Raw genomic sequence first — 57,671 nt, 5'->3', positions numbered from 1 at the left:
CGGGGCCTGGACGTCTACAGCATGGCCCCGTCCTCCTCGGGTGGGACCACCGTCGGCGAGGCCCTCAACATCCTGGAGGGCACCGACCTCTCCGGACTCTCCGAGAGCCAGTACCTGCACCGGTTCATCGAGGCCTCCCGGATCTCCTTCGCCGACCGCGGGCGCTGGGTCGGGGACCCCGCCTTCGAGGACGTGCCCACCCGGCAGCTGCTCTCCCAGCGGTACGCGGACACGCGCGCCTGCCTGATCCGCCCGGACCGGGCCCTGACCAGCCCGCTCGCCCCCGGCGACCCGCACCGTCCGGTGCCCTGCGGCAGCAGCGGGCAGACCGCCCCGACCACCTACGAGGGAGAGAACACCACCCACCTCACGGTCGCCGACCGGTGGGGCAATGTCGTCTCCTACACCCTCACCATCGAGTCCACCGGCGGCAGCGCCATCACCGTCCCGGGCCGCGGGTTCCTCCTCAACAACGAGCTGACCGACTTCTCCTTCGCTCCGGCCGCACCCGGCGTCCCGGATCCCAACCTGCCCGGCCCCGGCAAACGGCCGCGGTCGTCCATGTCGCCGACCATCGTCCTGGACGACGGGCGTCCGGTCCTCGCCGTGGGCTCCCCGGGCGGCGCCACCATCATCACCACCGTCCTGCAGACCCTCACCGGCCACCTGGACCGCGGCCTGCCGCTGGTCGAGGCCATCGCTGCGCCGCGGGCCAGCCAGCGCAACCAGGCCACCACCGAGCTGGAACCGGGCCTGTGGAACAGCCCGCTGCGGGCCGAACTCGAAGCGCTGGGACAGGGCTTCCGGCAGAACCCGGAGATCGGCGCGGTGACCGGGGTGCAGCGGCTGCCGGACGGCCGCTGGGTGGCAGCCGCGGAGAAGACCCGGCGGGGCGGCGGCTCGGCCATGGTGGTCCATCCGCAGCGGACCCCTTAGGGCCTGGCTAGGGGGCGGTGAGGATCCGGGGGCCGGCGGGGGTGATCGCGACCGTGTGCTCGGCGTGGGCGGCGCGGCTGCCGTCGCTGGTGCGCAGGGTCCAGCCGTCGCGGTCGGTGCGGTGGTCGTCCCCGCCGCCCCCGATCAGCATCGGCTCGATCGCCAGCACCATGCCGGCGCGCAGCAGCATGCCGCGGCCCGGGCGGCCCTCGTTGGGCACGCCCGGGTCCTCGTGCATGGAGCGGCCGACGCCGTGGCCGCCGTAGCCGTCCAGGATGCCGTAACCGGCGGTGCGGCAGACCGTGCCGATGGCGTGCGCGATGTCGCCGATCCGGTTGCCGGGGCGGGCCTGCTCGATGCCGGCGGCCAGGGCGGCCTCGGCGGTGGCGATCAGCCGGCGGTCGGCGGGGCGGGCCCGGCCGACGGTGAAGCTGACCGCCGCGTCGCCGACCCAGCCGCCCAGCGTGGCACCGCAGTCGATGCTGACCAGATCGCCGTCGCCCAGCCGGTGGCCGCCGGGGATCCCGTGCACGATGGCGTCGTTGACCGAGGCGCAGATCACCCCGGGGAAGGGCACGGGCGCGAAGTGCGGCCGGTAGCCGAGGAAGGGCGAGCCCGCGCCCGCCTCCCGGAGCACCTCGCGGGCCACGGCGTCCAGGTCCAGCAGCGAGACCCCCGGCCGGGCGGCCTCCCGTACGGCGGCCAGTGCCATGGCGACCACTCGGCCGGCAGCACGCATCTCATCGATCTCTTGTTCGGTCTTCAGCTCCACCATGCCAATAACTATACCGGTATAAGAATGGGGTGGCTGTCTCGCGCGGCGGAGGTGCCCGCGCGGGGCGGTATTAGAATGGGCGCATGGTCCGTACCCCCCTCACCCCCGAAGAGCGCGAGCGCGGCGAGCGGCTGGGCCTGCTGCTGCGCGAGGCGCGCGGCGGCCGGAGCATGGTCGAGGTGGCGGCCTCCGCCGGCCTCTCCGCCGAGACCCTCCGCAAGATCGAGACCGGCCGGGCGCCCACCCCCGCCTTCTTCACCGTCGCCGCCCTCGCCCAGGCCCTGGACCTGTCGATGGACGACCTGATGCGCCGCTGCGCCTTCGTCCCGGCCTGAGCCGCGGGCCGCGGGTCGCGGGCCGACCGGGCGGCCGAACGGCCCAACGGGCGGTGCGGCCCGCGCTCCACCGGGCACACCTGAACCCGTGTCAGCACGCAACGCAGCCAAGCGGATCGGTCTCGGACTCATCGGTGCCCTGCTCGCGGGCGGCCTCCTCGTCGCCGCCTGTGTGGCCCCCGACAGCCACTCCCACGCCCGCCACCGCGACGGCCCGGCCGCTCCCTAGCGGCTCGCGGGGGAGCGGGTACGGGTACGGGTACGGATACGGACGAGGGTGCGCAGCATTGCGGCGCCCGCCGCGATCGCGGCCAGCTGGAGCAGCACCGCGGCCACCGGGTGCTCCGGCGGCCTGACACCGCCGGGGTCCGCCAGTGCCATGTACAGCGTGACCGGCAGTTTCCAGGCGCTCCACGCAAACAGCGAGCCCGACCCCACCCAGCCCACCATCAGCGGCACCGGGCGCGGCAGCCCGGCCGGGCGGGCCCGGGCCGGCGACCAGACGGCGCCGGAGGCGGCGAGCGCCCAGACAGCAGGTGTCCGTCGCCGGTCCGCTCGGCCGGGTGCGCGATCCCGGCCGTGCCGCCGGCCGCCCAGTACAGCCAGGCCAGACCGACACCGGCACCGAGGGCCACCGACCACGGCAGCGCAGTGCGCCGGCCATCGCCGACGCGCCCGGCGAACGCCTCCGGCCGGCGGCGCCACGCGTACGCGGGGACCGCGAGGGCCAGCCCCAGTCCCATCCCCGCGAAGCCGAACTCGACCAGCGCGCCCTCCCAGGCCAGCATCTCTGCGCCCTCGCCGCCCCCGTCCTGGAACGCGCCGAGCACGCCCAGCGGCAGGATCGAGACGAGGAAGCCCGACCCGACCCAGGCGCAGAACGCCACCGCCGCCCCCGGTATTCGCATGCCCCACGGCCGCACCAGGGCGAGGGCCAGCGCGATCCCGATCGCGGCCATGCCGACCTTGGCGGTGTTCAGCACCACCCACTCCGCCAGGCCGAACCCCCGGCCGACCGGCAGCACCCCCAGCAGCGAGCCGACCACCCAGGACACCTTGATCAGCAGGTACGGCGCCAGCGCCAGCGCCGCCCCGTACGCGGCGATCCGCCCGACCCGGTCCCACCGTTCCACCCGAACTCCCCCTCCGCCATCGCCACCGCCTGGATCCCATCCTCGAACCCCACCGGGCCGGACACCTCCCCCATCTGGGGGGATCCGTCTCCCCCGCCCGGGGGAGACGGGGTCTAGGCTCGGTCCATGACAGAGACAGGGGCAGGCGAAGGCACGGGCGGCGGCAGGGTGACGGTCGAAGAGCTCGGCCGGGGCAAGTACGTCAGCCTCACCACCTTCCGCAAGAACGGCACTCCGGTGGCGACGCCGGTTTGGGCGGTGGCCGACGCGGGCGAGCTGTACATCTGGACCCGCGAGGACTCCTGGAAGGTCAAGCGGATCCGCGCCAACGGGCACGTCACCCTCACGGCCTGCGACCGGCGCGGACGCATCACCCCGGGCACACCCGTACTGGAGGGTACGGCGCGGCTGCTCGACGAGGCCGGGTTGCGGCGGGTGCGGAAGCTGATGGCGCGGAAGTACACCTGGCAGTTCTGGATCGTGGACCTGCCCGCAGCCGCCGTCCGGCTCGGGCGTCGCCCGCACACCGGCATCGCCGTCAAGGTTTGAGACTCCCGTAGTCCTCCTGTAACACGGGTGCGATCCAATGCGCCCATGGAGACCGCGACTTCTCTCGACGGAGCGACGGCGATCGACCGGCTGGCGGCCCACCTGAGGCGGCTGACCCTTCACCTGGACCCCGGTTCGGGCTGGTACGGCGAGTTCCTGCGCAGGGATCCGGAGGGCATGCGGGCCTGCCTGGACGGCACGGCGATGCCGCCGTGGGACGTCCTGGAGTCGCTGTTCCAGGACCTGGCGGCGGTCGGCGGCGAGGAGCTCGCCGCCCGCGCGGCCACCCGGGCGGCGGAGCTCCGGCAGGCGGCGGTGACCGAATACGATCGGCTGCCGGGCGGAGTGGAGGAACTCCGCTCACTGCTCGCGTCGGCGGGAGCCCAGCGGGCCGCCTCCGAGGCGGCCCTGCACGCGCTGTCGGCCCGGCTGGAGACGACCGCGGACCCGGCCGAGTCGGAGTTCCTGACCGGCGAATACTCCTGGACCCAGGACGACCTGAGCCGCGCCACCGCGCGCTGCCGGGACTTCGCGGTGCGGCTGGCCTCCTTAGCGGCCCCGCCCCCGGTGCCCCGGCCCGCCCCGGCCCCCGCTGCACCGCCGGTACCCGTACCCGTACCCGCACAACCGCCCGCCCCGCCCGCAGCGAGCGGCGCCCCGTGGCGGTGGACCGCGGCCGGCCCGGACCCCTTGCCCGGAGTCCCGCAGCAGCGACCGGGGCAGGAGGCAGCCGGCTCCGGCCAGGAGGGGGACGCCCGGCCGGCCCCGGTCCCCGGCCGGCGCCTGCTGCGCGGGGCAGCGCGGCGCGGCGGCGCCCGCTACGGCGGGGCCCCGGCCGCCGAAGCGGTGCTCCCCGAACTGCCGCAGCAGCCACAGCCGTACGCCGCCCCGCGGGGCGCCCGGTTCGGGCGGCCGGACCCGGCGCGCCCGGGGGAGTCGCGGCCGGCCCCCGGCCCGCCGACCGCCTCGGCCCCGCCCCCGGCCCCGGCACAGCCCCCGACCCCGGAGCCGTCGACGGATCCGGCCCCGGCCCCGGCGCAGCCCCCGGCCTCGACGCAGGCCCCAGCCCCAGCCCCAGCCCCAGCCCCGACCCCAGCGGAGGCCCCAGCCCCGACCCCCGCTGAAGCCCCCGCGGAGGTCGCCGTCCCGCAGCTGGTCGCGGAGCTCATCGCGCTGCGGGCCCAGGGCCGTACCGGCGAGGCGCACGTCCTCCTCTACCAGGCCGCCGCCTGGCCCGCCGACCGGCTGCCGCTCCTCGCCCGGGAGTTGGAGCGGGCCGGGCTGGCCCCCGACTGGGCCACGCTGCTCTGGGAGGCCGCGGCCACTCTGCCGCCCGAACGGCTCAGCGCGGCGGCCACCGCGCTCGGCGCGGCCGGCCGTGAGCCGGACCGCGGCCGGTTACTGCGCCAGGGCGTCGCCCGCCCCGCCGCCGAGATCGCCGAGGCCGTCCTCACCCTCGGTGCGGCCGACCGCACCGACGAGGCCGAGGCGCTGCTCGACGCCTTCGTCCGGGCCCGCCCCGCCGAGGAAGCCGCCCGGCTGGCCCGCCGCGACCCGGACCGGCTGGCCCCGCGGCTGCTCGAAGCCGCCCGCGCGGTGTCCGCCTCCTGCCATCGTGATCTGGTGCATGCCCTGCGCGTGGCCGGCCTCAAAGGTGATCGGAGTTGAGCAAAATCCGACCGCCCGACGACCTGGATTGATCGACTACTCCGACCGTGCGCGGTGGTCTTGCCCCGGACTGTGGCGAGGCTTACGGTCTCGTACCTACGCACACCGTCTACGTGCGTAGAGGCGAGGAGCAGCTCATGGCCCACATCGTCCGCGCCGCGCTGGTCCAGGCCTCCTGGACCGGCGACACCGACTCGATGATCGCCAAGCACGAGGAGCACGCCCGACGGGCCGCCGCCCAGGGCGCACGCATCATCGGCTTCCAAGAGGTCTTCAACGCGCCCTACTTCTGCCAGGTCCAGGAGCCCGAGCACTACCGCTGGGCGGAGCCCGTCCCGGACGGCCCGACCCTCCGCCGGATGCAGGATCTCGCCCGCGAGACCGGCATGGTGATCGTCGTACCGGTCTTCGAGGTGGAGAGCTCGGGCTTCTACTACAACACCGCCGCCGTCATCGACGCCGACGGCAGCTACCTCGGCAAGTACCGCAAGCACCACATCCCCCAGGTCAAGGGATTCTGGGAGAAGTACTACTTCCGCCCGGGCAACCTCGGCTGGCCGGTGTTCGACACCGCCGTCGGCAAGGTCGGCGTCTACATCTGCTACGACCGCCACTTCCCGGAGGGCTGGCGCCAGCTCGGCCTCGCCGGAGCCCAGCTCGTCTACAACCCGTCCGCCACCCACCGCGGCCTCTCCGCGCACCTGTGGCAGCTGGAACAGCCCGCCTCCGCTGTGGCCAACGAGTACTTCATCGCCGCCATCAACCGGGTCGGCCGGGAGGAGTACGGGGACAACGACTTCTACGGCACCAGCTACTTCGTCGACCCGCGCGGCAAGTTCGTCGGCGAGGTCGCCAGCGACAAGGAGGAGGAACTCCTCGTCCGCGACCTGGACTTCGATCTCATCGAAGAAGTCCGCACCCAGTGGGCCTTCTACCGCGACCGCCGCCCCGACGCCTACGGAGGACTGGTTCAGCCGTGACCGACCCGAACAGCCTGCACCACCGGCACCAAAGCGTCCTGCCCGACTGGCTCGCCCTCTACTACCGGCACCCCATCGAGCTCACCCACGGCGAGGGCCGGCACGTCTGGGACGCCGAAGGCAACCGCTACCTGGACTTCTTCGGCGGCATCCTCACCACCATGACCGCCCACGCCCTCCCCGAGGTCACCAAGGCCGTCGCCGACCAGGCCGGGCGGATCATCCACTCCTCCACCCTCTACCTCAACCGCCCCATGGTGGAACTCGCCGAACGCGTCGCCGCCCTCTCCGGCATCCCCGACGCCCGGGTCTTCTTCACCACCTCCGGCACCGAGGCCAACGACACCGCCCTGCTCCTCGCCACCGCGTACCGCCGCTCCAACCAGATCCTGGCGATGCGCAACAGCTACCACGGCCGGTCCTTCTCCACCGTCTCCATCACCGGCAACCGCGGCTGGTCCCCGACCAGCCTGTCCCCCCTCCAGACGTACTACGTGCACGGCGCCGTCCGCAGCCGTGGCCCCTTCGCCCACCTCGACGACACCGCCTTCACCGCCGCGGCCCTCGCCGACCTGGACGACGTACTCGGCCAGACCCGCGGGGGAGTGGCCGCCCTGATCGCCGAACCCATCCAGGGCGTCGGCGGGTTCACCTCCCCGCCCGACGGGCTGTACGGGGCCTTCCGCGAGGTCCTCGACCGGCACGGCATCCTCTGGATCAGCGACGAGGTGCAGACCGGCTGGGGCCGCACCGGCGACCACTTCTGGGGCTGGCAGGCACACGCCCAGAACGGCCCGCCGGACATCCTCACCTTCGCCAAGGGCATCGGCAACGGCATGTCCATCGGCGGGGTCGTCGCCCGCGCCGAGATCATGAACTGCCTGGACGCCAACTCCATCTCCACCTTCGGCGGTTCACCCGTCACCATGGCGGCCGGCCTCGCCAACCTCGGCTACCTCCTCGAACACGACCTCCAGGGCAACGCCCGCCGGGTCGGCGGCCTGCTCCTGGAGCGGCTGCGCGCCATCGGCGCCGCCGTGCCCGCCGTACGCGAGGTCCGCGGCCGGGGCCTGATGGCCGGCATCGAACTCACCGAGCCGGGCACCGACCGGGCCGATCCCGACGCGGCCACGGCCGTCCTCGAAGCGGCCCGCGAAGGCGGCCTGCTCCTCGGCAAGGGCGGCGGCCACAACACCAGCGTGCTGCGCATCGCACCACCGCTCTCCCTCACCATCACCGAGGCGGAAGAGGGCGCAGCCATCCTCGAACAGGCCCTGCGCGCCATCCAGTAGGGGGACCGCACCATGAGCATCCGCACCCTGATCCACGGCGGCCTGGTCATCACCGCCGCCGACGAACTCCACGCGGACGTCCTCCTCGAGGACGGCCGGGTGGCCGCCCTGGCCGCACAGGGCTCCGCAGCCGCCGAGGCCTGGACGGCCGACCGTACGATCGACGCGACCGGGAAGTACGTCATCCCGGGCGGGGTCGACGCCCACACCCACATGGAACTGCCCTTCGGCGGCACCTTCGCCTCCGACACCTTCGAGACCGGCACCCGGGCCGCGGCCTGGGGCGGCACCACCACCATCGTGGACTTCGCCGTCCAGAGCGTGGGCCACTCCCTGCGCGAAGGCCTCGACGCCTGGTACGCCAAAGCCGACGGCAACTGCGCCATCGACTACGGCTTCCACATGATCCTCTCGGACGTCAACGAGCACACCCTGAAGGAAATGGACCTCCTGGTGGAGGAGGGCATCAGCTCCTTCAAGCTGTTCATGGCCTACCCCGGGGTGTTCTACAGCGACGACGGACAGATCCTGCGCGCGATGCAGCGGTCCGCCCACAACGGCGGGCTGATCATGATGCACGCCGAGAACGGCATCGCCATCGACGTCCTCGTCGAGCAGGCCCTGGCACGCGGGGAGACCGACCCGCGGCACCACGGCGAGGTCCGCAAGGTGCTGCTGGAGGCCGAGGCCACGCACCGCGCCATCCAGCTCGCGCGGGTCGCCGGCGCCCCCCTGTACGTGGTGCACGTCTCGGCGGAGGAGGCGGTGGCCGAACTGGCCGCGGCCCGGGACAAGGGCCTCCCCGTCTTCGGCGAAACCTGCCCGCAGTACCTCTTCCTCTCCACCGACAACCTCGCCGAGCCGGACTTCCAAGGCGCCAAGTATGTCTGCTCGACCCCGCTGCGGCCGAAGGAGCACCAGGCAGCGCTGTGGCGGGGGCTGCGGACCAACGACCTCCAGGTGGTCTCCACTGACCACTGCCCCTTCTGCTTCCGCGGGCAGAAGGAACTCGGCCGCGGCGACTTCTCGAAGATCCCCAACGGTCTGCCGGGGGTGGAGAACCGGATGGACCTCCTCCACCGGGCGGTCCTGGACGGGCACATCAGCCGCCGCCGCTGGATCGAGATCGCCTGCGCGACCCCGGCCCGGATGTTCGGCATGTACCCGCAGAAGGGCACCATCGCGCCGGGTGCCGACGCCGACATCGTCCTCTACGATCCGCACGCCGAGCAGGTCATCTCCGCCGAGACCCATCACATGAACGTGGACTACTCGGCGTACGAGGGCAGGCGGATCACCGGGCGCGTCGACACCGTCTTCTCCCGCGGCGAACTCGTCATCGACCGGCGCGAGTACACCGGCCGGGCCGGCCACGGCGCCTTCGTCCACCGCTCCACCTGCCAGTACTTGTAAGGAGAGTCCCCTCATGGACTTCGGCCTCGTCCTGCAGACCGACCCGCCCGCCTCCCAGGTCGTCAGCCTGATGAAGCGGGCCGAACGCAACGGCTTCCGCTACGGCTGGACCTTCGACTCGGCCGTGCTCTGGCAGGAACCCTTCGTCATCTACAGCCAGATCCTGGCCAATACGCAGAAACTGCACATCGGCCCGATGGTCACCAACCCGGGCACCCGCACCTGGGAGGTGACCGCCTCCACCTTCGCCACCCTCAACGACATGTACGGCAACCGCACGGTCTGCGGGATCGGGCGCGGCGACTCGGCCATGCGGGTGGCCGGCCGCAAACCCAACACTCTGGCCCGGCTCGGCGAGGCCATCGAGGTCATCCGGGACCTGGCCGAGGGCCGCGAGGCGCTGGTCGACGGCAACCCGATCCACATCCCCTGGATCAAGAACGGGAAGCTCCCGGTCTGGATGGCCGCGTACGGTCCGAAGGCCCTAGCCCTCGCCGGGGAGAAGGCGGACGGCTTCATCCTCCAGCTCGCCGACCCCTACCTCACCGAATGGATGATCCACGCGGTCCGTGAGGCCGCATCCCGGGCCGGCCGGGACCCGGACGCGATCACCATCTGCGTGGCGGCCCCCGCGTACGTCGGGGACGACCTCGCCCATGCCCGCGACCAGTGCCGCTGGTTCGGCGGGATGGTCGGCAACCACGTCGCCGACCTGGTCAGCCGCTACGGCGAGCACTCCTCGATGGTCCCGGAGGCGCTCACCGAGTACATCAAGGCCCGGCAGGGCTACGACTACAGCCACCACGGCCGCGCCGACAACCCGTCCACAGACTTCGTCCCGGACGAGATCGTCGACCGCTTCTGCCTGCTGGGCCCGGTCGAGGCCCACATCGAGAAGCTGCGGCGACTGCGCGACCTGGGCGTCGACCAGTTCGCCGTCTACGACATGCACGACGCGAGGGAGGCCACCATCGACGCCTACGGGCAGCACGTCATCCCGGCGTTCAGCGGCTGATTCGCTGACCGGCCGGGGTCAGCCGGTGCAGGTGATGGAGAAGGGGACCGGGTTGGACATGGTGCGGATGGGGCTCTGGAGTTCCACGGCCATTCCTGTGGTCAGGGTGCCGGCCTTCGCGTAGGTCGTCAGCCGCACGGTGTCGTGCCCGGTGGGCTTGGCCTTGTCCCCGATGGACATGGTGCGCCAGTGCGGATCCACCACCGAGCCGTTGCCGGACACCCAGCGGTAGGAGATCAGGGTCGGCTCGGAGGCGGTGAAGCTCGCGGTGAACGACGGGGCCTGGCTCTCGGGTGTCGGGCAGCTGCCGGTGTAGGTGGTGTTCGCGCCCGCCACCGACATCCGTACACCGCCCGAACCGGAGGCGGAGTCCTTGTCGTTGCCGTTGCCGCTGAGGGCGTAGGCCAGCCCGCCGGCGATCAGTACGCAGACGGCCGCGCCGGCCGCGACGAAGGCCGCCGTGCGGCGCTTGCGCGGCGGGGCGGGCTCCGCGGTGGTGGTCGGCGCCGTCGCCGTGGCGGGGGCCGCCGGGGTCGGCAGGACGGGGGCGGCCGTCGTGGTGGCGTCCGGTTCGTGGGCGATGCCCCGCAGGGCCTCGGTGACTTCGGCGGCGGGGGTCCGCTCGGCCGGCTCCTTGCGGAGCAGCCCTGCGATGACCGGGGCGAGCGGCCCCGCCCGGGTCGGCACCGGCGGTTCCTCGTCCACGACGGCCCGCAGGGTGCTCAGCGCGGTGTCCTGCCGGAACGGGGAGATCCCCTCCACGGCTGCGTACAGCATCACGCCGAGGGACCACAGGTCCGACTCGGGGCCCGAGGGGCGGCCCAGCGCCCGCTCCGGCGGCAGGTACTCGGGGGAGCCGACCACCTCGCCGGTCATGGTCAGCGCGGTGCTGCCCTCGACCATCGCGATGCCGAAGTCGCTGAGCACCACCCGCCCGTCCTCGGCGAGCAGCACATTCGCCGGCTTCACATCGCGGTGCTCCACCCCGACGGCGTGCGCGGCGCGCAGCGCGCTCAGCACCTCTGCGCCGATGTGCGCGGCGTGCCGGGGGGTGAGCGGCCCCTCGGTACGCAGCAGATCGGCCAGCGACTGCCCGCGGATCAGTTCCATGACGATCCAGGGCCGGTCGTCCTCCATGACCACGTCGTGGACCGTCACCACATTGCGGTCGGGTATCCGGGCCGCCGCCCACGCCTCCCGCTCCAGCCTGCTGTACATCCGCGCGATGTCGCCGGCCCGCAGATGGGCCGGGGCCCGGACCTCCTTGACGGCGACCTCGCGCTGCAGTGTCTCGTCGCGGGCCCGCCACACGGTGCCCATGCCGCCCTCGCCGAGCCGGGACAGCAGCCGGTAGCGGCCGGCGATCAGCCGTTGCTCGCCTGCGGTGGTGGCCGAGAGTGCGCTCTCCGTCACGGTCTCGGATTCCTCGTTGTGCATGGGGGCGGTTCTCCCTCTGATCGCCTGCCGACGCGAACATCACGTACGGATCGGGATCCCCGGTTCAACGAGGTGACCGGAAATTTTCGAAAATGGTTGAACCGAACGCGTTCGTGATGGCGTGTTGCTGTCGTACGAGGAGTCAGCAGGCGTCGTTTTCAAGGAGTGTGGAGTGCCTTCGGTCATCGTTGGACGCACGGGTCCCTTTACCGGGCAGAGCGTGGTCCTGGGCGGCGAGCCCCTCAGCTTCGGGCGCAAGAGCGACAACAGCGTCGTCATCGTCAGCCCCAGCGCCTCCCGGCTGCACGCCGAGATCCTCGACGAGGACGCCGGTTTTGTCCTCTACGACCGGGACAGCCGGAACGGCACCTTCGTCAACGATCAGCGCGTCACGCGGCATGTGCTGCGTCCGAACGACTGCATCAGGATCGGCGACGAAACGTTCTTGTACGAGGCCCAGGACGCCATGGAGACGGTCATGGACCTCTCCCTCCTGGACGTGCCCCGGCCGAGTGCCGCGGACCCCGGCACGCTGCGGGTCACCATCACCGGCGGCGGCCCGGTGGGCCTCGCCTTCGCGCTGGCGCTCGACGAGATGCTGCCCGGGCGGACCGCCATCACCCTCTACGACGGGCGCTGGACCAGGAAGGGCTCCTCGGTCGTCTGGAAGGACGAGACCCAGGGGAACTTCCGCCGCCAGCAGGTGGTGACCGTCCAGAGCCGGCAGTACCTCGCCCTGTCCGAGGAGGTGCTCTCCGCCCTCTTCGACGACACGGGCGCCTACTCCGAGATGTGGCCCGTCGGCCCGGACTCGGTCGACGGCCGCCCGCCCCGCAACATCCGGATCTCCCACATCGAGGACCGGCTGCTGGACCTGGCCAACCGGAAGTCGTCGATCCGCCTGGTTCCCAAGCGTTTCGACGTGGCGGAGGAGCAGAACCGGATCACCCAGGAACACGTCCTGGTGGTCGCCGAGGGCGGCCGATCCCGCACCCGGGAGCACTACGCCGACCGCTTCGGCGCGGCCGACGCCTCGATCTACTCCCTCGACGGCGAGCACCTCCAGGACATCGTGCTGGGGCTGCGCGTCAAGTCGAAGCTGCCGGACCCGATGAGCGTGCTGCTCACCGTGTCGCAGAACCGGTTCCTGCTCAACTCGCTGCGCGGCGAGGGCTTCCTGAACATGCGGCTCACCCGGGAGGAGACCAAGAGCGTCATCGGTATCGACCCGGTCCGCCACGTCTTCGAGGAGTGCATCGCCGCCCGCCCCTGCCTGATGAGCCGGCAGGAGGAGGACAACGAGTTCCGCTGCCCCACCCACGGCACCCTCTTCCTGCCCGCCCTGCTGCGCAGTTCCCCGCTGTGGAAGGAGATCCGGCAGGGCCTCAACCTGTTCGGGGTGGCCGAGGAGGACCTGTCCGCGATCACCTCGTTCCGGCTGGACATGGTGCAGCGCCCGCGGTTCACCGCACAGCTGCACCGGCCGACCTCGACCACCCCGGGGACCTACGGCTTCCTGCTGGGCGACGCGGCCAACGCCATCCACTTCTGGCCGGGCCGTGGCCTCAACAGCGGCCTCGCCTCGGCCACGTCGCTGGCCCGCTCGCTCAGCCGCGCCTGGCAGGGCAAGCCGCTGCGGGACGCCGACTTCATCCGGCACGAGGCGGCGATGTCCATGCTCCAGTACCGGCACAAGAGCCGGGCCTGGAACGCCATGGTGACCACCGACGAGCAGGGCGTCACCCGCGCCATCAAGGACGTCATCGCGCGCAGCGTGGAGACCGGCGGGGGTGTCGCTGTCGGCAACGCTGCCGCGGACGGGAGCGACCTGGACGCGCTGGTGGACCGGATGGCCGGGATCCGCGAACGGCTGGCGCCCCGGATGCCCGGCCTGCCCGGCGACGGGGAACTCCGCTCCCACCTGGCCTCCATTGCCCCGGCCACCCTCCGGACCCTGCGGGACAGCGGAGCCTGGGACACCCTGATCGTCGGCGGCGAGGAGGCCGACATCGACCTCTTCTACCAGTCGGACTCCCCGGTCTTCGTCCCCCGCCCGGTCGACCCCCGGAGCCCTTCCCCGGTCGGCTGACATGCCCCGGATCATCCCGGCGGTCAATGCGGGCTGATGTCTGTCATCGTTGGTTGCTGATGCCGAGCCGAAGTCGTTAGTGTTTGACGTTCTGGTTCGTCATCGGCCACCAGCCGGCCTGGAGCGGGGGAGCAGGAATGAGCGAGAGGTTTGCCGCGGATCCCGTCAGGACCGCGCGGCGCATCACGTCCCTGCTCGAACGTGCCGGGATCGACGGCGAGGACGTGCTCCGGGTGGAGGGCGAGGGCGGCCTCTCGTACGCCTCAGGGCTGCCCGTGGAGGACGTACAGGCGCTGTTGCGCGGTGCGCGGCTGCCCCAGGGCGCCCCGGGCGACGGTGGCGGGACGGACCCGGTGGAAGAGCGTCACCGCCGGGTGGTCGCCCGTATCGTCTTCCTGCGCCGTACGCGGCTGCGGACTTCGCCCGACGGCCAGCGGCGCGCGTACTCGCTGGCGGACATCGCGGCGGGTGCGGGAACGAGCGCCCAGTGGCTCGACAAGATGATCAAGACGGGGAAGGCTCCGAATCTCGATCACGCCGCCGGAATCGCGGACTTCTTCGGAGAGAGCATCGAGTTCCTGGTCGCCGAGCCCGCCGAGGCCTTGGACCGGGTGCTCCAGCGGATCCACAAGGACCTGCTGGAGCGGACCGTCGCGCGCCAGGACGCGGACATCCAGCGCCTCAGGAACGCGGACATCGCCGGCAGCGCCCTGGGCGCCGGCGCCGCAGGTGGCGCCGGATCCCCCGGTTCCGCCGGATCCGCCGGTTCCGATCTCGGCATCGTCGGCTACGCCGCACGCGCACTCGCCGACGTACCGGACGACACTGCACAGCCCATCATCGCCCTCATCGAATCCATTGCCCGGCGCTCGCGCGAGGAGCGCGCCCGAGAGAGCCGGTAAAGGGCCTCTGGCCAGGGGTGATGTGCGCGCTGGGCGGCAGTTTGCCTGCGCCGCGTTGAGTGGCTAATGTGCGGGCGCACGACTGTCAAATGCGTCCGGGTGGGGAAGACATGTGGGACGCGGTACGTATTTCCCGTGCAATGAAGCGCCATCGGGACGAGCTGTTCGCGGGGGCGATGCGCCGGCTTGCCCAGGAACCGAATGAGCCGCTGCAGGCGGTCTGCACCTACGTGTCGGAAAGCAGCGGGCGCGAGGTCCGTCTGATGCTGGAGGCGTTCCCGCCGGGTACCGTGAGCGGGCTCTGGCTCGACCTGGGCGATCACGAGGTGATCGCGGTGGAGAAGAACACCCTGCCGGTCCACCAGATGGTGATCCTGGGGCACGAGTTGTGGCACCGCAAGGAGAGCCAGTCCGGCCGGCCCGGCAGTACGCCAGTCGGCACGCCCGGCAGCACGCCCGGCGGGGTCGCGGCCACGCGCATGCTCGGGGACCGGTGGTGCATCGACGACGCGGTCGCCCACGTCGCGGCGCGCACCGACTACGACCTCGACGAGGAACGGCGGGCGGAGCGGTTCGGCCGTCTGCTGGCGGCGAAGTTCCGGCCCTTCCTGCTCGGCACGCGCAGCAGAACCCCCTCCGACGAGTTGACCGGGCGTATCTGGGCATCCCTGGAGGGCTGATGATCCACGAAGGGGCCGACTACTACCTTCCCGCCGCCGTCCTGGGCGCAGCCCTGCTCGCGAAGTCGCCCGCCCTCCTGCGGGGGTGGCGCTGCGCGACGGTCCGGACGGTGAACGCCCTGCTGTTCCTGCCCTGCGCGGGCTTCATCCTCGCCTCCCCGCCGACCGTCAGCGCCGTCAACCGCCTCACCGGCATCAGCAACTTCTCGGCCCTCCTGGTCCACTGCATCATGACCGCCATTGCGTGCGCGTCCCTGCTGCTGCTGGAGTACTGGAGAGGGGAGTCGGGAGACTACGCCCGCACGCGCCGACGCGCACGGGTGTGGAAGACCGGCTGCCTGGTGGTGATCGTGGCCCTGGCGGCACTCTTCGCCCTGGGCGACGTCCCGGTGGAGCGCCCGCAGGACTTCGACACGTACTACGCCACCACCCCGTTCATCACCGAAATGCTGGTGCTCTACCTGCTCGCGTACGTCGCTGCCGGCGCGGCCACGGCCGTCGTGTGCTGGAGCTGGTTGCTCGACATCGGCAGGAGGGCGGCGCACGAGCCGAAGACGGCCGTGGACAGACCCCTGCGGATCGGGCTGCTCGTCCTGGTGATCGCGGCCCTGGCCAACATCGTCTGCGGCCTGTTCAAGCTGACCGCCATCGCCGCCCGCTGGGCGGGCCGGGACTGGGATGTGCTGAACGAGAGCCTGTCGCCCTTCATGTCGGCCAGCGGGATGATGATCGGCGTCGGGCTCCTCGTCCCGGCGTACGGCCCCGGGCTGATCGACCGCGTGTGGCACCCCCTGCTCGGCATCAGGGCCCTGCGGCCCCTGTGGCGGCTGGTCCGCCGGTCCGGGCTGACCCCCGGAAGCAGAATGTTCCTTCCCCCGCCGTGGTACGCCGGACCCGAGCAGGTCCTGCTCTACCGGATGACCACCATTCACGACTGGATGCTCGAACTGTGCGTGCACTGCACGGACGAGGTACGTGAGCTGGCCTACCGGCAGGCGAAGGAGAGCGGGGCCACCGAGCGCGAAGCCGTGGCGGCCGGCCTCGCCGCGATGTTCACCGCGGCGGCGGATGCGCGTGCGCGCTCGGCGGCACCCGCTGCGGAGCAGAACACCCTCGCGGTGGCCGCCGTACGCTCGGCGGAGGCGGAGGACCGCGACCTCCTGGTGTCGATCTCCCGGGCCCTGGCGGCGGCCCCCGCCCGCACCACCACCGGCTCGCGCCGGCCGGCGACGTACTAGGTCCTGTACGGGAGCCGCCGCCGGCGGACCGGCGGCGGCTCCTTTGCGCGCCGGCGAGGGTACGCCACCCCCGTGGGAGTACCCTCACCGGCGAGTCTGTACCGGCGTCAGTCGTTCCAGGTGCCCGTGATGGCGAGGGCGCCGGGGGCTCCGGGCAGGCCCTGGAGCGGGACGGCCGTGGTGGTGGCCCAGGTCCGGTCGGTGTGCCGGGTGGTGTGGAGGAGCTTGTTGTCGGCGGTGGTGACGGCCACCACGACCTCGCCGTCGACGTTGGCGGTGGCGACGGACTTGGCGGTGACGGTGCCGAGGACGTCCTTGAGCTCGGTCAGCGGGGTCCAGGTGCCGTTGAAGTTGCGCACCGCGTGGTACTGGCGGGTGCCGTTGTCGGTGGCGATGACGATGTGGGTCTCGTCGCCGGCGCCGACGGTGCTGATGGAGGTGATGGGGCCGGTGGGTCCGGCGGCTCCGGCGACGTCGCCCCAGCCGAGCCAGTTGCCGTTGCCCTGGCGGATGGTGTGGTAGGCCTTGCCGCCGCTGACGGTGGTGACGTGGAGCTCGCCCCGGACGACGGCGGTGGCCGCGGCTGTCACATTGCTGATCGTGCCGGAGGTGATGTCCCAGAACGGCGTCCAGTGACCCTCCGCGTTGCGGACGGTGTGGAGCGCCTTGCCGTCGGCGACGGCGACCACGTGGAGGTCCCAGCCGTTGTTGAACGCGGTGACGCTGGTGAGGTTGCCGAGGGTGCCGGCCACGTTGAAGACGTCGCCCCAAGTGCCCCAGGTGCCGTCCTGCTTGCGGACCGTGTGGAACAGCCCGCCGCTGTTGCTGACGGCGACGACGTGGGTGTCGCCGTTCATGCCGACGGCGGCCGAGTTACGGATGCCGCCGATGCTGCCGGCCGCCGCCTGGGCCTGGACGTCGTCGAAGCCGGTCCAGGAACCGTCGTTCAGACGGACGCCCTGGTAGAGGCTGCTGCCCGACTGGACGAGAGCCTGGGTCTTCCAGCCCGGGGACGACTTGGCGCGGAGGCGCTGGAACCAGCCGTGGAGGTCGTTGACCCGGGTGCTGAACGCACCGGAGCGGGTCTCGGTGGCGGGGGTGCCGAGGCAGCCGCCCTGCCAGCCGAGGCTGGTGATTCCGACGAGGGCGGGCTTGCCGTTCTCGCTGCGGAACGCGGCACCGCCGGCGTCGCCGGCGCAGACGGTGGCGTCGGCGGGGGTCTTGGCGGCGAGGTCGAAGCCGGTCGCGGTCACGTTCCCCGCGGTGAAGACGGCCTGGTGGCGGGTGGCGGGGATCCACTCGGTCTTGGTACGGCCGAAGCCGGCGACGGTCAGCTCCTGGCCGGTGGCGGGCGCGGTGGCCGCCAGCGGGACGGGGGTGATGTCGGTGGCGGGCTCCGAGAGACGGGCCATGACGAGGTCACGGTCGGGGTGCGGGGCCAGTTCGGCGATATCGCTGGTGTGGCCACCGCTGGAGATCAGAACGGACTTGCCGACCACGGCGGTGGTCTTGTCCTTCGGCGGGCCCGCGGCCACGGTGTTGCTCTTGGCGGGGTCCTCGGCGAAGCAGCTCTTCGCGGTGAGCACCCAGTACGGATCGACCAGCGCACCGGAGCAGGAGCGCTTGCCGTCGCCGATGGTCAGCTTGGTGTTGAAGGCGAGCCCGGCGGTGTCGATGGGCTGCCCGGCGCCGGGGGGAGTGGTGCTCGACGTACCGGTGACCCGCAGCTCCAGCAGGACGGCGGCGGACTGGTCCGCGCCCGCTTCACCGAAGCCCTTGCTGGTGTTGCCGGGGATGTCCAGGCTCTGCGTCTCGTTCTTGACGGAGATGCTGGCCTTCACCGACCGCTCGTAGGTCTGGATCCGGTACGCGCCCGGGATGGAGACGGTGAGGAAGCCGGTGCCCTGCGGAGCGGCGAAGCACATCCGCTCCTCGGGCAGCTTCAGATCGCGGGCCCACACCTTGATCTGGTACGGCTTGTCGCAGGGGGTGTGGGTGATGTTGCCGTCACCGCGGATCAGCTTGGCACCGGTCTCGGCCAGGACCTGGTCGCTGCCGGGGTAGGACCCGTCCTCGAAGACGTACGGGGCACCGGCGTTGGCGGCCGGCTCGCCGGCGGCCGAGGCCAGCGGGGTCGCGGTCCCCATGAGGACCGCTGCGGTCGCGGTGGTGGCCGGAAGCCACCAGCGTGTGCGCAATGCCATGAACGTCGCTTTCGTGTGGTGGGGCCGTCCGGCTCGTGCCGGACGACAGGAAGGGTGGGAGGGACCGCCGTCCGTCGCGTTACCGAGGCAGCTTGGCGACGGACTCGATGAGCGCGATGAGGGGTTGGGCGGTGTCGTCGGGCACGTCGGCGAGGGCACGCGCGGCGTGGCAGGCAACGGTGTTGATTTCGCAGCTCGGGCCGAGGCCCCCGGCGGGGCCGGAGTCGGTCAGCAGTCGGACCAGCAGGTCCGTGTGGATCTGCTGCAGAACCCGGTCCAGGGCCCTTGCCGGAGGGTCCGTCAGGAATTCGATGCCCTCGCCGAAGAACCCGGCGATCTCGGCGGCATGGTCGAGGTTCGGGGCCCTCCCGGTCTTGAGCATCCTGTCGAGCCACTGCGCACTCATTCCCGCACTCGCAGCGATCTCCGCCAGCGGGTAGGTGCGCCTGCCGCCGTCTTCGGCCGCCTTGAGCCGGGTACTGCGCAGAAAGACGATCCGGTCGACGACCTGGCGGTGACGGGCCGTGTCCGTGGCCGCCCGGTCGGGCCGGTCCGGCCGGCCACGGCCGCCGCGAAGCAACGCCTCCACCTCGGCCACGGCAAGGCCCGAAGCGAAGGCGAGCCCGCCCTCGCCCTCGACCCGCAGTACGTCTCCGCGGTCGAGCCCCGCCCGCCCGATCAGGGCAACGATGCGCTCGACCGTGTCGGTTGGTTCGGGAAACAGCCTGGCACTCACGGTGTGGCCTCCCCCCGATCCCTGTGCTCGTGGCCTTCCGAGGGGAGACGGTAATGGCTCAACGCCCGCATATCAACCGTCGTTTAGCTTCCATCAACGACAGTTGAAATCCCTTGGGTTCCCTCATAGGGTCCTCGCAGGCCGGGAGAGACCCATACCTGAGTACGGCCATGTCCGCGCGCTGCGTGTCAGGCGCAACTCTGCGCCGGGACAGCGCAGTTCCCGCAGACCGCCAGGTGACCCGGCCGGTACCGGCAGACAGAGGGGGAGATTTCGTGCGTCACACAACAGGCCGACCACGCTGGGGGGTGGGGAGGAGACCTGACGGTTCGCGCGTGCTGATCGGCGGCCTTCTCCCGCTGGCTCTCCTGTCGACGCTGGTGTCCGCGGTACCGATCGCCGCTGCCGCGGAGAACCCGGTCAGCGAGCGTGGGCAGACCGTCGCCTTCTGGAAGAACGGCGGTCCGGCCATGCAGGCCGCCGCCGGGACCGCCCTGACGGGCTCGGACGCGGACGTCCGCGCCTTCCTCGACAAGGGCCGCGCCATCGCGGAGAACCTCGACGACCGCGAAGCAGCGCTCCAGGTCATCGCAGAGGCCGGCCCGGCCGTGCGCAAGGCCGCCGAGCAGGCGCTCGCGGGAACCCCGGAGCAGTTGGACGCCTTCCTGAAGGAGGGCTGGAAGGCGCCTCTGGACCAGGACCAGCGGGTCGAGGCTGCGCGGATCGGGGAGGCCGGCGGCCGGACCCTGAAGGAGGCCGCCGATGCCGCGCTGAACTCCGACATCGAAGCGGTGCGCGCCTTCCTGAGCGAGGGTCAGCACAAGAAGCGCGACTCCGACGCACGGGTCCGCGTGGCGCAGCTCGAAACGGCCGGCGGGCCGAAGGTCCGCGCCGCCGCCACCGCGGCTCTCAACGGTTCGATCGAGGACGTCCGCGAGTTCCTCACCTTCGGCCAGCACGTGGCCAGGGCGCAGGACCAGGAACACGCCTCCGTCACCGAGCTCGCCCAGCAGGCCAAGGACGCCGGCGACGCGGCCGAGCGGGAGAGCAAGGCCGCCAAGGAAGCCGCCGACCGGGCCATCGCGCTGGCCCGCCTGGCCAAGGAAGAGACCGAACGGGCCAGGGACGAGGCAGCGGCGGCCAAGAAGGACGCGGCCCGGGCCGCCGAAGCCGCCCGCCGCGCAGCGGAGTCCACCCGGCGGGCGGCTCAGGCCGCGCAGTCGGCCATCGCCTCCGCCCGGGCCGCGAACGCGGCGGCCCAGGTCGCCGCAGCAGCCGCCAGTGCCGCCGCCCGTGCTGCGTCCGGGGCCGCGAATGCCGCGGCGAAGGCGCTCACCCATGCGGCAGCGGGACAGCGCGACGAGGCGCTCGCCGCCCATGCCCGACAGGCCGCCGACGCCGCCGAAGGCGCCGCGACGGCCGCGGAGCGTGCGGCGATCTCCGGTGACGCCGCCGCCGTTTCGGCCAAGGCCGCCGCGTCCGCGACCGTGAACGAACTTGCCGCAGCCGCCGCCTCGGAGGAAGCCGCCGGGTACAACGAGCAGGCCGGCAACTCCTCCGCGGAGGCACGCGCGGCTGCTGCGACCGCCCGCCGCCACGCGGCCGAGGCGACCCGCGCCGCGGACATTGCCGCCGGTCACGCGGCCAATGCGGCACGCGAGGCCCGCGCGGCCCGCGATGCGGCCCGCTCGGCCGCCCAGCACGCCCGCAACGCCGCCGACGCCGCCATGAAGGCCGGCCAGCACGCAGCCGGGTCCAAGGAAGCGGCTGCGGAGTCCAAGGCCCATGCCGAGGCCGCCCTCCAGCGCGCCAAGGAGGCCATGGCGGCGGTGGACAAGGCCAAGGAGGTCCACGCCCTGGCCCGCAAGGCCGAGGCCGACGAACTCGCCGCCCGCAAGGCCAACGGCATCAACCAGGCCAAGGACCTCAAGGTCGCGCACGACAAGACCCTGGCCGAGGAGAAGAAGGAGAAGTCCGACTCCGACAAACTCCGGGCCGACTTCACCCGCCTCTCCGAAGAGGCCGCACAGCCCTCGGCCGAGCCCGCCCAGATCGCCGCGGCGGGCCGGAAGATGGCCCTGGCCGCCCTGCAGACCCAGGGACAGTGGAGCCGAACCGCTGCCGAAAGCGCCCTGGCCGCCCCGGACGCCGTGGTGGTGGAGTACGCCCGCAACGGCTGGCGTGCCGCGGAGCAGCGGGACGAACGCGACCAGGTCCTCAGACTCGTCGACGACTCTCCGTACGAAGCGGTGAGAAACGCCGCCAAGACCGCGCTGAGCGGTGACGCAGCCCAGATCCACGCGTTCCTCGTGGACGGGCAGCACAAGGCTGCCGCCTCCGAATACCGGGTCGAGGTCGCCCGCATCGGCAACGCCGGGGGCTCGGCCGTCAAGAAGGCCTCGGACGCCGCCCTCAACGGCACCGGGTACCAGCCGCTGCTGGACTTCCTCGCCGCCGGTCAGCACACCGCCCGTCACAGCGACGACCAGGCGACCGTGGCCGGCCTGGCGGAGAACGCCGGGCCAGAGGTGAAAGCCTACGCCGACATCGCCATGGAGGGCCCCGCCCCCAGCCTGCGCAGCTTCGTCGAAAGCGGCCAGCACAAGGCGGCGCGCCGGGACCAGGGCAACGCCAGCCACATCGCGCAGATCCAGAACATCATCGCCGGAACCGCACAGGTGGCGGCCACCGCCCAACAGCGCGCGTCCGAGGCCCTGAAGACCGCCGCGACCGCGCTGGACGCGTCCAACGAAGCCGAAGAGCACGCCCGACAGGCCCAGGTCTACGCCGAACAGGCCGCCGGCTACGCCAACCAGGCCGACGCCTCCGCCAAGCAGGCCGAAGCCTCCGCGAAGAAGGCAGCTGAGCACGCGGCCACCGCCCGCAACGCCCAGCAGCGCGCCTGGAACAGCGCGAACAACGCCAACGCCTCCGCGGCCTGGGCCGAAGCCAGCGCCAGCCTGGCCCGCGAACATGCCGCCGAGGCCTACGCCGCCGCCGAATTGGCGCGCCAGTCCGCCATCAACGCCGGAGCCGACGCAAACGCCGCAGCAGCCACCTACCAGAAGCACCTCGACACGTACCTCGCCGAAAAGGCGCGGGCGAACGAGCAGAACTGGTGGGACAAGGCCTACGAGAAGTATCGATATCTCGAGCAACTGGTCACGGGCGGCATGGAATACGCGACTGACTACGCTTGGGAAGCCGGAAAGCAGGCGCTGCACTGGTACAAGAATCTCTCGTGGGAGGAGAGACTGCGCCTGGATATTGAACTTCGCCATCTCGTGGCCGATGGGCTCGGCGGGATCCCCGCCGTAGGAGAGTTTGCCGACCTCAGCAACTGCCTTAGCTATACCATAGAAGGAATCGGATTCGGTGATTCGAGTAAATTCACCGATGCGGCATGGTCCTGTGGTGCGGCCATTCCCTTCGCCGGCTGGCTTGCCTACATTCCCAAGGGGAAGAAGTGGTACAGCAAGGCTGAACCGCTCTGGGACAAGCTGAAGCGCCTCGGGAAGAAGGTAGACGACGTTTTGGCCTGCGTCGATACGAAGCACAGCTTCCCCGCCGGCACGCCCGTGCTGATGGGCGATGGAACCTCCCGCCCCATCGAGCGCATAAGAGTCGGTGACGCGGTCCAGGCCACCGACCCCGTCACAGGGAAATCAGGCCCACGTCGCGTTGACGCAACCATCTACACCCCCGACGACAGCGAATTCACCGGTATCACCCTTGACGCCGCCACCGGTGGCGGTTCCCTGACGGCAACCGACCACCACCCGTTCTGGGCGGAGAACCGTCGCCAGTGGGCCGATGCGGCAGAACTCAACGTCGGCGAGACCCTGCGCACCCCGACCGGCGGCACCGCCCGGATCGCCAAGGTCTCCCGCTGGAAGGAGCTCCAGCCCGCGTACGACCTGACCGTGAACGACCTGCACACGTACTATGTACTCGCTGGGCAGACGCCGGTCCTGGTTCACAACAAGGGCGGATGCCTTCCCGTTCTCCGGGAGTGGAACAGTCACCCGTTCCAGTTCGGGCATCACTCCTTCTTGCTGGACAGGAAGGGATTTGATCACATCCTCACTCGTCATCACCCGAAGTATTGGAATGGCTCGGTGAAGAAGGATCAGTCCTTCTTCGATTCGAGCATGAGTGTTGCCGACGTTGAGGACGCCATCGATCAAGTCATGCGACAGAACCGCGATGTGCTGATGCAGCGAGGCAGCCGGGGTATGTATCAGATTCACGGCAAAGTCAACGGCGTCAATTACACGCTCGGCATGAACAGAGGTCGAGTGGGCCAGTTCTATCCGGTATATCCGAAACCGAAGGACCCGTCGGGTGGTTGAGATTGAAACGTTCCTGAGGGGTGCGGGCGGCGGTTTCGTGCAGGTGGAAGCCTGTCGCACCCCGCCGCCCGACCTCGACTACATTGAAGGCGCCATTCGGCTGTCCGTTGATGGATTGGAAATCATCGGCACGGAAGAATGGGACTACGTTGACCAGCTCTGGTGTTATATCGCCGAGATGGTGACAAAAATGCGGTCGTCGGGTTACGCGGAGACGTATTTCCCGGATCAGCCGATCATGCTCTCTTTTCGGGCCGTCGGGTCTCGCGTCTTGGTGACCGCCAAGATCGGTGAAGAAGTCAAGAGGGCAAGTGCTCCGTCGGAGGATCTCCTGGAGGCAGTAAAAGGTGCTGGGATGATCTTCTTCAGGAAGATGTCCGAGCTTGCCCCGGCCAATTCGTACTCCGAGGCGCAGCAGGAGCTGTCGGTCTGACCAAGCCAGAGGCCCCGCCGGAAATGTTTTTATCCGGCGGGGCTTCTCGGTCTCAGTGGTCTCGGAGAGGCCGGACCGGTTGTTCCCAGAGGCCGGTCAGGTGGGCGTGGAGGACGTCGTGGGCCTCTTGTGAGGTGAGGTGGCCGATAAGGACGTGTGTGGTGAGGCCGTCCGCGAGGGCGAGCAGGGTGCGGGCCTCGCGTTGCGGATCGAGGGGCGCGGCGTGGTCGGCGTCCTCGCCGGCTTCCGTGATGAGGCGGGTGAACGCCTCCTGGAGGGTTGCGTAGTTCGCCTGCAGCGTCCTTGCGAGCAGCTTGCTGACAGTCGCCTGCGCAACGAAGGCGAGCCAGACCCTGGCCTCGGCGCGGTGCTCCTCCCGGAGCAGCGCGATCTCGGTGGCCGCGTGCCCCAGGGCGGTGCCGGCCGACTGGGCCGGGCTCCTGGCGAGGCGGGCTCGTACGCGCTCCATGATCCGCTCGCTGATGTACTCGAGAGCGAACACGAGCATCTCTTCCTTGGTGCGGAAGCATCGCTGAACGGCGCCCATCGACACCTCCGCGCGGGCCGCGACATCGCGAAGGGTCACGCCCTCCAGCCCGCGTTCGTCGGCGAGGTGGTAGACGGCCTCGGCGATAAGGCGGCGTCGGCCCACGTGATCCACCTGCCTGGGCATGCCCGGTCCCCTCCTTGTTGTGCAGCGTTCTGCTCTCGCAGCATTTTATGCGATGCGCTCGCATCGGTTCCAAGGGTACGGTTCTGTTCCGATGCAACTGCATCGGTACGGGATGGGGAAGGAAGAGCCATGCAGGACGCCCTGTGGAAGATGCCGGCTGCCGCGCAGGCGGAGGCTGTGCGTAGCGCTGACATCTCGGCTGTTGAGCTCGTCGACAGCCATCTGGATCGGATCGCTGAGGTCAACCCGCAGGTGAACGCGGTCACGCAGCTCCTGGCGGAGCGCGCACGCGAGGCCGCGGCACAGCTGGACCGCCGGCGGGCCGCCGGTGAAACGCTGGGGCCGCTCGCGGGCGTGCCCTTCACGGTGAAGGAGAGCACCGCGATCGAAGGCGTGCCGACCACGTTCGGCACGGAGCGCTTCCGCGAGCTGGTGGCGCCGGCCGACGCACCCCCGGTGGCACGGCTGCGCGCAGCAGGGGCCATCCCCATCGGGCACAGCAACATCCCCACCCTGATCCTGGCGGGGATGCACACGCGCAGCGAGCTGTTCGGCGACACGGTCAACCCGTGGGACCGCGGCCGGACCCCGGGCGGCTCCAGCGGGGGCGACGCGGTGGCCGTGGCCACGGGCATGGCGGCGCTCGGGCTCGGCAACGACTCCGGCGGGTCGGTGCGCATCCCGGCCCAGTTCTGCGGTGTGGCCGGGCTGAAGCCGTCCACCGGCCGGTTCCCCGCCGACCACCGTGTCTTCGGCCCCGAAGACCCCGGTCCGGCCTCCCAGATGCTGGTCACCGACGGTCCGTTGGCCCGGAGCGTGGGTGATCTCCGGCTTGCTTACGAGGTACTGGCCGGGACCGATCCGCGAGACCCGCGCGCCGTGCCGGTGCCCGCCTACGGTGAACCGCTCCCCGGACGCGTGAAGGTGGCGGTCGTGGCGGATCCCGGCGGGCACGGCGTCCACCCCGCGATTCGCGGAGCGATCGCGACCGCGGCCGACGCGCTCCGCGACGCCGGATACGACGTGCGCGAAGTGCAGGACGTACCGCGGATGGACGAGGCCCTCGAGGCGTACGGCCGGATCACCGTGACCGAGTTCGCCCCGACCTGGCCGGTGGTGCGCACGCTGCTCGGCAAGGGCGGGGACCGGTATATCGAGATGGCGATGGAGCAGACCCCGCCCGCAAGCGCGGACGAGTTCATGAAGTTGATGGGCACCTGGATGAACATCCGCCGCTCGTGGGCCGAATTCCTCGACGAGTACCCGCTGTTGCTCGGCCCGGTCTTCACCGAGCCGCCGGTCGAGCCGGGGCTGGAGTCGCGGGACAGGCCGGGCAGGGACCGGGTCGCGTCGGGAATGCGGTTGTGCACCGTGACCAGCTTTGTGGGCGTACCCGGTGTGGCCGTACCGACCGGGGTGGTCGACGGGCTCCCCTGCGGAGTGCAGATCGTCGGGCGCGCGTTCCGGGAAGACCTGTGCCTGGGCGCGGCCCAGGCGATCGAGGACCGGCTCGGAGTCTTCACGCCGGTCGACCCGCGCGCGTAGCCGCTTGACCCTCCGGGGTGGTCAGGCGGCGCGGCAGAGTGCGGCGGGGCTGGCCGGGGTAGGGGTGCGGGTCAGGGTCGTGGGTACGGGGCGGGTGGTGTGGGGGGTGGTCGCGGTCTGCGCGCCGCGGTTGCGTGCGAAGACGACCAGGCGCAGCACCACGAACCGTGCGACGCCGGCGAGTGCGGAGGCGGACAGGTAGACGACCTGCTGGAGGACCGCGCCGGGTGCCGCCACCAGCTGCTGCAGGACGAACATCGCCGCGCAGGTCACCGCGTACGCGGCTGCCGCGGACCCGGCCGACTGGGCGTGCTGGCGCCAGGTGGCGCGCCCGCCCGCGCCGAAGGTGAAGCGGGCGTGCAGCTCGGTGGCCAGGACCGTGGAGACCACAGTGATCACGGCGTTGGCCAGGACCCAGGGGATCCAGGAGGCCAGGGCCGCCACGGCGAAGCTGGAGGCGAGCCCCACCCCGCCGCCGCAGAGCACGAACCGGGCGAAGGCGGTGAAGGCGCCGGGTGCCGCCTGCTCCCGGCTCTGTGCTGTCTCCATGATCCGACCCCCGTCGACGACTCCCGCATTCCCCATGGCGCCATCATGGCACACGCATGGCGCCATGGCGAGCCAAATGTGGCGCCACCCTGGTTTCGGGTGGCGCCATAGCGCTGATGTGGCGCGAATATGCAGGCTTGTTTCGCGGTGACGGGAGTGGCCGAAAAGCGTCGGTGTAGATGTCAGGTATGGGCGCTGCAGGGGATTTTCGGCCGCCGTAGGGGTCGAATGTAGGGGTACTGGCGGCAATGGGGCTCTGCTAGACATGAGATCAACGGAACGCGCGTACGGAAGTGGCGAAAACGGTTCGAATTATCGAACAAGTGCGCTGCGTCCGGACCGGAACACGGAGTTTTCATTCCCTTGATCGACAAGCAGAATGCCGATGGCTGGATCCGCCGCTATCACGCCGCGGATCAAAGCCCGATCCGACTGGTCTGTCTGCCGCACGCCGGCGGATCTGCCTCCTTCTACTTCCCCATGTCCCAGGCGCTGGCGCCGGCGGTGGACGTCCTCTCCCTGCAGTACCCCGGACGCCAGGACCGCCGACACGAGCCCGGGATCACCGACATCGGCGCCTACGCCGACGCGCTGACCAGCGCACTCCTGCCGTGGCTGGACCGGCCGACGGCGCTGTTCGGCCACAGCATGGGCGCCGTCCTCGCCTTCGAGGTGACGCGACGGCTGGAGCGCGACCACGACTTCAGCCCCGTCCGCATCTTCGCTTCGGGTCGGCGTTCACCGTCGAGTTTCCGCCACGAAACCGTGCATCTGCGCGACGACGACGGCATCGTGGCCGAAATGCGGGAACTCAGCGGAACCGATGCCGCGATTCTCGGAGACGAGGAGATCCTCCGCATGGTGCTGCCCGCCATTCGGAGCGACTACACCGCGATCGAGAACTACCGGGCCGCACCCCAGGACACGGTGAACACCCCGATCACCGTGCTGACCGGCGAGTCCGATCCGCGCACCAGCCGGGAAGAAGCCGACGCCTGGGAAGGGCACACCCGAGGAGGATTCGACATCCACCGTTTCCCTGGTGGTCATTTCTTTCTCGCCCGCCAACAGGCGCAGATCTTGAAGATCGTTTCTGAGGAGCTTGAAGCGGCCACCCGAAAGGGCTGAGCCGCGCACCGGGAAGGCCGCACGACCAACGGCCGACCCGGCAGGGCGCGAGGAGGCGCAACGCAGTGCAGTGCAGCGCAGGTCCGGACAGTCTGGGGGAAGGGAGCGCAGTGGTGGCAAGGCTGGTCGAGCGCGAGAGACAGTGGGAGACGCTGAACGACCTGCTCGGCAGCGCTGGTCGGGGCCGTGGACGCGTCGCCGTCATCAGCGGCCCCATCGCCGGCGGAAAGACGACCCTGCTCGAACGCTTCACCGAACAGGCCCTGTCCGAGGGGGCGCTGGTCCTGGAGGCCGCCGGCTCCCGCCCGGAGCGCTACCTTCCCTTCGGCATCCTGCGCCGCATCCTCGACAGCGCCGCCCCCCTGGACCCCGCCGTCCACGCCGAGGCCACCGCACTGCTCGACGGCGTCGGCGCCCAGGTGGTGGACGCCGCCGACACCACGGGCGCCGTCGAGGCAGGGATGCGGGTCCTGCCCCACGTCTGCGCCTCGCTCCTGCGGATCGCCCGGGACCGGACGGTCGTCATCGCCGTCGACGACGTCCACCACGCCGACGAACTCTCCCGCGCCTTCCTGCTGTGCCTGGCGCGGCGGGTCCGGCAGGCCGGAGTCCTCATCGTCCTCACCGAGGCCGTGCGGCTGCTGCCCGCCCAACTCGCCTTCCACGCCGAACTGCAGCGCCAGCCCAACTGCACCAGCATCCGGCTGCCCCTGCTCAGCGCGGACGGCACCGGACGGGTCCTGGCCGGCCACTTCTCCACCGCTGCCGCCCAGCGGCTGTCCGCCGACTGCCAGGAGACCACCGGCGGAAACCCGCTGCTGGTCAAGGCCCTGCTGGAGGACGGCCTGGCGGTCCTGGGCGACAGTGAGCCGTTCCAGCCGCTCGTCCCCGCCGAGACCTTCGAACGCGCCGTCCTGGACTGCCTCCACCGCGGCGACCCCGAGGTGCTGGCCGTCGCCCGCGGCATCGCCGTCCTCGGCGACGCCTGCCCGCCCGCCCTGCTCAGCCGCATCACCGACGTCCACGTCAAAACCGCCGAACTGGCCGTCCAGGACCTCAACCGGTGCGGGATCCTGCGCGGCGGCGCCTTCCGCGAGGCCGCGACCCGCGCCGCGGTGCTGGCCGCCGCCCCGCCCGGGGCGCTGTCCGCGCTCCACCGGCGCGCCGCGCGACTGCTGCACCAGGAAGGGGCGGCTGCCCTCGACGTCGCCCGCCACCTCCTCGCCGCCCGCAAGCAGGCGGAGGACTGGGCGATCCCCGTCCTGCAGGAGGCCGCCGAGTACGCCCTCGTCGAGGACGACCCCCAACTCGCCCTGCGGTGCGGAGAGCTGGCCGTCGAATCCTGCCCCGAGGGCCCCCGCCGCACCGCGCTGAAATCCCGCCTGGTGAGCATCGTCTGGCGCAGCAGCCCGGTCGCCGCCGAGGGTCATCTGCGCCAGTTGTCCCGGGAGTTCACCGCCGGCCGGCTCACCGACCGCGATCTCCTGCACGCCGTGGCCTGCCTGGCCTGGATGGGGGAGGCCCGGCAGGCGGGCGAAGCGGTGAACCTCCTGCAGACCGCCGCCCGGGACGCGCAGGATGCCGGGCAGCCCCCCGTCTACGACCCCGGCACCCTCGCCGCCGCACAGAGCTGGCTCTCGCTGGTCAGCCCGACCGTCCAGGACGTGTTCACCACCACCGGGCCCGCGCACCCCGCCCGGCCCGGCACCCCGCGCACACCGAACCCCACCGCGCCCGCCAACGGCACCGCCGCCGCCCTCTACGACATGCCCGACGACGCCCACGGCCCGGCCGTCGAGGCCATGCGCACCGCGCTGCGCGGCGGCCAGGGCGAAGCGGCCGTCGCCGAGGCCACCCGGGTGCTGCAGCGCTACCACCTCAGCGACCGCACCCTCACCCCCCTGGTCCTCGCCCTGCTGGCCCTCGTCTACGCCGGCCGCCTCGACCTCGCCCTCACCTGGACCGACCGGCTGCTCGGCGAGTGCTCCGCCCGCAACGCGCCGACCTGGCAGGCGGCCCTCGGCGTGGTCCGGGCCGAGGTCGCCCTCCGCCAGGGCGACCTGCCGGGCGCCGCCGCCCAGGCCCGCCAGGCGATGTCCCTGATATCCGTGCAGTGCTGGGGTGTGGGCATCGCACTGCCGCTGTCCGTCCTCATCGAGGCCGAAACGCAGATGGGCAACCTCGAAGAGGCGATGGCCCTGCTCGAACAGCCGGTGCCCGAGACCATGCTGGAGACCCAGATCGGGCTGCACTACCTCCGGGCCCGGGGCCGCTGCCACCTCGCCACCGGCCGCTACCACGCCGCCCTGCGCGACTTCCTCACCTGCGGAGAGCTGATGCAGGCCTGGGGCATGGACGCCGCGGAGCTCGCGCCGTGGCGGCTGGACGCCGCCGAGGCGTGGCTGGCCATCGGGAACGTGCCGCGGGCCCGGGAGTACGTCGAGCAGCAGCGGCAGCGCGAGGCGGGCCCGGCAGGCAGCAGGCCGCGCGGACCCCTGCTGTTCGCGCTCGCCCGCACCAGCGGCGACCTCGGGTACCGCCTGAAGCGGCTCACCGAGGCCGTGGAGGCCCTGGAACAGGGCGACGACCGGCTCCAGCTGGCCAAGGCGCTGGGCGAGCTGGGCAGCGGCTACCGCGCCGCCGGGGACTTCAACCGCGCCAGGATGCTCGTACGCAAGGCCTGGCACGTCGCCAAGTCCTGCGGGGCGCAGCCGCTGTGCCAGCAGTTCACACCGGGCCAGGGCGACGGCGAGCCGGCCGCGGCCGGGCGGGAGGCGGAACCGCCCCGGGAGGCCGAGGTGCTGTCCGAGGCCGAGGCACGGGTGGCGCTCCTCGCGGCGCGCGGTCACACCAACCGGGAGATCGCCACCAAGCTGTACGTCACCGTCTCGACGGTCGAGCAGCACCTGACCCGGATCTACCGGAAGCTGAAGGTCAAGCGCCGCCGGGACCTGCCGGCCCGGCTGTGGGACATGAGCCTGCCCGGCATCGCCTGAGGCGCGGCCCGCGCCCCCGTCAGGTGTCAGGCGTCAGGACAGCAGGCCCCGCTCCAGAGCGGTGATCACCGCGGCGGTGCGGTCCGACACCGACAGCTTCTTGAACGAGCGCAGCAGATGCGTCTTCACCGTGGCCTCGCTGATGAACAGCCGGCGCCCGATGTCCGCGTTGGTCAGGCCCTGCCTGACCAGCTGCAGCACTTCGCACTCCCGCTCGGACAGCACCGGCGTCTCCACCACCCTGGCCCGGAACAGCTTCGGCGCCAGCGACGGCGTCAGCACGGTCTCACCGCGCGCCGCCGCCTTCACCGCGTTCACGAGTTCCTCGCGGGAGCTGCCCTTGAGCAGGTAGCCCGCCGCGCCGGCCTCGACCGCGCGCAGGATGTCGGCGTCGTCCTCGTACGTGGTCACGATGACCACCTTGGTCAGCGGCGATTCCCGCAGGATGTGCCCGGTGGCGGCCACCCCGTCCATCGCACCCATCCGCAGGTCGAGCAGGACGATGTCCGGCCTCAGCCGGCCGGCCTGCAGCACCGCTTCCTCACCGGAGCCGGCCTGCCCCACGACCCGGATGCCCTCGTCCAGCTCCAGGATGGCGCACAGGCCTTCCCGGACCACCGGGTGGTCGTCGGCGAGCAGCACCCGGATCGGTTCGCGGTCACTCATCGTCCGACTCCTCGGCCGACTCCTCGGCCACCGGGCCCAGCGGGACCCGCACTTCGACGACCGTGCCCGTGCCCGGGCTGCTGCTGACCTGTGCCATACCGCCGATCTCCGCCACTCGTGCCTGCATCCCGCGCAGCCCGTAACCGTTCTGCCCGCTGTCCTGCCCGTCGTCGGGTCCGCCGTCCTGCCCGTCGTCCGGCTGGAAGCCTGCGCCGTCGTCGCGGACCACGAGCCGTACCGCGTCCGGCGCGTACGCCACCAGCACCTCCACCCTACGGGCGTCCCGCGCGTGCTTGCGTACGTTGGCGAACGCCTCCTGCGCCGACCGCAGCAGCACCACCCCGACCGCCATCGGCAGCTGCTGCTCCTCGCCCCGGGCCGTACACCGCACCGTCAGCCCCGTCTCCTCGCTCAGCAGGTCGGCCTGCCGGCGTACGGCCTGCACCAGCGAGCTCTCGCGGAGCGGCGGCGGGGTGAGCGCGGAGACAAAACCGCGGGCCTCGTCCAGGCTGTCCCGGGCGACCCGCCCGGCCAGCCCGAGCCGGGTGCGCGCCCGCTCGGGGTTGCCCACCACCTCCGACTCGGCTGCCTGCACCAGGCTGATGATGCTGGTCAGGCTCTGTGCCAGGGTGTCGTGGATCTCCCGGGCCAGCCGCTCCCGCTCGGCCGAGATGCCGGCCTGGTGGGACAGCCGGGCCTCGCGCTCGCGGCTGCGCCGCAGTTCGTTGATCAGTTCGCCCCGGTCGGCGCTCTGCTGCACCACCCGGGTGATCCACACGCCGAGCAGCACCGACAGGGCGATGCCGAGCAGGGAGATGGGCAGCACCCCGAGGATATGGGGATCGAACTCCCCGCCCCGCAGCCACACCACCGTCACCGGCCACAGGTTGGCCACCACGACCACCACGATCGCGGGCTGCATCGCCAGGCTCATCATGAGCATGGGGACCACCGCGAACAGCGCGAAGGAACCCGCGAGGTCGAGCAGGCTGGAGGAGCCGAACAGCAGGAACAGCCCGACGGCGAAGACGACGTTCCGCCGGCCCGTCGTCCGGTGGATCATCAGCCGCCGGCCCAGACCCGCGTACCAGGGCACGATCAGCGTCAGCGCGCCGATGGCGAAGGCCCGGTGGGACTGGTCCTCGGCGGAGGTGAACAGCAGAATGACGGTGACGAGGTAGGAGATGGCGAAGTAGCCGTCCCACAGACCGAACCAGCGGCTCCCCGAGTCGGGGCCGTAGTCCGCAACCGTCCGCGGGGCCTCCTCCTGAGTGTGTATGTGCACGGCACCAGTCCTACCACGGGTTTTGCCGGTGTCCGTCGATCGGTTGACACCCGATCCCACCGATCGGTCGCCCCCGGGACCGGGCCGCCCGCCCTAGGTTGGAGACAACGGAGGGAGAACCGCGGACAGCGGATTCCAAGGGAAGCCGGAAGGGGCGGGGCGGGTCACGTGGGTCAGTTCACGACGGCACTCATCACCTGCGGATCGATCCTGGCCGTCATCCTCGCGACCGACTCCGGCAACCGGCGCATCACCGCCGTGAGGATCGCGGCCCCCATACTGGTGGCCGTCCTCGTCATCGGTGCCTGCGTGGACTCCTTTCCGACGGCGGGCAACGACCCGTCGCTGCACCTCGCCGGTATCGGTGTGGGGGCCATCTGCGGACTCGTCGCAGGTTCCCTGCTGTACGCCCACCGGGACCGTACGGGAGAGGTCCGCAGCACCGGCGGACTCGGCCATGCGGCGCTCTGGGTCTTCCTCTGCGGCGGCCAGATCCTCTTCGCCTACGGCTGCGAGCACTGGTTCGGCGCGGACGTGACCCGGTTCACCACCGACTACCAACTCAGCGGAACCGAGGTGCTCGTGAGCTCGCTCGCTGTGATGTCGCTGTCGATGGTGGTGGCGCGTACGGCGGTTCTGCTGTCCCGGCTGCGCGCCGTACGGGCCGGGTCGACCGGCGAAGGTTCAAGATCGTTCGAGAACTAGGGTGAGGCAGTGCTACACAACCATGAACTGAGGCTCCGTCCGCCTCGCAACCGGGTCGAGAGCCGTGCGATCGGCTGGTGGACCCTCCAGGCGTCCCTGTTCGCCCTGCCCCTCCCGCTGGTGTTCGGCGTGCTCTGGCTCACCATCTCGCCGGCGCGTTTCGTCTTCGGCCCCCTCTTCCTCGTCGCGCTCGTCCCCGGACTCCTCTACATGGGCGTCATGCCCATCTGGCGCTACCGGGTGCACCGCTGGGAGATGACCGACGAGGCCGTCTACGCCGCCTCGGGATGGCTCTGGCAGCGGTGGCGGGTCGTCCCCCTGTCCCGCGTCCAGACCGTCGACATGCTCCGCGGCCCGCTCCAGCAGATGTTCAACCTCTCCGGGATCACCGTCACCAGCGCGTCCTCCGCCGGCGCCGTGAAGATCAAGGGACTGGACCACCGGACCGCCACCGAACTCGTGGAGCAGCTGACCCGGTCCACCCAGGCCGTACCGGGAGACGCCACGTGACACCGGACACCGCGGTCCGACACCAGGACCACGCCGACCACGCCGACCACGACGCGTGGGGACGGCTCAACCCCCGCCTGTTCCTCGTCAACCTGAGCGTGGTGGCCACACCGCTGGCCACCTTCGGCGCAACCACCGTCATCACCGGCGGCGAGATCAACCTCCAGCTCCTGATCACCTTCGCCTCGTTCCTCATCACCTGCCTCGTCATCTCCGGCATCAGCACGATGCGCCTCCTCACCACCCGGTACCGCGTCACCGACGACCGGGTGGAGCTCCACAAGGGATGGTTCTTCCGCAGCGAGCGCTCGATCCCCGTCGACCGCATCCGCAGCGTCGACCTGACCGCCAACCCCCTCCACCGGATCTTCGGCCTCACCTCCCTGAAGATCTCCACCGGTGACCAGGCCTCCTCCGACGGCGGCCTGTCCCTGGACGGCCTCAACGCCCGCGACGCCGAAGCGCTGCGCAGGCAGCTGAGCGAACTGCGCCACGCCCGCCAGGGCCTGGAGACCGCCGACCCCGACACCGACGCCACCCTCGCCGAACTCGACTGGGCGTGGCTGCGGTACGCACCGCTGACCCTCTGGGGCGTCGGCGGTGTCTTCATCGCCGTCGGCAGCGTCTACCGCACGCTGCACGAGATGAAGATCGACCCCCTGGAACTCGGCATCGTCAAGGACATCGAGGACCGCTTCGGCTCCGTACCGCTCTGGTACGGCATCCTCGTGACCCTCCTCGTCATCGTCGTGATCGGCGTCGCCGGATCGACCGCCACCTTCATAGAGGGCTGGGGCGGCTACTGCCTCGACCGCCCGGAGACCGGCCTGCTCCGCGTCCGCCGCGGCCTGCTCATCACCCGCTCGGTCAGCATCGAGGAGCAGCGCCTGCGTGGCGCCGAGGTGGCCGAGCCGCTGCTGCTGCGATGGGCCGGAGGAGCCCGCCTGAAGGCCATCGCCAGCGGCCTCGGCGATGAGGACGAGAACAGCAGCCGCAGCCGGCTCACCCCGCCGGTCCCGGTGGCCCTGTCCGTCCGGATCGCCGCCGACGTCCTGGGCGAGACCGCCTCCCCGACGGCCGAAGCGGTGCTGGCACCGCACCCCCGCGCGGCCCTCCGGCGCAGGATCAACCGCGCCGTGGTGTGGACGGCCCTCATTGCCGCGCCCTTCATCGGCTTCGGCCTGTGGCTCACGCCGGTGCTCGTCCACACCGGCTGGATCACCGCCCTGGTCCTGCTGCCCGTCGGCGTGGCCTTCGCCTACGACGCCTACCGCAGCCTCGGCCACGGCATCCACGGCCGCTACCTGGTGACTCGCTCGGGCACCTTCACCCGCCGCACCGCCGCGCTCCAGCGGGACGGGATCATCGGCTGGTCCATCACCCGCTCGGTCTTCCAGCGCCGGGCCGGCCTGCTCACCCTGGGGGCGGCCACGGCCGCGGGCAACGGTGTCTACAAGGTCCGCGACGTGCCGGTCTCGGAGGGCCTCGCCTTCGCCGAGGAAGCGGTACCCGGCCTGCTCGCCCCGTTCATCGAACGGTGCCACACCCCATAGACCATCTGGCGAACCCCCGGGAGGCGGAGGGGCGGTCCTTGTGACCGTCCCTCCGCCTCTTTTCGTCGTCGTCCGGCACCCCCATCCCCTCCCATCCCCTCCCCATCCCCACCCCTGGTTTTGAGGGGCCGGTAGGGGATGTGACCGGACCTGGCCGGAATTTACTGTCAGGGCGGACAGGCGCGCCCGTCGGGCGTCGAGGCCCCTCGGACGTGTCCGAACACCGTGGCCCCCGTCGGCTGGGGCGGGGGAGCCGTACGCATCAACCCGTCAGGAAGCGCCGCGAGACTGAGGAGCATCGCATGTGCGGCATCGCCGGCTGGATCGCCTACGACCGAGACCTGGCCCAGGAGACCACCACCCTGGACCGCATGGTCCAGACACTGACGGGGCGGGGGCCCGACGCCGGAGGCAGGTGGATCGACGGCCCCGCCGCCCTCGGCCACCGCAGGCTCGCCATCATCGACCTGGCGGGCGGCGTCCAGCCGATGCAGACCGCCACCCCCGACGGCCGGGTCGCACTGACCTACAGCGGCGAGGTGTACAACTACCGTGAGCTGCGCGACGAGTTGCGCGGACGCGGCCACCACTTCCGCACCTCCAGCGACACCGAGGTCGTCCTCAACGCCTACCTGGAGTGGGGTGAGGCGATGGCGTCCAGGCTCAACGGCATGTACGCCTTCGCCGTCTGGGACGCCCGTACGCACAAGCTCGTGATGATCCGCGACCGGATGGGCGTCAAGCCGCTCTTCTACCACCCCACCGCCGACGGGGTGCTCTTCGCCTCCGAACCCAAGGCGATCTTCGCCAACCCCCTGGCCAAGCCGGTGGTCAGCGCCCGCGGACTGCGGGAGTTCATCGCCTTCAACCGGCCGCCCGGCGAGACCATCTGGGACGGCGTGGTGGAGGTGGTGCCCGGCACCGTCGTCACCGTCGACCGCAACGGCATCCGCAGCCACACCTACTGGCGGCTGGAGAGCCGCGAGCACACCGACGACCTGGACACCACCGTCGAGCGGGTCCGGGAGATCCTCGACGACACCGTCGGCCGCCAGCTGGTCGCCGACGTTCCCACCTGCGTCCTGCTGTCGGGCGGCCTGGACTCCAGCGCCATCACCGCGCTCGCCGCCGAACGCCGCACCGCCGAGGGCCTGCCGCTGCACACCTTCGCCGTGGACTTCACCGGAGAATCCACCGACTTCGTGCCGAACCACGTGCACGGCAGCCGCGACGCCGACTTCGCCACCGCCATGGCCCGCCACGCCGGCACCGAGCACACCGACATCGTGCTCGACCCGACCTCCCTCGCCGACCCCGAGGTACGCCGCCAGGTCGTCATCGCCCGGGACAGCCCGGCCGGCCTCGGCGACATGGACGTCTCCCTCTACCTGCTCTTCAAGGCCATCCGCGAACGGTCCACCGTCGCCCTCTCCGGCGAGGCCGCCGACGAGGTCTTCGGCGGCTACGGATGGCTGCACAACCCCGTCGTACAGGAACGGGACACCTTCCCCTGGATCACCGCGGGCATGATCGGGGCCACCCCCAACACCCAGCCCGTCGAGATGTACAACCTCGACACGCTGATCGCGCTCAACCCGCTGGAGACCCTCGCCGACAACTACGCGACCGCCCTCGCCGAGATCGGCCGCGTGGCATCCGAGAGCCCGCACGAGCAGCGCATGCGCGTGCTGTCCTACCTGCACCTCACCCGCTTCCTGCGGATGATGCTGGACCGCAAGGACCGCATGAGCATGGCCGTGGGCCTGGAGGTCCGGGTGCCCTTCTGCGACCACCGCCTCGTGGAGTACGTATACAACACGCCATGGTCGATGAAGACGTACGACGGCCGGGAGAAGAGCCTGCTGCGCGGGGCCACGAAGAGCCTCCTGCCGCAGTCCGTAATCGAGCGGGTCAAGAGCCCCTACCCCGTCGTCCAGGACTGGCGATACGCCGAAGCGCTCCAGCAGAACGCCAAGGAACTGCTGGGCGAGGACGGCCCCGTCTTCCAGATCGTCAGCCGGGACTGGCTGGCCGAATCCGTGAGCGCGGCCCCCGAGAACCTGGCCCCGGCCACCCGCAACGGCCTGGAGCGGGCCCTGGACACCGCGATCTGGCTGGACGTCTACCGTCCCGAGATCCGCATGTAGCACCGGCAGCAGCACCAGCACCAGCACCAGCACCAGCAGCAGCAGCAGCCGACGCGACCGCGGGCCGGCGGGGGTCCCCTCCCCCCGCCGGCCCGCTCGTCTTTTGGAATTCCTTGCAATTGCCCATGCTCCGAGGGCATCATGATTCGGTCGCGCCCGTGGATTCACAGCGCATTCCCATCGCACTCCCGCCGCATTCTGATCGGCCATCACATAGGGGTCCGTAGGGGGATTGTTAGGGGTTTCTTCGGCGACTCTCCCGTGTCTAGGGTCATCCCTGGTCTCAGGTTTCTCTGCACGGAGTGATGGAGCGCGCGATGTTGAACGAGTCCCAGGATTTCGCAGTCGAAATCGACGGCGCCTCCCAGGCCGGCGGAACCCCGGACGTTCATCACGGCGACAGCCCCGACGGGTGGCGCGAGCAGCTCGCCGGCCTGACCGAGAGCGAACAGCACACCGCACTGCTCGACTGGGTCTCCGTACTGGTCACCGCCGCCCTGCGCGACGCCGCACCCGACACCCTCGACCCACACCGCTCCTTCCTCGACCTGGGCTTCGACTCGCTCGCCGCCGTCGACCTGCATGCCCGGCTGGTGGCCGGCACCGGCCTGCGCCTGCCCATCACCCTGGCCTTCGACCACCCCACCCCGGCCCGCCTCGCCCACCGGATCCACGCCCTCCTCCTGGGCTTGACCGCCCCTGCCGAGGCGCCCGTCACCGCGGCGACCGCAGGCAGCGACGAACCGATCGCCATCGTCGGCATCGGCTGCCGATTCCCCGGCGACGCGCATTCCCCCGAAGCGCTCTGGGATCTTGTTGCCACCGGCACCGACGCCATTTCCGAATTCCCGACCGGACGCGGCTGGAATCTCGACTCGCTCTACGACCCGGACCCCGACCGGGCCGGCACCACGTACGCCCGCGAAGGCGGATTCCTGCACGACGCCGACGAATTCGACGCCGGATTCTTCGGAATATCCCCGCGCGAGGCGCTGGCCATGGACCCCCAGCAGCGTCTGCTCCTGGAGACGTCCTGGGAGGCGTTCGACCGGGCCGGCGTCGACCCCACCGGACTCCGCGGCGGCCAGGTCGGCGTGTTCGTCGGCGCCGAGACCCAGGAATACGGCCCCCGGCTCGAGGACGCCGCCGACGGATTCGAGGGCTACCTCGTCACCGGCAACGCCGCCAGCGTTGCCTCCGGCCGGATCGCCTACACCTTCGGCTTCGAAGGCCCCACCGTCACCGTCGACACCGCCTGTTCCTCTTCGCTCGCGGCCCTGCACCTCGCCGTCCAGGCCCTGCGCAGCGGCGAGTGCTCCCTGGCACTCGCCGGCGGCGTCGCCATCATGGCGAGCCCCGGCTCGTTCGTCTCCTTCAGCCGCCAGCGCGGCCTCGCCCCCGACGGCCGCTGCAAGCCCTTCGCCGCCGCAGCCGACGGCACGGCCTGGGGCGAAGGCGCCGGCATGCTGCTGGTGGAACGCCTCTCCGACGCGCGGCGCAACGGGCACCGGATCCTGGCCGTGGTCCGCGGCACCGCCATCAACCAGGACGGCGCCAGCAACGGCCTGACCGCGCCCAGCGGCCCCGCCCAGCAGCGCGTCATCCGGCAGGCACTGGCCAACGCGGGCCTGACCGCCGCCGAGGTGGATGCGGTGGAGGCGCACGGTACGGGTACGACGCTCGGGGACCCGATCGAGGCGCAGGCGCTGCTGGCCACGTACGGGCAGGACCGCCCCGCGGACCGGCCGCTGTGGCTGGGCTCCCTGAAGTCGAACATCGGGCACACCCAGGCCGCCGCCGGCGTCGCCGGCGTCATCAAGATGGTCATGGCGATGCGCCACGGCGTACTGCCCCGCACCCTGCACGTCGACGCACCGACCCCGCACGTCGACTGGGAGGCCGGAGCCGTCTCGCTCCTCACCGACGCCGTCGACTGGCCGACGTCGGACACCCCGCGCCGGGCCGGCGTCTCCTCCTTCGGCATGAGCGGCACCAACGCCCACGCCATCATCGAGGAACCGCCGGCCGAGGAACTGCCGGTCGAGGCGGTCGAAGGCAGCAGCCCGGACGCCGAGGCGGAGCAGGCGACCGGGCCGCTGCCCTGGGCCCTGTCCGCCAAGACCCCCGAGGCGCTGCGAGCCGCCGCCCGCCGCCTGAGCGACTGGCTCGACGCCCACCCCGACGCCACCCCCCTCGACATCGGCCACTCCCTCGCGGCCACCCGAGGCCGCTTCGAACAGCGGGCCGTCGTCCTCGGCGACGACCGCACCGCCCTCCAGCGCAGCCTGGACGCCCTCGCCGAAGGCACCGAAACCCCCACGGTCGTCCGCGCCGCCTCTGCCGGGGGGCGCCTCGCCTTCCTCTTCACCGGCCAGGGCAGCCAGCGGCTCGGCATGGGCCGCGAACTGTACGAGACCTACCCGGTGTTCGCCGACGCCCTCGACGACGCCTGCTGGTACCTCGACGAGCAGCTCGAACTCCCTCTGTTCGACGTGCTGTTCGCCGATGAAGGCAGCCCGGAGGCGGCCCTCCTGGACCAGACCGCCTACACCCAGCCCGCGCTGTTCGCGGTGGAGGTGGCGCTGTTCCGGCTCGTCGAGTCGTGGGGCCTGCGCCCGGCGTTCGTGGCGGGCCACTCGGTGGGCGAGATCGCCGCTGCGCATGTGGCGGGTGTGTTCTCACTCGAGGACGCGTGCTCGCTGGTGGCGGCTCGTGGTCGTCTGATGCAGGCGCTGCCGGCCGGTGGTGTGATGATCGCCGTGGAGGCCTCGGAGGACGAGGTCCTGCCGCTGCTGACCGACCGGGTGAGCATCGCCGCGATCAATGGCCCGGCGTCGGTGGTCGTTGCTGGTGACGAGGACGCGGCGGTCGCGATTGCCGAGGTCTTCGAGGCGCAGGGCCGGAAGACCAAGCGGCTGACGGTCAGCCACGCGTTCCACTCGCCGCACATGGACGGCATGCTGGACGAGTTCCGCCGGGTGGCGCAGGTCCTGGACTACGGCACGCCCACCCTCCCCGTCGTCTCCCTCCTCACCGGGACCACGGCCACCGCCGCCGAACTGGCCAACCCCGAGCACTGGGTCCGGCACGTGCGCGAGGCCGTCCGGTTCCTCGACGGCGTACGCACCCTCCGGGCACGCGGCGCCGACTCCTTCCTGGAGCTCGGCCCCGACCCCGTCCTCACGGCGATGGCCCAGGACTGCCTGGCCACCACCGACCCGCAGGACACCGCGGCCCCGACCTTCGCCGCCACCCTGCGCTCCGGCCGCCCCGAAGCGACCACCCTGCTCGACGCCGTCGCCCGTATGTTCGTCCGGGGCGCGGAGGTGGATTGGGCCGCCCTCTTCGCCGGTACGGGTGCCGGGCTGGTCGAGCTGCCGACGTACGCCTTCCAGCGCCAGCGCTACTGGATGAACGCCCGCACCCCCGCCGCCGAGGCTGCCGTGGCGGCGGGTGTGCACCGGACCGATCCGGTCGACAGTGTGTTCTGGGACGCGGTAGAGCACCAGGACGTGGCCGCGCTTGCTGCCGCGCTCGAACTGGACGCCGACGGCGAACAGCCGCTGAGCGAGGTCGTCCCGGCTCTGTCGGCGTGGCGCCGCCGTGTGCGGACCCAGTCGGAGGTGGACGGCTGGCGATACCGGGTGTCGTGGAAGCCGTTGACGGACGTTGTGTCTGGTGTGCGGTTGTCGGGGTCGTGGCTGGTGGTCGTGCCTGCCGAGGGCGTGGACGACACGGCTGTGGTGGACGCGCTGGCTGGGCGTGGGGCTGGGGTCCGTCGGGTCGTCGTCGAGCCCGGTGTTGATCGTGCGGCTCTGACCGGTCTGCTGTCGGATGTTGATGCCGTTGCCGGTGTGGTTTCTCTCCTTGCCGTGGACGAGACCGCGGGTGTTGTCCCGACCGTGACTCTGGTGCAGGCGCTGGGTGATGCCGGGGTGGAGGCGCCGCTGTGGTGCCTGACCCGTGGCGCGGTGAGTGTGGGGCGCTCGGACCGGTTGGTTTCGGCGGTTCAGGCTCAGGTGTGGGGTCTGGGCCGGGTGGCGGCTTTGGAGGTTCCGCAGCGCTGGGGCGGTCTGGTTGACCTGCCTGAGGTGTGGGACGAGCGAGCCATGGCCCGCTTGGTCGGTGTCCTGGCCGGATCCGGCGAGGACCAGGTAGCCGTCCGGTCCTCTGGCGTGTTCGGGCGTCGGCTGGCACGCGCCGCTTCTGGTGGTACGGCCTCCTGGACGCCGTCGGGGACGGTTCTGGTCACTGGTGGTACGGGTGCGCTGGGTGGTCGGGTTGCTCGTTGGCTGGCTGGTGCGGGTGCGGAGCGTCTGGTCCTGACCAGCCGCCGGGGTGCCGATGCTCCGGGTGCTGCTGAGCTGGTAGCCGAGCTGGCCGGGCTGGGTGTCGAGGTGTCGGTCGTGGCGTGTGACGCCGCCGACCGTGACGCTCTGCGGACGCTGCTCGCGGCTGAGGCCGAGACGCTGACGGCGATCGTCCACACCGCTGGTGTGCTGGATGACGGTGTTCTGGACGCGCTGACGCCCGAGCGGTTCGAGGGCGTGCTGCGGGCCAAGGCGACCTCGGCGGCCAACCTGCACGAGCTGACGGTCGAGCTGGGTATCGAGCTCTCCGCCTTCGTGCTGTTCTCCTCGATGAGCGGCACGATCGGTGCGGCCGGTCAGGGCAACTACGCTGCGGCCAACGCCTACCTGGACGCCCTCGCCGAGCAGAGGCGCGCCGCCGGCCTGGCAGCGACCTCGATCGCCTGGGGTCCGTGGGCCGAGGGCGGTATGGCCGCCGATGAGGCGATGGACGCGCGAATGCGGCGCGAGGGCGTGCCGCCGATGGCCCCCGACGCCGCGATCGCCGCGCTGGCGCAGGCCGTCGGTGCCGGCGAAGCCGCCCTGACCGTCGCGGACATCACCTGGGACCGCTTCACGTCCGTCGTGGCAGCCGTACGTCCCAACCCGTCGGTCGCCGATTTCGTCACCGACGGGTCGGGCGCCGACGCTGCGGTGACGGGTCACGGGACCGTGGTGACGGGCGCTGACGTCGCGGGCGCCGCGTTCGCGAAGCTGGCCGGGTTGCCCCGGGCCGAGCAGGAGCGGGAGCTGCTCAGCCTGGTCCGTACGCACGTCGCTGCCGTTCTCGGCCACGACGGCTCGGACGCCGTCGGCGCCGAACGCGCCTTCAAGGAGCTCGGCTTCGACTCCCTGACCGCCGTTGACCTGCGCAACCGCCTGGGCGCGGCCACCGCACTTCGGCTCCCCACCACGCTCGTGTACGACTACCCGACCTCGTCGGCGCTCGCGGAGTACCTGCGGGGCGAACTGGTGGGCAGCGCGCCGATGGCGGACGCCCCCCTGCCCGTCGCCGCGGCCGTCGACGGCGATCCGATCGCGATCGTGGCGATGAGCTGCCGCTTCCCCGGCGGGGTACGGACGCCCGAAGCCCTCTGGCGACTTCTTGCGCAGGGCACGGATGCCGTTGCCGAGTTCCCGGCGGACCGCGGCTGGGACCTGGACCGCCTCTACGATGCGGACCCGGACCAGCCCGGAACGTCGTACACGCGCGAGGGCGGATTCCTCTACGACGTCGCGGAGTTCGACGCCGACTTCTTCGGGATCTCGCCGCGTGAGGCGCTGGCGATGGACCCGCAGCAGCGGCTGCTGCTGGAGACCTCGTGGGAGGCGTTCGAGCGGGCCGGCATCGACCCCGCTGTGCTGAAGGGCAGCCGGGCCGGTGTCTTCGTCGGCACCAATGGGCAGGACTACCTCTCCCTGGTCGCGGGCGAAGCAGACGGCCTGGAAGGCCATGTCGGTACGGGCAACGCGGCGAGCGTCGTCTCCGGCCGACTGTCGTACGTGTTCGGACTCGAAGGCCCGGCGATCACGGTCGACACGGCCTGCTCGTCCTCGCTCGTCGCCCTGCACCTGGCTGTTCAGGCGTTGCGGCAGGGCGAGTGCTCCATGGCGCTCGTCGGTGGTGTGACCGTGATGTCCACCCCTGATGCCTTTGTCGACTTCAGTCGTCAGCGTGGGCTGGCGGAGGACGGCCGGATCAAGGCCTTCGCGGCTGCGGCGGACGGTACCGGGTGGGGCGAGGGTGTGGGCATGCTGCTCGTGGAGCGGCTGTCTGATGCGCGTAGGAACGGTCATCCGGTGTTGGCCGTGGTCCGGGGTTCGGCGATCAATCAGGACGGTGCGAGCAATGGTTTGACGGCGCCGAACGGTCCGTCGCAGCAGCGGGTGATCCGGGCTGCGCTTGCGAGCGCGGGTCTGTCGGCTGCGGACGTGGATGCGGTGGAGGCGCACGGTACGGGTACCCGGCTGGGTGACCCGATCGAGGCGCAGGCGCTGCTGGCGACGTACGGGCAGGAGCGGGCGGCCGGGCAGCCGCTGCTGCTGGGCTCGGTGAAGTCGAACATCGGGCACACGCAGGCTGCGGCCGGTGTGGCCGGTGTGATCAAGATGGTGCTGGCCATGCAGCACGGGGTGCTGCCCCAGACGCTGCATGTTGATGAGCCGACTCCGCACGTGGACTGGTCGGCGGGGGACATCGCCCTGCTGACCGAGTCGCGTGAGTGGCCCGAGACCGGCCGTCCGCGCCGCGCCGGCGTGTCGTCGTTCGGCCTGAGCGGTACGAACGCGCACACCATCATCGAAGAGGCCCCCAGCGCGGACGAGGCGACGGCACCCAGTCACCCCACCGGTGCCGACATCCCGGCCCTGCCGTTCGTCGTCACCGCCAAGAACCCCGCCGGGCTGCGCGCCCAGGCGGAGCAGCTTGTGGCGTGGCTGACGGAGAACCCGGAAGCCGCCACCGCCGACATCGCCCACTCGCTCGCCACTGAGCGGTCCTCCCTCGATGCTCGGGCGGTCCTGGTCGCGGATGCCGCGAACAGTGAGGGGCTGAGGGCCGGCCTGCGCGGCCTTGCCGCCGGTGAGCAGGTGCCGGGTGTGGTGCAGGGTGCGGTGTCGGGTGGTGGGCTGGCGTTCCTGTTCACGGGGCAGGGGAGTCAGCGGCTGGGGATGGGGCGTGAGCTGTATGACGCGTTCCCGGTGTTCGCGGATGTGTTGGACGGAGTGTGCGCGCGGTTCGACTCCCAGCTCGATGTGCCCTTGAAGGACGTGCTGTTCGGGGCGAATGCGGAGCTGTTGGACCGGACGGAGTTCACGCAGCCGGCGTTGTTTGCGGTGGAGGTGGCGCTGTTCCGGCTGCTGGAGTCGTGGGGTGTGCGGCCGGACTTCCTGTCCGGGCATTCGATTGGTGAGATTGCTGCGGCGCATGTGGCGGGTGTGTTCTCGCTGGAGGACGCGTGTGTGCTGGTGGCGGCTCGTGGTCGTCTGATGCAGGCGCTGCCGGCCGGTGGTGTGATGATCGCCGTGCAGGCCTCGGAGGACGAGGTCCTGCCGCTGCTGACCGACCGGGTGAGCATCGCGGCCGTCAATGGCCCGACGTCGGTGGTCATCGCCGGTGACGAAGAGGCGGCGGTCGCCGTCGCGGAGGCCTTCCCGGGGCGGAAGAGCAAGCGGCTGACGGTGAGCCACGCCTTCCACTCGCCGCACATGGACGGCATGCTGGACGACTTCCGCCAGGTGGCGGAGGGGATTGCGTACGCGGCTCCGCGTATTCCGGTCGTGTCGAACCTGACCGGTGCGCTGGTCTCGGACGAGATGGGTTCGGCGGAGTTCTGGGTCCGGCATGTGCGGGAGGCGGTGCGCTTCCTGGACGGTGTGCGGGCTCTGGAGGCCGCCGGGGTCACAACGTTCGTGGAGGTCGGTCCCGACGGTGTGCTGTCCGCGCTGGCACAGGACTGCCTGGCCAGAGATGCGGACGCTGCTTTCGTGCCAGCTCTGCGTGCGGGGCGGGCCGAGGCAGAGTCGGTGGTTTCTTCGCTGGCTCTGGCGCATGTGCGGGGTGTGGAGGTGGATTGGGCCGCCTTCTTCGCCGGTATGGGTGTCGGGCGGGTGGAGCTGCCGACGTATGCCTTCCAGCGGCAGCGCTACTGGCCGGAGACGGTCCTGTCGGGCGCCCGCGGCGTTCCTGCACAGGCGATCGATGCGGTGGACACCCGGTTCTGGGAAGCGGTGGAGCGCGGCGATCTCGCGTCTTTGGCGTCCGAACTGGAGGTGGACGACGACGCGCGCTTCAGCGAGCTTGTTCCTGCTCTGTCGGCTTGGCGTCGCCAGCACCAAGAGCAGGCGGAGGTCGATGGCTGGCGATACCGGGTGTCGTGGAAGCCGTTGACGGACGTTGCGTCTGGTGCGCGGTTGTCGGGGCTGTGGCTGGTGGTTTCTGCGGAGGGCGTGGACGACACGACCTTGGTGGATGTGCTGGCTGGGCGTGGGGCTGAGGTCCGTCGGGTGGTGGTCGAGCCCGGTTCGGATCGTGCGGCTCTGGCCGGTCTGTTGTCGGATGCCGATTCCGTTGCCGGTGTGGTGTCTCTGCTTGCGCTGGATGAGGCTGCTGGGGTTGTCTCGACGGCTGGTCTGGTGCAGGCGTTGGGTGATGCCGGGGTGGAGGCGCCGTTGTGGTGCCTGACTCGCGGTGCGGTGAGTGTGGGTCGCTCGGACCGGTTGGTGTCTGCGGTTCAGGCTCAGGTGTGGGGTCTGGGCCGGGTTGCTGCCTTGGAGCTGCCTGAGCGCTGGGGCGGTCTGGTCGACCTGCCCGAGGTGTGGGACGAGCGGGCCATGACCCGCCTGGTCGGCGTACTGGCCGGCGGTGGTGAGGATCAGGTCGCGGTCCGGTCCTCCGGGGTGTTCGGGCGTCGACTGGTCCGGGCTGCTGCTGGTGGGGGTACGGGGTCCTGGGAGCCGTCCGGGACGGTCCTGGTCACCGGTGGCACAGGTGCGCTGGGCGGCCAGGTGGCTCGTTGGCTGGCCGGTGCGGGTGCGGAGCGTCTGGTGCTGACCAGCCGCCGTGGTGCCGACGCTCCCGGGGCTGCTGAGCTGGTGGGGGAGCTGTCCGGGCTGGGTGTGGAGGTGTCGGTCGTCGCGTGCGATGCCGCCGACCGGGATTCTCTCCGTGCGCTGCTCGCTGCCGAGGTCGGCACGCTGACCGCGGTGGTCCACACCGCTGGTGTGCTGGATGACGGCGTGCTGGATGCGTTGACGCCTGAGCGGTTCGAGACCGTATTGCGCGCCAAGGCCGTTTCCGCGCTCAACCTGCATGAACTCACGGTCGAGCTGGGTATCGAGCTCTCCGCCTTCGTGCTGTTCTCCTCGATGAGCGGCACGATCGGTGCGGCCGGTCAGGGCAACTACGCTGCGGCCAACGCCTACCTGGACGCCTTGGCCGAGCAGCGCCGCGCAGCCGGCCTGGCCGCGACCTCGATCGCGTGGGGTCCGTGGGCCGAGGGCGGCATGGCCGCCGACGACGCGCTCGAGGCCCGGATGCGCCGGGACGGAGTGCCCCCGATGAACGCGCGGTCGGCGATCCGTGCTCTTCGGCAGGCCGTTGGCGCAGAGGTCGCCTCCCTCACGGTTGCTGACGTCGAATGGGAGCGCTACGTCGCCGGCCACACGGCCGTACGCCGCAGTGAACTCTTCGGTGAGCTCAGCGAGGTAGCAGGCGCCAATCGCGCTACGACCGACGCCCGCGCCCGGGCGACCGCGCACGCGGACGGGCCGGTCACCCTCTCCGAGCGGCTCGCTGCGCTCGCGCCCGCCGAGCAGGTGCGGGAGTTGCTCGGCCTGGTCCGTACGCACGTCGCCGCCGTTCTCGGCCACGACGGCTCGGACGCCATCGGCGCCGAACGCGCCTTCAAGGAGCTCGGGTTCGACTCGCTTACCGCCGTCGAATTGCGCAACCGCCTGAGTGCGGCGACCGAGCTCCGGTTGCCTGCCACGCTCATCTACGACTACCCCACGTCCGCCGCGCTGGCCGACCACCTCCGCGACGAGCTCGTCGGCACCGTTCCCGTCTCCGGCGCCCTGCTGCCCGTCGCCGCGGCCGTCGACGGCGATCCGATCGCGATCGTGGCGATGAGCTGCCGCTTCCCCGGCGGTATCGCATCCCCCGAGGCTCTGTGGCAGCTGCTCGTGCAAGGTACTGACGCGGTCGCCGGGTTCCCGGCGGACCGCGGCTGGGACCTGGACCGCCTCTACAGCCCCGACCCGGACCAGCCGGGGACCTCCTACACCCGCGAGGGCGGATTCGTCACCGGAGCGGCGGAGTTCGACGCCGACTTCTTCGGGATCTCGCCGCGCGAGGCCCTGGCCATGGACCCGCAGCAGCGGCTGCTGCTGGAGACCTCGTGGGAGGCGTTCGAGCGGGCCGGCATCGACCCGTCGTCGCTGCGCGGCAGCCGGGCCGGCGTCTTCGTCGGCACCAACGGCCAGGACTACCTCTCCGTCATCACCCGCGAACAGGACGGCCTGGAAGGCCACGTCGGTACGGGCAACGCCGGTAGCGTCATGTCCGGCCGCGTCTCGTACGTGTTCGGTCTCGAAGGCCCGGCCGTCACAGTCGATACGGCCTGCTCGTCGTCGCTGGTCGCCCTGCACTGGGCGATCCAGGCGCTCCGCAACGGCGAGTGCTCGCTCGCCCTGGCCGGCGGCGTGACTGTGATGTCGACGCCCGAGAACTTCGTCGACTTCAGTCGTCAGCGTGGGCTGGCGGTGGACGGCCGGATCAAGGCGTTCGCGGCTGCGGCGGACGGTACCGGGTGGGGCGAGGGTGTGGGCATGCTGCTCGTGGAGCGGCTGTCGGACGCGCGCCGTAACGGTCATCCGGTGCTGGCCGTGGTCCGTGGCTCGGCGATCAACCAGGACGGTGCGAGCAATGGTTTGACGGCGCCCAATGGTCCGTCGCAGCAGCGCGTCATTCGGGCTGCGCTGGCGAGCGCGGGTCTGTCGGCTGCGGACGTGGATGCGGTGGAGGCGCATGGTACGGGTACGCGGCTCGGGGACCCGATCGAGGCGCAGGCGCTGCTGGCGACGTACGGGCAGGAGCGGCCGGTTGAGCGTCCGCTGCTGTTGGGCTCGGTGAAGTCGAACATCGGGCACACGCAGGCGGCGGCCGGTGTCGCCGGTGTGATGAAGATGGTGCTGGCGATGCAGCACGGGGTGCTGCCGCAGACCCTGCATGTGGACGAGCCGACCCCGCACGTCGACTGGTCGGCGGGGGACATCGCCCTGCTCACCGAGTCGCGTGAGTGGCCCGAGACCGGCCGCCCGCGCCGCGCCGGCGTGTCCTCCTTCGGCATCAGCGGCACGAACGCGCACACGATCATCGAGCAGGCACCGGATGCCGAGCCGTTGGCGAGCCCCGACGCGCGGCCTGCCGTACGACCGTCGGCCCGTGTCCTTCCGTACCTCCTCTCCGGCAGGACCAAGGAAGCCCTCCGGGCGCAGGCGGCAGCTCTGGCCGCGCACCTGGACGCCGCCGAGGGCGGCGACATGGATGCCGTCGACGTGGCCTACTCCCTCGCCACGAGCCGCGCGCACCTCGACCGCCGAGCTGCCGCCGTTGCGGTCAGCGGAGACGCCCAGGAGCTGCGGGAAGCCCTGGGACGAATCGCCACCGGCGAATCAGTGCCCCGGATCGCCACGGGAACGGTCGGCGACGGCCTTACCGCCTTCCTGTTCACCGGGCAGGGGAGCCAGCGCCTGGGGATGGGGCGTGAGCTGTACGACGCCTTCCCGATGTTTGCGGACGCGCTGGATGCGGTCTGCGCGCGCCTGGATGCGGTGCTCGACAGGCCGCTGAAGGATGTGCTGTTCGGGGCGGATGCGGAGCTGTTGGACCGGACGGAGTTCACGCAGCCGGCGTTGTTTGCGGTTGAGGTGGCGCTGTTCCGGCTGGTGGAGTCGTGGGGTGTGCGGCCGGACTTCCTGTCCGGGCATTCGATTGGCGAGATTGCTGCGGCGCATGTGGCAGGTGTGTTCTCTCTGGAGGATGCGTGTGTGCTGGTGGCGGCTCGTGGTCGTCTGATGCAGGCGGCGCCGGCCGGTGGCGTGATGATCGCCGTACAGGCGTCGGAGGATGAGGTCCTGCCGCTGCTGACCGACCGGGTGAGCATTGCGGCAGTCAACGGTCCGCAGTCGGTTGTGGTGGCCGGTGACGAGGACGCGGCGGTCGCGGTTGTAGAGGTCTTCGAGGCGCAGGGCCGGAAGACCAAGCGGCTGACGGTCAGCCACGCGTTCCACTCCCCGCACATGGACGGGATGCTGGACGACTTCCGCCAGGTGGTGGAGGGGCTCACGTACGCGGCTCCGCGTATTCCGGTCGTGTCGAACCTGACCGGCGCGCTGGTCGCCGAGGAGATGGGCTCGGCGGACTTCTGGGTGCGGCATGTCCGGGAGGCGGTCCGCTTCCTCGACGGTGTGCGCGTACTGGAAGCCGCGGGTGTGACGCGGTTCATCGAGCTCGGCCCGGACGGCGTGCTGTCCGCCCTCGCGCAGGACTCCCTGACCGACACCACCCACGCCTTCTTCACCCCTGTCCTCCGCGCCGGCCGCGCCGAGGACGAGACGCTTGTCACCGCTCTGGCGCAGTCCCATGTCCAGGGAGTCGGCGTCGACTGGTCGGCGTTCTTCGCCGGTACGGGGGCCCAGCGTGTCGATCTGCCGACGTATGCCTTCCAGCGGGAGCGGTACTGGCCCAGTGCGGTGGCCTTTGCTTCTGGGGATCCGGAGGCGATCGGGTTGGGTGATGCCGGGCATCCGTTGCTGGGCGCGGCGGTGTCGCTCGCCGATTCGGAGGGAGTGCTGCTCGCCGGCCGGCTGTCGCTCGATACCCATCCATGGTTGGTGGATCACACGATTCACGGTGGTGTTCTGCTGCCGGGTACGGCTTTTGTTGATCTGGCGGTTCGTGCCGGTGATCAGGTCGGGTGTGATGTGGTGGAGGAGCTGACGCTGGAGGCGCCGCTCGTTCTGCCTGAGCGGGGCGGCGTGCAGCTTCAGCTCGTCGTGGAGGCGCCTGCCGCCTCTGGTGGGCGGCCGTTCAGTGTGTATTCCCGTCGCCAGGATGCGGTGGCGGAGGAGCCGTGGACGCGTCATGGGTCCGGTGTTTTGTCGGCCGGTGCGCGGCCGGAGGCGGCGCAGGAGTTCGGTGAGCTGGCTGCCTGGCCGCCGCCCGGTGCCGTACCGGTGGATGTCGATGGGCTGTACGCGGAGCTGGCCGAGGGCGGTGTCGCTTATGGGCCGCTGTTCCAGGGGTTGAAGGCGGCCTGGCGGCGTGGTGGTGAGCTGTTCACCGAGGTGGTGCTGCCGGAGTACGGGCGTCGGGATGCGGAGCGGTTCGGGTTGCACCCGGCACTGCTCGACGCTGGCCTGCACGCCATCGGCCACGGCGACACCGTCGACCAGGCCACCTCCGGTGCTCTCCTGCCCTTCTCCTGGGCGGGTGTCTCCCTCTACGCGGTGGGTGCGTCTGCGCTGCGGATGCGCCTGACCCCGCTCTCCTCGGACGATCCGCACACTCTGGCGCTGCTGGTGGCGGACGAGTCCGGGCGTCCGGTGGCGGCTGTGGAGGCGCTCACGCTCCGCCCGGCTTCGGCCGACCAGGTCAACGCTGCCGGAGGCGGCGGACATGTGGAGTCCCTCTTCCGCGTGGAATGGGTGCCTGCGGCAGCTCCCGTGGCGGCTGGTGCGTCCGACCTGCGATGGGCGGTGCTGGGCCGGGACGAGATCGGACTGCACACCACCGGTGCGCAGGTCATCGAGTACCCGGACGCCGCCGCGCTGGGTGCGGCCCTGGCGGTGGGCGAGCCGGTCCCGGACGCGGTGTTCGTGCCGCCGTCCGCCGCTGCGGATTCCGGTGACCTCGCGGATTCCGTTCACGCGGCTGTGTACGGCGCGCTGGCGTCCGTGCAGGAGTGGCTGGCGGACGAGCGGTTCGCGGGTACCCGTCTGGTGTGGGTGACCTCGGGTGCGGTGGCCGTCGAGCCGGGTGTGGGTGTGGGGGATCTGCCGGGCGGTGCGGTGCGTGGTCTGCTGCGTTCGGCGCAGTCGGAGAACCCCGGCCAGCTGGTGATGCTGGATCTGGATGGGGAGGGAGCGTCGCTGGCGGCGGTTCCGGCCGCGCTGGCGGCCGGTGAGCCGGAACTGGCGATCCGTGCGGGTGTGGTCAGTGCGCCGCGTCTGGTGCGTGTTCCGTCGTCCGACAGCGTGACCGAGCTGCCCGCCGCCTTCGCCGATTCGTCGAACGGGACCGTGCTGATCACGGGTGCCACGGGCAGTCTGGGCCGGCTGTTCGCCCGTCACCTGGTGACGGCGTACGGTGTCGAGCGGCTGCTGCTGACCAGCCGTAGGGGTCCTGCCGCCGAGGGTGCTGACGAACTGGTTGCGGAGCTGGCCGGGTTGGGTGCCCGTGCGGATCTGGTCGCCTGTGACATCGCGGACCGTGATGCGCTGGCTGCGCTGCTGGCGACCGTACCCGCCGAGCACCCGCTGACCGCCGTCATCCACACCGCCGGCGTCCTCGATGACGGTGTCCTCTCCTCGCTGACCTCGGAGCGGGTGGCTGCCGTGCTGCGCCCGAAGGTGGACGCGGCGTGGAACCTGCACGAGCTCACCCGGGAGCTGGACCTTTCTGCCTTCGTACTGTTCTCCGGGGCAGCTGCCGCGTTCGGTGCGGCGGGGCAGGCGAACTACGCCGCTGCGAACGCCTTCCTGGAGGCCCTGGCCGAGCACCGGCGGGCCGAAGGCCTTGCCGCCACCTCCCTCGCCTGGGGCCTGTGGGCCACGCATGCGGGCAACGGCGGTATGGCGGGGCAGCTCGACGAGGTCGACCTGCGTCGCATCGCCCGGGACGGCGTCGGCGCGCTCGCGGGTGACGAGGGGCTTGCGCTCTTCGACACGGCCATGACGGTGAACTCGGCCGTGCTCCTGCCGATACGCCTCGACCTCGCCGTTCTGCGTGCCCAGGCGGCTTCGGCGGGTTCGACGCCGGCGTTGCTGCGTGCCCTCGTACGGGTGCCCGCGCGCCGGACCGTGGAGCGGCGCGGCAGCCGGACGGACACCGGTTCGCCTCTGGTCGCCCGTTTGCTGGGTCTGCCGGCCACTGAGCATGAGGGTGTGCTGCTGGACCTGGTGTCCGGCCACGTGGCGGCTGTACTCGGCCACACCGGTGCCCAGGCTGTCGACGCCGAACGGGCCTTCCGTGACCTCGGCTTCGACTCCCTCACCGCCGTGGAACTGCGCAACGTACTCAAGGCGGACACCGGCCTCCGGCTCTCCCCGACCCTGGTCTTCGACTACCCGACGCCGGTGGCTCTCGCCCGGCACCTGCTGACCGAGCTCGCGGTGACTGCCGACCCCGGTGGCCAGGCGGGTGCGCTGGGCACACCCGTACGGGCCGCCGTGGGCGTCACCGACGACCCGATCGTGATCGTCGGCATGGGCTGCCGGTTCCCCGGCGGTGTCCGGTCGCCGGAGGAGCTGTGGCAGCTCGTCGCCACGGGTGGGGACGGCATCACCACCTTCCCGACCGACCGCGGCTGGAACGTCGAGGCCCTCTACCACCCGGATCCGGATCACGCAGGTACGTCGTATACCCGGGAGGGCGGGTTCCTCCACGACGCGGCCGAGTTCGATCCGGCGTTCTTCGGGATCTCGCCGCGTGAGGCGCTGGCGATGGACCCGCAGCAGCGGCTGCTGCTGGAGACCTCCTGGGAGGCCTTCGAGCGGGCCGGCATCGACCCCGCCGCGCTGAAGGGCAGCCGTACGGGCGTCTTCGCGGGCGTCATGTACCACGACTACGTCACGGGCGTCGGCATCGGGGACGGTGCCGGAAACGGTGACGAGCTGCCCGAGGGCGTCGAGGGGTACCTCGGCACCGGCAACGCCGGCAGTATCGCCTCGGGCCGGATCGCCTACACCTTCGGGCTGGAGGGTCCGGCGGTCACTGTCGACACGGCCTGCTCGTCCTCGCTGGTCGCACTGCACTGGGCGATTCAGGCGCTGCGCGGCGGTGAGTGCGACATGGCACTGGCCGGCGGTGTGGCCGTCATGGCCACCCCCGAGACGTTCATCGACTTCAGCCGCCAGCGCGGCCTGGCGGAGGACGGCCGCTGCAAGTCGTTTGCGGCGGCTGCGGACGGTACGGGCTGGGCCGAGGGCGCGGGCATGCTGCTGGTGGAGCGGCAGTCGGACGCGGTGCGTAACGGTCACCCGATTCTGGCGGTTGTGCGTGGTTCGGCGGTCAACCAGGACGGTGCGAGCAATGGCCTGACGGCGCCGAATGGTCCGTCTCAGCAGCGCGTCATCCGTGAGGCTCTGGCCGGGGCCGGTCTGACGACGGCGGATGTGGATGCGGTCGAGGCGCACGGTACGGGTACTCGGTTGGGTGACCCGATCGAGGCGCAGGCGCTGCTGGCGACGTACGGCCAGGAGCGACCGGAAGGCCGGCCGCTGCTGCTGGGCTCGATCAAGTCGAACATCGGGCACACGCAGGCCGCGGCCGGTGTCGCCGGTGTGATCAAGATGATCATGGCGATGCGGCATGGAGTGCTGCCCAAGACGCTGCACGTGGATGCGCCGTCGGCCCAGATCGACTGGGAGGCCGGTGACGTCTCCCTGCTGACGGAGGCGTTGGACTGGCCGGAGACCGGGCGTCCGCGCCGTGCGGGTGTCTCGTCGTTCGGTATCAGCGGGACGAATGCGCACACGATCATCGAGCAGCCGCCGGTTCTGGAACCGGCGGAGGAGCCCGTGGCGGGCGGGCTGCTACCGGTGGTGCCGTGGGTGGTCTCGGCGAAGGGCGAGGAGTCTCTGCGGGAGCAGGCGCGCCGGCTCCAGTCCTACGTCCTGGCCTCGCCGGACGTGCGTTCGGTTGATGTCGCGTGGTCGCTGACGGCCGGCAAGGCCTCGTTCGAGGACCGTGCGGCGGTGGTTGCTGCGGACCGCGAGGGTCTGCTGGCCGGTCTTGCGGCGCTGGCGGAGGGTGATTCGGCGGCGGGAGTGGTTGAGGGCTCGCCGGTCGGCGGGAAGGTTGCCTTCCTGTTCACCGGGCAGGGGAGCCAGCGGCTGGGGATGGGGCGCGAGCTGTATGACGCCTACCCGGTGTTCGCTGACGCTCTGGATGCGGTGTGTGAACGGCTGGAACTGCCGCTGAAGGACGTGCTGTTCGGCGCGGACGCGGAACTGCTGGACCAGACGGCGTATACCCAGCCTGCGCTGTTTGCCGTCGAGGTCGCGCTGTTCCGGCTGGTCGAGTCGTGGGGTGCCACGCCCGACTTCGTCGCCGGGCACTCGATCGGCGAGATTGCTGCCGCGCACGTGGCCGGGGTGCTCTCCCTGGAGGATGCGTGTGTGCTGGTGGCGGCTCGTGGTCGTCTGATGCAGGCGCTGCCGGCCGGTGGCGTGATGATCGCTGTGCAGGCGTCGGAGGATGAGGTTCTTCCTCTGCTGACCGACCGGGTGAGCGTTGCGGCCGTCAACGGTCCGCAGTCGGTTGTGGTGGCTGGTGATGAGGACGCGGCGGTCGCGGTTGTAGAGGTCTTCGAGGCGCAGGGCCGGAAGACCAAGCGGCTGACGGTCAGCCACGCGTTCCACTCCCCGCACATGGACGGCATGCTCGACGACTTCCGCCAGGTGGTGGAGGGGCTCACGTACGACGCTCCGCGTATTCCGGTCGTGTCCAACCTGACCGGGGCCCTGGTCTCGGATGAGATGGGTTCGGCGGACTTCTGGGTCCGGCACGTGCGGGAAGCGGTCCGCTTCCTCGACGGTATGCGCGCCCTGGAGGACGCGGGCGTCACGACGTACGTGGAACTCGGCCCGGGTGGCGTGCTCTCGGCCATGGGCCAGGAGTGTGTGAGGGGCGAGGGCGCCGTCTTCGTGCCGGTCATGCGGGCTGGGCGGCCCGAGGCGGAGACGGCGGTTGCCGCGCTGGCTCAGGCCCATGTGCGGGGTGTGGCGGTGGACTGGTCCGCCTTCTTCGCCGGTTCGGGCGCTCGACGGGTGGAGCTGCCGACGTACGCGTTCCAGCGGCAGCGTTACTGGCTGCAGATGACGGGCACGACGCGGAGTGGCGCCGCCGCCGACGAGGTGGACTCCCGCTTCTGGGACGCGGTGGAGCGCGAGGACCTGGAGTCGCTCGCCGCCACTCTGGACATGGACGACGAGGACGCCTGGGGCACGGTCCTGCCGGCCCTGTCGGCGTGGCGCCGTGGCCTGCGGACTCAGTCCGAAGTGGACCGCTGGCGCTACCGAGCGTCGTGGAAGCCGCTGACGGATGTCGACGCTGGTGTGCGGCTGTCGGGTTCGTGGCTGGTGGTCGTGCCTGCCGAGGGTGTGGACGACACGGCTGTCGTGGATGCGCTGGCCGGGCGTGGTGCTGACGTGCGCCGGGTTGTGGTCGAGCCGGGTGCCGATCGGGCTGGTCTGGCCGGTCTGCTGTCGGATGTTGATCCCGTTGCCGGTGTGGTGTCGCTGCTTGCGTTGGATGAGGTTGCTGGGGTTGTTCCGACGGCTGGTCTGGTGCAGGCGTTGGGTGATGCCGGGGTGGAGGCGCCTCTGTGGTGCCTGACTCGTGGTGCGGTGAGTGTGGGTCGCTCGGATCGGTTGGTGTCTGCGGTTCAGGCTCAGGTGTGGGGTCTGGGGCGGGTTGCTGCCTTGGAGGTTCCGCAGCGTTGGGGTGGTCTGGTTGACCTGCCTGAGGTGTGGGATGAGCGAGCCATGGCCCGTCTGGTCGGTGTCCTCGCCGGAACTGATGAGGATCAGGTCGCGGTGCGGTCCTCCGGGGTGTTCGGGCGTCGACTGGTCCGCGCCGCTGCCGGTGGGGATTCTTGGACGCCGTCGGGGACCGTTCTGGTGACCGGTGGTACGGGTGCGCTGGGCAGCCGGGTGGCCCGTTGGCTGGCCGGTGCGGGTGCGGAGCGTCTGGTGCTGACCAGCCGCCGTGGCGCCGATGCTCCGGGTGCTGCTGAGCTGGTGGAGGAGCTGTCCGGGCTGGGTGTGGAGGTGTCGGTCGTCGCGTGCGATGCCGCCGACCGTGATGCTCTGCGGACGCTGCTCGCTGCCGAGGCCGGCACGCTGACGGCGGTGGTGCACACCGCTGGTGTGCTCGATGACGGTGTGCTGGACGCGCTGACGCCGGACCGTTTCGAGACCGTGTTGCGCGCCAAGGCTGCTTCTGCGCTCAACCTGCATGAGCTGACGGTCGAGCTGGGTATCGAGCTTTCCGCCTTCGTGCTGTTCTCTTCGATGAGTGGCATGACCGGTGCGGCCGGTCAGGCCAACTACGCTGCCGCGAACGCCTACCTGGATGCCTTGGCTGAGCAGAGGCGTGCCGCCGGACTCGCGGCTACGTCGCTTGCGTGGGGTCCGTGGGCCGAGGGCGGCATGGCCGCCGATGAGGCGATGGACGCGCGGATGCGGCGTGAGGGGCTGCCTCCGATGGCTCCGGAGACGGCGATGGCCGTCCTGCGGCAGAGCGCCGCCTCATCAGCTGATGCGGTCGTGCTCATTGCGGATGTGGACTGGGCGCGTTTCGCGCCCGCCTTCACTGTTGCTCGTCCCAGCACCCTCTTTGCCGAGCTGCCGGAGACCCAGCCTGCTCGTGTCGAGGCCGCAGGCGATGCCGGTGCGCCGGTCGGCCGACTGGCCGGTCTTGGTGCGGTCGAGCTGGAGCGGGAGCTGCTGGGTCTGGTCCGTACGCATGTTGCGGCCGTTCTCGGGCACGACGGGTCAGAGGCCGTTGGTGCCGAACGGGCTTTCAAGGAGCTGGGGTTCGACTCGCTGACCGCGGTCGAGCTGCGGAACCGGCTCGGCGCGGCGACGGGGGTTCGCCTTCCGGCCACGTTGAT

33 protein-coding genes and 2 pseudogenes (1 of these 35 running past the window's edge) are annotated in these 57,671 nt (G+C 71.1%); 25 read left to right on the top strand and 10 right to left on the bottom strand.

The window, feature by feature from the left end; all coding sequences use genetic code 11:
* Window positions 1–936 carry the 3' portion of a gamma-glutamyltransferase gene (gene ggt, locus ABT123_RS12565; protein WP_351312570.1) on the top strand. 879 nt of this gene lie to the left of the window's left edge, so only the last 936 of its 1,815 coding nucleotides appear in the window; its start codon lies off the left edge, out of view; its stop codon occupies window positions 934–936.
* Window positions 937–943: 7 nt separating this feature from the next.
* Here the strand turns inward: ggt and map are convergent, their stop codons facing one another.
* Window positions 944–1,711 carry a type I methionyl aminopeptidase gene (map, locus tag ABT123_RS12560; protein WP_351312569.1) on the bottom strand — a complete coding sequence of 256 codons (768 nt, stop codon included), beginning with the start codon at window positions 1,709–1,711 and terminating at the stop codon, window positions 944–946.
* An 83-nt stretch (window positions 1,712–1,794) separates the two neighbouring features.
* On the opposite strand from map, the gene ABT123_RS12555 reads away from it, so the two are divergent.
* Window positions 1,795–2,046 carry a helix-turn-helix domain-containing protein gene (locus tag ABT123_RS12555; RefSeq protein WP_351312567.1) on the top strand — a complete coding sequence of 84 codons (252 nt, stop codon included), beginning with the start codon at window positions 1,795–1,797 and terminating at the stop codon, window positions 2,044–2,046.
* A gap of 88 nt (window positions 2,047–2,134) precedes the next feature.
* A complete protein-coding gene (locus tag ABT123_RS12550) occupies window positions 2,135–2,275 on the top strand; it encodes a hypothetical protein (RefSeq protein WP_351312565.1) in 141 nt (46 codons plus the stop codon).
* Here the strand turns inward: ABT123_RS12550 and ABT123_RS12545 are convergent.
* Window positions 2,272–2,496 carry a hypothetical protein gene (locus tag ABT123_RS12545; RefSeq protein WP_351312563.1) on the bottom strand — a complete coding sequence of 75 codons (225 nt, stop codon included), beginning with the start codon at window positions 2,494–2,496 and terminating at the stop codon, window positions 2,272–2,274. The genes ABT123_RS12550 and ABT123_RS12545 overlap by 4 nt on opposite strands.
* Window positions 2,496–3,179 (bottom strand): hypothetical protein, encoded by a 684-nt coding sequence (locus tag ABT123_RS12540; protein ID WP_351312561.1) that lies wholly within the window; start codon window positions 3,177–3,179, stop codon window positions 2,496–2,498. The genes ABT123_RS12545 and ABT123_RS12540 overlap by 1 nt, the downstream gene beginning before the upstream one ends.
* Before the next feature lie 168 nt (window positions 3,180–3,347).
* Between ABT123_RS12540 and ABT123_RS12535 the strand changes: the two genes are divergently transcribed.
* The 6 genes from ABT123_RS12535 to ABT123_RS12510 all read left to right on the top strand — a co-directional run bounded on the left by ABT123_RS12535 (window position 3,348) and on the right by ABT123_RS12510 (window position 10,096).
* Window positions 3,348–3,728 (top strand): PPOX class F420-dependent oxidoreductase, encoded by a 381-nt coding sequence (locus ABT123_RS12535; RefSeq protein WP_351312786.1) that lies wholly within the window; start codon window positions 3,348–3,350, stop codon window positions 3,726–3,728.
* Window positions 3,729–3,773: 45 nt separating this feature from the next.
* Window positions 3,774–5,396 carry a hypothetical protein gene (locus tag ABT123_RS12530; RefSeq protein ID WP_351312559.1) on the top strand — a complete coding sequence of 541 codons (1,623 nt, stop codon included), beginning with the start codon at window positions 3,774–3,776 and terminating at the stop codon, window positions 5,394–5,396.
* A 137-nt stretch (window positions 5,397–5,533) separates the two neighbouring features.
* Window positions 5,534–6,376, top strand: a complete 843-nt coding sequence (locus ABT123_RS12525; protein WP_351312557.1) for a nitrilase-related carbon-nitrogen hydrolase — start codon at window positions 5,534–5,536, stop codon at window positions 6,374–6,376.
* On the top strand, window positions 6,373–7,668 hold the full coding sequence (locus ABT123_RS12520; RefSeq protein WP_351312555.1) for an aspartate aminotransferase family protein: 1,296 nt from the start codon (window positions 6,373–6,375) through the stop codon (window positions 7,666–7,668). The genes ABT123_RS12525 and ABT123_RS12520 overlap by 4 nt, the downstream gene beginning before the upstream one ends.
* A 12-nt stretch (window positions 7,669–7,680) precedes the next feature.
* Window positions 7,681–9,081 carry a dihydropyrimidinase gene (hydA, locus tag ABT123_RS12515; protein WP_351312553.1) on the top strand — a complete coding sequence of 467 codons (1,401 nt, stop codon included), beginning with the start codon at window positions 7,681–7,683 and terminating at the stop codon, window positions 9,079–9,081.
* A gap of 13 nt (window positions 9,082–9,094) precedes the next feature.
* Entirely contained in the window at window positions 9,095–10,096 is a 1,002-nt protein-coding gene (locus ABT123_RS12510) for a TIGR03842 family LLM class F420-dependent oxidoreductase (protein WP_351312551.1), read from the top strand.
* An 18-nt stretch (window positions 10,097–10,114) separates the two neighbouring features.
* On the opposite strand, the gene ABT123_RS12505 is transcribed toward ABT123_RS12510, so the two are convergent.
* Window positions 10,115–11,533: a serine/threonine-protein kinase gene (locus ABT123_RS12505; RefSeq protein ID WP_351312549.1), complete on the bottom strand. Its 1,419-nt coding sequence runs from the start codon at window positions 11,531–11,533 to the stop codon at window positions 10,115–10,117.
* Between the two features lie 172 nt (window positions 11,534–11,705).
* Between ABT123_RS12505 and ABT123_RS12500 the strand changes: the two genes are divergently transcribed.
* The 4 genes from ABT123_RS12500 to ABT123_RS12485 all read left to right on the top strand — a co-directional run bounded on the left by ABT123_RS12500 (window position 11,706) and on the right by ABT123_RS12485 (window position 16,442).
* Window positions 11,706–13,622 (top strand): FHA domain-containing protein, encoded by a 1,917-nt coding sequence (locus tag ABT123_RS12500; RefSeq protein WP_351312547.1) that lies wholly within the window; start codon window positions 11,706–11,708, stop codon window positions 13,620–13,622.
* A 137-nt stretch (window positions 13,623–13,759) separates the two neighbouring features.
* Entirely contained in the window at window positions 13,760–14,524 is a 765-nt protein-coding gene (locus tag ABT123_RS12495; protein WP_351312545.1) for a hypothetical protein, read from the top strand.
* Window positions 14,525–14,664: 140 nt separating this feature from the next.
* Entirely contained in the window at window positions 14,665–15,204 is a 540-nt protein-coding gene (locus ABT123_RS12490; protein WP_351312543.1) for a toxin-antitoxin system, toxin component, read from the top strand.
* The gene (locus ABT123_RS12485; protein WP_351312541.1) at window positions 15,204–16,442 is read left to right on the top strand and encodes a DUF6545 domain-containing protein; all 1,239 of its coding nucleotides are present in this window, start codon (window positions 15,204–15,206) and stop codon (window positions 16,440–16,442) included. Before ABT123_RS12490 ends, ABT123_RS12485 begins: the two co-directional genes overlap by 1 nt.
* 107 nt (window positions 16,443–16,549) lie before the next feature.
* Here the strand turns inward: ABT123_RS12485 and ABT123_RS12480 are convergent, their stop codons facing one another.
* Together ABT123_RS12480 and ABT123_RS12475 are read right to left on the bottom strand one after the other, a co-directional pair.
* On the bottom strand, window positions 16,550–18,646 hold the full coding sequence (locus tag ABT123_RS12480) for a trypsin-like serine protease (protein ID WP_351312539.1): 2,097 nt from the start codon (window positions 18,644–18,646) through the stop codon (window positions 16,550–16,552).
* Window positions 18,647–18,725: 79 nt separating this feature from the next.
* Window positions 18,726–19,382, bottom strand: a complete 657-nt coding sequence (locus tag ABT123_RS12475) for a hypothetical protein (RefSeq protein ID WP_351312537.1) — start codon at window positions 19,380–19,382, stop codon at window positions 18,726–18,728.
* A 335-nt stretch (window positions 19,383–19,717) separates the two neighbouring features.
* Here ABT123_RS12475 and ABT123_RS12470 point away from each other — a divergent pair, with 335 nt between their 5' ends.
* A complete protein-coding gene (locus ABT123_RS12470) occupies window positions 19,718–23,734 on the top strand; it encodes a polymorphic toxin-type HINT domain-containing protein (RefSeq protein WP_351312535.1) in 4,017 nt (1,338 codons plus the stop codon).
* Entirely contained in the window at window positions 23,727–24,167 is a 441-nt protein-coding gene (locus tag ABT123_RS12465) for a hypothetical protein (RefSeq protein ID WP_351312533.1), read from the top strand. The genes ABT123_RS12470 and ABT123_RS12465 overlap by 8 nt, the downstream gene beginning before the upstream one ends.
* A gap of 52 nt (window positions 24,168–24,219) precedes the next feature.
* Here the strand turns inward: ABT123_RS12465 and ABT123_RS12460 are convergent, their stop codons facing one another.
* Complete coding sequence (locus ABT123_RS12460; RefSeq protein WP_351312531.1) at window positions 24,220–24,840, bottom strand: TetR/AcrR family transcriptional regulator; 621 nt, start codon at window positions 24,838–24,840, stop codon at window positions 24,220–24,222.
* Between the two features lie 129 nt (window positions 24,841–24,969).
* On the opposite strand from ABT123_RS12460, the gene ABT123_RS12455 reads away from it, so the two are divergent.
* Entirely contained in the window at window positions 24,970–26,385 is a 1,416-nt protein-coding gene (locus tag ABT123_RS12455) for an amidase (protein WP_351312529.1), read from the top strand.
* A gap of 21 nt (window positions 26,386–26,406) precedes the next feature.
* Here ABT123_RS12455 and ABT123_RS12450 read toward each other — a convergent pair whose 3' ends face one another.
* Complete coding sequence (locus ABT123_RS12450; protein WP_351312527.1) at window positions 26,407–26,934, bottom strand: GtrA family protein; 528 nt, start codon at window positions 26,932–26,934, stop codon at window positions 26,407–26,409.
* Between the two features lie 363 nt (window positions 26,935–27,297).
* Between ABT123_RS12450 and ABT123_RS12445 the strand changes: the two genes are divergently transcribed.
* Both ABT123_RS12445 and ABT123_RS12440 read left to right on the top strand, forming a co-directional pair.
* Complete coding sequence (locus ABT123_RS12445; protein WP_351312526.1) at window positions 27,298–28,062, top strand: thioesterase II family protein; 765 nt, start codon at window positions 27,298–27,300, stop codon at window positions 28,060–28,062.
* Window positions 28,063–28,175: 113 nt separating this feature from the next.
* Entirely contained in the window at window positions 28,176–31,058 is a 2,883-nt protein-coding gene (locus ABT123_RS12440; protein ID WP_351312524.1) for a helix-turn-helix transcriptional regulator, read from the top strand.
* A gap of 33 nt (window positions 31,059–31,091) precedes the next feature.
* Here ABT123_RS12440 and ABT123_RS12435 read toward each other — a convergent pair whose 3' ends face one another.
* Together ABT123_RS12435 and ABT123_RS12430 are read right to left on the bottom strand one after the other, a co-directional pair.
* Window positions 31,092–31,724: a response regulator gene (locus tag ABT123_RS12435; RefSeq protein WP_351312522.1), complete on the bottom strand. Its 633-nt coding sequence runs from the start codon at window positions 31,722–31,724 to the stop codon at window positions 31,092–31,094.
* Window positions 31,717–33,009, bottom strand: a complete 1,293-nt coding sequence (locus tag ABT123_RS12430) for a sensor histidine kinase (RefSeq protein WP_351312520.1) — start codon at window positions 33,007–33,009, stop codon at window positions 31,717–31,719. Before ABT123_RS12430 ends, ABT123_RS12435 begins: the two co-directional genes overlap by 8 nt.
* A 168-nt stretch (window positions 33,010–33,177) precedes the next feature.
* Here ABT123_RS12430 and ABT123_RS12425 point away from each other — a divergent pair, with 168 nt between their 5' ends.
* From ABT123_RS12425 to ABT123_RS36725, 7 genes and pseudogenes are all read left to right on the top strand, one after another.
* Entirely contained in the window at window positions 33,178–33,714 is a 537-nt protein-coding gene (locus ABT123_RS12425) for a hypothetical protein (RefSeq protein WP_351312518.1), read from the top strand.
* Between the two features lie 9 nt (window positions 33,715–33,723).
* Complete coding sequence (locus ABT123_RS12420; RefSeq protein ID WP_351312516.1) at window positions 33,724–34,224, top strand: PH domain-containing protein; 501 nt, start codon at window positions 33,724–33,726, stop codon at window positions 34,222–34,224.
* Entirely contained in the window at window positions 34,221–35,777 is a 1,557-nt protein-coding gene (locus tag ABT123_RS12415; RefSeq protein ID WP_351312514.1) for a PH domain-containing protein, read from the top strand. The genes ABT123_RS12420 and ABT123_RS12415 overlap by 4 nt, the downstream gene beginning before the upstream one ends.
* Window positions 35,778–36,079: 302 nt before the next feature.
* On the top strand, window positions 36,080–37,924 hold the full coding sequence (gene asnB, locus ABT123_RS12410) for an asparagine synthase (glutamine-hydrolyzing) (RefSeq protein WP_351312512.1): 1,845 nt from the start codon (window positions 36,080–36,082) through the stop codon (window positions 37,922–37,924).
* Between the two features lie 422 nt (window positions 37,925–38,346).
* Window positions 38,347–48,570 (top strand): annotated as a pseudogene (locus ABT123_RS36735) (type I polyketide synthase); the annotation flags it as partial.
* Window positions 48,571–48,600: 30 nt separating this feature from the next.
* Window positions 48,601–51,366 (top strand): annotated as a pseudogene (locus tag ABT123_RS36730) (type I polyketide synthase); the annotation flags it as partial.
* Window positions 51,355–57,671, top strand: a 6,317-nt coding sequence (locus tag ABT123_RS36725) for a type I polyketide synthase (protein WP_502970945.1), incomplete at its 3' end; no start/stop codon positions are given. The pseudogene ABT123_RS36730 and the gene ABT123_RS36725, both read left to right, overlap by 12 nt.

This window comes from Streptomyces sp. NPDC002054 (assembly GCF_040296685.1).
Taxonomy (GTDB): domain Bacteria; phylum Actinomycetota; class Actinomycetes; order Streptomycetales; family Streptomycetaceae; genus Streptomyces.
This window is presented reverse-complemented; position numbering and strand designations above follow the sequence as displayed.

Excerpts from the sequence above, each read along its gene's own strand:
- map (WP_351312569.1), bottom strand. The coding sequence starts at position 1,711 with ATGGTGGAGCTGAAGACCGAACAAGAGATCGATGAGATGCGTGCTGCC.
- ABT123_RS12555 (WP_351312567.1), top strand. The coding sequence starts at position 1,795 with ATGGTCCGTACCCCCCTCACCCCCGAAGAGCGCGAGCGCGGCGAGCGG.
- ABT123_RS12545 (WP_351312563.1), bottom strand. The coding sequence starts at position 2,496 with ATGGTGGGCTGGGTGGGGTCGGGCTCGCTGTTTGCGTGGAGCGCCTGG.
- ABT123_RS12530 (WP_351312559.1), top strand. The coding sequence starts at position 3,774 with ATGGAGACCGCGACTTCTCTCGACGGAGCGACGGCGATCGACCGGCTG.
- ABT123_RS12525 (WP_351312557.1), top strand. The coding sequence starts at position 5,534 with ATGGCCCACATCGTCCGCGCCGCGCTGGTCCAGGCCTCCTGGACCGGC.
- hydA (WP_351312553.1), top strand. The coding sequence starts at position 7,681 with ATGAGCATCCGCACCCTGATCCACGGCGGCCTGGTCATCACCGCCGCC.
- ABT123_RS12510 (WP_351312551.1), top strand. The coding sequence starts at position 9,095 with ATGGACTTCGGCCTCGTCCTGCAGACCGACCCGCCCGCCTCCCAGGTC.
- ABT123_RS12505 (WP_351312549.1), bottom strand. The coding sequence starts at position 11,533 with ATGCACAACGAGGAATCCGAGACCGTGACGGAGAGCGCACTCTCGGCC.
- ABT123_RS12495 (WP_351312545.1), top strand. The coding sequence starts at position 13,760 with ATGAGCGAGAGGTTTGCCGCGGATCCCGTCAGGACCGCGCGGCGCATC.
- ABT123_RS12490 (WP_351312543.1), top strand. The coding sequence starts at position 14,665 with ATGAAGCGCCATCGGGACGAGCTGTTCGCGGGGGCGATGCGCCGGCTT.
- ABT123_RS12485 (WP_351312541.1), top strand. The coding sequence starts at position 15,204 with ATGATCCACGAAGGGGCCGACTACTACCTTCCCGCCGCCGTCCTGGGC.
- ABT123_RS12480 (WP_351312539.1), bottom strand. The coding sequence starts at position 18,646 with ATGGCATTGCGCACACGCTGGTGGCTTCCGGCCACCACCGCGACCGCA.
- ABT123_RS12460 (WP_351312531.1), bottom strand. The coding sequence starts at position 24,840 with ATGCCCAGGCAGGTGGATCACGTGGGCCGACGCCGCCTTATCGCCGAG.
- ABT123_RS12455 (WP_351312529.1), top strand. The coding sequence starts at position 24,970 with ATGCAGGACGCCCTGTGGAAGATGCCGGCTGCCGCGCAGGCGGAGGCT.
- ABT123_RS12450 (WP_351312527.1), bottom strand. The coding sequence starts at position 26,934 with ATGGAGACAGCACAGAGCCGGGAGCAGGCGGCACCCGGCGCCTTCACC.
- ABT123_RS12435 (WP_351312522.1), bottom strand. The coding sequence starts at position 31,724 with ATGAGTGACCGCGAACCGATCCGGGTGCTGCTCGCCGACGACCACCCG.
- asnB (WP_351312512.1), top strand. The coding sequence starts at position 36,080 with ATGTGCGGCATCGCCGGCTGGATCGCCTACGACCGAGACCTGGCCCAG.